This is a genomic window from Prochlorococcus marinus subsp. pastoris str. CCMP1986 (assembly GCF_000011465.1).
Taxonomy (GTDB): Bacteria; Cyanobacteriota; Cyanobacteriia; order PCC-6307; family Cyanobiaceae; genus Prochlorococcus_A; species Prochlorococcus_A pastoris.
On the sequence record NC_005072.1, the window covers coordinates 739254 to 795440 of the forward strand.

Annotated in this window: 73 protein-coding genes, 1 tRNA gene and 1 pseudogene (2 of these 75 running past the window's edge); 23 read left to right on the forward strand and 52 right to left on the reverse strand. The window is 29.4% G+C overall.

The window, feature by feature from the left end:
* Together TX50_RS04140 and TX50_RS04145 are read right to left on the reverse strand one after the other, a co-directional pair.
* On the reverse strand, positions 1-143 hold the 5' portion of the coding sequence (locus tag TX50_RS04140; RefSeq protein WP_011132409.1) for a membrane protein. Its footprint begins 148 nt before the window's first position; the window shows 143 of its 291 coding nt (coding positions 1-143); its start codon is at positions 141-143; the stop codon falls past the left edge of the window.
* Between the two features lie 29 nt (positions 144-172).
* Positions 173-790, reverse strand: coding sequence for a uracil phosphoribosyltransferase (locus TX50_RS04145; protein ID WP_011132410.1), 618 nt, complete (start codon positions 788-790; stop codon positions 173-175).
* Between the two features lie 62 nt (positions 791-852).
* Between TX50_RS04145 and TX50_RS04150 the strand changes: the two genes are divergently transcribed.
* The 5 genes from TX50_RS04150 to purQ all read left to right on the forward strand — a co-directional run bounded on the left by TX50_RS04150 (position 853) and on the right by purQ (position 3671).
* On the forward strand, positions 853-1365 hold the full coding sequence (locus TX50_RS04150) for a pentapeptide repeat-containing protein (RefSeq protein WP_011132411.1): 513 nt from the start codon (positions 853-855) through the stop codon (positions 1363-1365).
* 9 nt (positions 1366-1374) lie between these two features.
* Positions 1375-2430 carry a GTP-binding protein gene (locus TX50_RS04155; protein ID WP_011132412.1) on the forward strand — a complete coding sequence of 352 codons (1056 nt, stop codon included), beginning with the start codon at positions 1375-1377 and terminating at the stop codon, positions 2428-2430.
* 54 nt (positions 2431-2484) lie between these two features.
* Positions 2485-2652 carry a hypothetical protein gene (locus TX50_RS09645; RefSeq protein ID WP_173027978.1) on the forward strand — a complete coding sequence of 56 codons (168 nt, stop codon included), beginning with the start codon at positions 2485-2487 and terminating at the stop codon, positions 2650-2652.
* A gap of 101 nt (positions 2653-2753) precedes the next feature.
* Positions 2754-3005, forward strand: coding sequence for a phosphoribosylformylglycinamidine synthase subunit PurS (purS, locus tag TX50_RS04160; protein WP_011132413.1), 252 nt, complete (start codon positions 2754-2756; stop codon positions 3003-3005).
* On the forward strand, positions 3006-3671 hold the full coding sequence (purQ, locus tag TX50_RS04165; RefSeq protein ID WP_011132414.1) for a phosphoribosylformylglycinamidine synthase subunit PurQ: 666 nt from the start codon (positions 3006-3008) through the stop codon (positions 3669-3671). It begins immediately after the preceding gene.
* 50 nt (positions 3672-3721) lie between these two features.
* On the opposite strand, the gene fba is transcribed toward purQ, so the two are convergent.
* The 16 genes from fba to hisA all read right to left on the reverse strand — a co-directional run bounded on the left by fba (position 3722) and on the right by hisA (position 18503).
* Positions 3722-4795 carry a class II fructose-bisphosphate aldolase gene (gene fba / locus TX50_RS04170; protein ID WP_011132415.1) on the reverse strand — a complete coding sequence of 358 codons (1074 nt, stop codon included), beginning with the start codon at positions 4793-4795 and terminating at the stop codon, positions 3722-3724.
* 142 nt (positions 4796-4937) lie between these two features.
* The gene (locus tag TX50_RS04175) at positions 4938-6041 is read right to left on the reverse strand and encodes a Gfo/Idh/MocA family protein (protein ID WP_011132416.1); all 1104 of its coding nucleotides are present in this window, start codon (positions 6039-6041) and stop codon (positions 4938-4940) included.
* On the reverse strand, positions 6041-6430 hold the full coding sequence (locus TX50_RS04180) for a hypothetical protein (RefSeq protein WP_011132417.1): 390 nt from the start codon (positions 6428-6430) through the stop codon (positions 6041-6043). Before TX50_RS04180 ends, TX50_RS04175 begins: the two co-directional genes overlap by 1 nt.
* A gap of 4 nt (positions 6431-6434) precedes the next feature.
* The gene (gene accD, locus TX50_RS04185) at positions 6435-7313 is read right to left on the reverse strand and encodes an acetyl-CoA carboxylase, carboxyltransferase subunit beta (protein WP_011132418.1); all 879 of its coding nucleotides are present in this window, start codon (positions 7311-7313) and stop codon (positions 6435-6437) included.
* A 183-nt stretch (positions 7314-7496) separates the two neighbouring features.
* Positions 7497-8396, reverse strand: a complete 900-nt coding sequence (locus TX50_RS04190) for a phosphoribulokinase (RefSeq protein ID WP_011132419.1) — start codon at positions 8394-8396, stop codon at positions 7497-7499.
* A gap of 89 nt (positions 8397-8485) precedes the next feature.
* Positions 8486-9559: a 3-isopropylmalate dehydrogenase gene (gene leuB / locus TX50_RS04195; protein WP_011132420.1), complete on the reverse strand. Its 1074-nt coding sequence runs from the start codon at positions 9557-9559 to the stop codon at positions 8486-8488.
* 28 nt (positions 9560-9587) lie between these two features.
* Positions 9588-10622, reverse strand: coding sequence for a UDP-3-O-(3-hydroxymyristoyl)glucosamine N-acyltransferase (gene lpxD, locus TX50_RS04200; protein WP_011132421.1), 1035 nt, complete (start codon positions 10620-10622; stop codon positions 9588-9590).
* Positions 10623-10636: 14 nt separating this feature from the next.
* Entirely contained in the window at positions 10637-11719 is a 1083-nt protein-coding gene (proB, locus tag TX50_RS04205; RefSeq protein WP_011132422.1) for a glutamate 5-kinase, read from the reverse strand.
* Positions 11716-12210, reverse strand: coding sequence for a YqeG family HAD IIIA-type phosphatase (locus tag TX50_RS04210; RefSeq protein ID WP_011132423.1), 495 nt, complete (start codon positions 12208-12210; stop codon positions 11716-11718). Before TX50_RS04210 ends, proB begins: the two co-directional genes overlap by 4 nt.
* Positions 12211-12214: 4 nt before the next feature.
* Positions 12215-12751, reverse strand: coding sequence for a DUF3727 domain-containing protein (locus TX50_RS04215; protein WP_011132424.1), 537 nt, complete (start codon positions 12749-12751; stop codon positions 12215-12217).
* A 33-nt stretch (positions 12752-12784) separates the two neighbouring features.
* The gene (ruvX, locus tag TX50_RS04220) at positions 12785-13240 is read right to left on the reverse strand and encodes a Holliday junction resolvase RuvX (protein ID WP_011132425.1); all 456 of its coding nucleotides are present in this window, start codon (positions 13238-13240) and stop codon (positions 12785-12787) included.
* Positions 13237-14292: a hypothetical protein gene (locus tag TX50_RS04225; protein WP_011132426.1), complete on the reverse strand. Its 1056-nt coding sequence runs from the start codon at positions 14290-14292 to the stop codon at positions 13237-13239. The genes ruvX and TX50_RS04225 overlap by 4 nt, the downstream gene beginning before the upstream one ends.
* The gene (locus TX50_RS04230) at positions 14293-15453 is read right to left on the reverse strand and encodes a hypothetical protein (protein ID WP_011132427.1); all 1161 of its coding nucleotides are present in this window, start codon (positions 15451-15453) and stop codon (positions 14293-14295) included.
* Between the two features lie 23 nt (positions 15454-15476).
* On the reverse strand, positions 15477-16019 hold the full coding sequence (locus TX50_RS04235) for a thylakoid membrane photosystem I accumulation factor (RefSeq protein WP_011132428.1): 543 nt from the start codon (positions 16017-16019) through the stop codon (positions 15477-15479).
* A gap of 14 nt (positions 16020-16033) precedes the next feature.
* Complete coding sequence (locus TX50_RS04240) at positions 16034-17656, reverse strand: DUF3685 domain-containing protein (protein ID WP_011132429.1); 1623 nt, start codon at positions 17654-17656, stop codon at positions 16034-16036.
* 79 nt (positions 17657-17735) lie between these two features.
* Positions 17736-18503, reverse strand: coding sequence for a 1-(5-phosphoribosyl)-5-[(5-phosphoribosylamino)methylideneamino]imidazole-4-carboxamide isomerase (hisA, locus tag TX50_RS04245; RefSeq protein WP_011132430.1), 768 nt, complete (start codon positions 18501-18503; stop codon positions 17736-17738).
* Positions 18504-18595: 92 nt separating this feature from the next.
* Between hisA and TX50_RS04250 the strand changes: the two genes are divergently transcribed.
* Complete coding sequence (locus TX50_RS04250; protein ID WP_011132431.1) at positions 18596-19516, forward strand: NAD-dependent epimerase/dehydratase family protein; 921 nt, start codon at positions 18596-18598, stop codon at positions 19514-19516.
* Here the strand turns inward: TX50_RS04250 and pgsA are convergent.
* Complete coding sequence (gene pgsA, locus TX50_RS04255; protein WP_011132432.1) at positions 19490-20032, reverse strand: CDP-diacylglycerol--glycerol-3-phosphate 3-phosphatidyltransferase; 543 nt, start codon at positions 20030-20032, stop codon at positions 19490-19492. The two genes, TX50_RS04250 and pgsA, sit on opposite strands and share 27 nt — an antisense overlap.
* Before the next feature lie 135 nt (positions 20033-20167).
* Here pgsA and TX50_RS04260 point away from each other — a divergent pair, with 135 nt between their 5' ends.
* Entirely contained in the window at positions 20168-20779 is a 612-nt protein-coding gene (locus tag TX50_RS04260; RefSeq protein WP_011132433.1) for a PCC domain-containing protein, read from the forward strand.
* An 11-nt stretch (positions 20780-20790) separates the two neighbouring features.
* Here TX50_RS04260 and TX50_RS04265 read toward each other — a convergent pair whose 3' ends face one another.
* The 3 genes from TX50_RS04265 to nth are packed head-to-tail and all read right to left on the reverse strand — an operon-like array spanning position 20791 to position 22352.
* A complete protein-coding gene (locus TX50_RS04265; RefSeq protein ID WP_011132434.1) occupies positions 20791-20979 on the reverse strand; it encodes a hypothetical protein in 189 nt (62 codons plus the stop codon).
* A 24-nt stretch (positions 20980-21003) separates the two neighbouring features.
* Entirely contained in the window at positions 21004-21663 is a 660-nt protein-coding gene (locus tag TX50_RS04270; protein WP_011132435.1) for an SDR family oxidoreductase, read from the reverse strand.
* Between the two features lie 35 nt (positions 21664-21698).
* The gene (nth, locus tag TX50_RS04275) at positions 21699-22352 is read right to left on the reverse strand and encodes an endonuclease III (protein WP_011132436.1); all 654 of its coding nucleotides are present in this window, start codon (positions 22350-22352) and stop codon (positions 21699-21701) included.
* A 97-nt stretch (positions 22353-22449) separates the two neighbouring features.
* Between nth and TX50_RS04280 the strand changes: the two genes are divergently transcribed.
* Together TX50_RS04280 and TX50_RS04285 are read left to right on the forward strand one after the other, a co-directional pair.
* Positions 22450-23508: an ABC transporter ATP-binding protein gene (locus tag TX50_RS04280; protein ID WP_011132437.1), complete on the forward strand. Its 1059-nt coding sequence runs from the start codon at positions 22450-22452 to the stop codon at positions 23506-23508.
* Positions 23509-23754: 246 nt separating this feature from the next.
* Positions 23755-24309, forward strand: a complete 555-nt coding sequence (locus TX50_RS04285; RefSeq protein WP_011132438.1) for a ferritin — start codon at positions 23755-23757, stop codon at positions 24307-24309.
* Here the strand turns inward: TX50_RS04285 and TX50_RS04290 are convergent.
* From TX50_RS04290 to TX50_RS04310, 4 genes are all read right to left on the reverse strand, one after another.
* Entirely contained in the window at positions 24295-24585 is a 291-nt protein-coding gene (locus TX50_RS04290; RefSeq protein WP_011132439.1) for a hypothetical protein, read from the reverse strand. The two genes, TX50_RS04285 and TX50_RS04290, sit on opposite strands and share 15 nt — an antisense overlap.
* Positions 24586-24592: 7 nt before the next feature.
* Positions 24593-25189 carry a helix-turn-helix domain-containing protein gene (locus TX50_RS04295; protein ID WP_011132440.1) on the reverse strand — a complete coding sequence of 199 codons (597 nt, stop codon included), beginning with the start codon at positions 25187-25189 and terminating at the stop codon, positions 24593-24595.
* Between the two features lie 323 nt (positions 25190-25512).
* A complete protein-coding gene (locus TX50_RS04305; RefSeq protein WP_011132441.1) occupies positions 25513-26319 on the reverse strand; it encodes an ABC transporter ATP-binding protein in 807 nt (268 codons plus the stop codon).
* Between the two features lie 106 nt (positions 26320-26425).
* A complete protein-coding gene (locus TX50_RS04310; protein WP_011132442.1) occupies positions 26426-27748 on the reverse strand; it encodes a Rieske 2Fe-2S domain-containing protein in 1323 nt (440 codons plus the stop codon).
* A 365-nt stretch (positions 27749-28113) separates the two neighbouring features.
* Here TX50_RS04310 and TX50_RS04315 point away from each other — a divergent pair, with 365 nt between their 5' ends.
* Positions 28114-28458, forward strand: coding sequence for a hypothetical protein (locus TX50_RS04315; protein WP_011132443.1), 345 nt, complete (start codon positions 28114-28116; stop codon positions 28456-28458).
* 27 nt (positions 28459-28485) lie between these two features.
* Here the strand turns inward: TX50_RS04315 and TX50_RS04320 are convergent, their stop codons facing one another.
* Both TX50_RS04320 and TX50_RS04325 read right to left on the reverse strand, forming a co-directional pair.
* Positions 28486-28668: a hypothetical protein gene (locus TX50_RS04320; RefSeq protein WP_036930776.1), complete on the reverse strand. Its 183-nt coding sequence runs from the start codon at positions 28666-28668 to the stop codon at positions 28486-28488.
* Positions 28669-29068: 400 nt separating this feature from the next.
* Positions 29069-29365 (reverse strand): hypothetical protein, encoded by a 297-nt coding sequence (locus TX50_RS04325; protein ID WP_011132444.1) that lies wholly within the window; start codon positions 29363-29365, stop codon positions 29069-29071.
* Between the two features lie 199 nt (positions 29366-29564).
* Here TX50_RS04325 and TX50_RS04330 point away from each other — a divergent pair, with 199 nt between their 5' ends.
* A complete protein-coding gene (locus TX50_RS04330; RefSeq protein WP_036930775.1) occupies positions 29565-29744 on the forward strand; it encodes a hypothetical protein in 180 nt (59 codons plus the stop codon).
* A gap of 28 nt (positions 29745-29772) precedes the next feature.
* Here TX50_RS04330 and TX50_RS09650 read toward each other — a convergent pair whose 3' ends face one another.
* The gene (locus tag TX50_RS09650) at positions 29773-29931 is read right to left on the reverse strand and encodes a hypothetical protein (protein ID WP_173027981.1); all 159 of its coding nucleotides are present in this window, start codon (positions 29929-29931) and stop codon (positions 29773-29775) included.
* Between the two features lie 67 nt (positions 29932-29998).
* Here TX50_RS09650 and TX50_RS04335 point away from each other — a divergent pair, with 67 nt between their 5' ends.
* Both TX50_RS04335 and TX50_RS04340 read left to right on the forward strand, forming a co-directional pair.
* Complete coding sequence (locus tag TX50_RS04335; RefSeq protein ID WP_036930773.1) at positions 29999-30367, forward strand: hypothetical protein; 369 nt, start codon at positions 29999-30001, stop codon at positions 30365-30367.
* A 149-nt stretch (positions 30368-30516) separates the two neighbouring features.
* The gene (locus TX50_RS04340) at positions 30517-30849 is read left to right on the forward strand and encodes a hypothetical protein (protein ID WP_036930771.1); all 333 of its coding nucleotides are present in this window, start codon (positions 30517-30519) and stop codon (positions 30847-30849) included.
* An 868-nt stretch (positions 30850-31717) separates the two neighbouring features.
* On the opposite strand, the gene TX50_RS04345 is transcribed toward TX50_RS04340, so the two are convergent.
* The 18 genes and pseudogenes from TX50_RS04345 to TX50_RS04415 all read right to left on the reverse strand — a co-directional run bounded on the left by TX50_RS04345 (position 31718) and on the right by TX50_RS04415 (position 39708).
* On the reverse strand, positions 31718-32080 hold the full coding sequence (locus TX50_RS04345) for a hypothetical protein (protein ID WP_036930768.1): 363 nt from the start codon (positions 32078-32080) through the stop codon (positions 31718-31720).
* Positions 32081-32209: 129 nt separating this feature from the next.
* Positions 32210-32437 carry a cytochrome oxidase gene (locus tag TX50_RS04350; RefSeq protein ID WP_225866777.1) on the reverse strand — a complete coding sequence of 76 codons (228 nt, stop codon included), beginning with the start codon at positions 32435-32437 and terminating at the stop codon, positions 32210-32212.
* Between the two features lie 305 nt (positions 32438-32742).
* Positions 32743-32937, reverse strand: coding sequence for a hypothetical protein (locus TX50_RS04355; protein WP_036930765.1), 195 nt, complete (start codon positions 32935-32937; stop codon positions 32743-32745).
* Positions 32938-33533: 596 nt separating this feature from the next.
* Positions 33534-33713, reverse strand: a complete 180-nt coding sequence (locus TX50_RS04360) for a hypothetical protein (RefSeq protein WP_036930462.1) — start codon at positions 33711-33713, stop codon at positions 33534-33536.
* Between the two features lie 98 nt (positions 33714-33811).
* Positions 33812-33922: pseudogene (locus TX50_RS04365) on the reverse strand (chlorophyll a/b-binding protein); the annotation flags it as partial.
* A gap of 48 nt (positions 33923-33970) precedes the next feature.
* On the reverse strand, positions 33971-34231 hold the full coding sequence (locus tag TX50_RS04370; RefSeq protein WP_011132450.1) for a high light inducible protein: 261 nt from the start codon (positions 34229-34231) through the stop codon (positions 33971-33973).
* Positions 34231-34440 carry a high light inducible protein gene (locus TX50_RS04375; protein ID WP_011132451.1) on the reverse strand — a complete coding sequence of 70 codons (210 nt, stop codon included), beginning with the start codon at positions 34438-34440 and terminating at the stop codon, positions 34231-34233. Before TX50_RS04375 ends, TX50_RS04370 begins: the two co-directional genes overlap by 1 nt.
* Positions 34440-34547: a high light inducible protein gene (locus TX50_RS04380; protein ID WP_011132452.1), complete on the reverse strand. Its 108-nt coding sequence runs from the start codon at positions 34545-34547 to the stop codon at positions 34440-34442. The genes TX50_RS04375 and TX50_RS04380 overlap by 1 nt, the downstream gene beginning before the upstream one ends.
* A gap of 376 nt (positions 34548-34923) precedes the next feature.
* Positions 34924-35076, reverse strand: coding sequence for a hypothetical protein (locus TX50_RS09655; protein WP_173027983.1), 153 nt, complete (start codon positions 35074-35076; stop codon positions 34924-34926).
* Entirely contained in the window at positions 35066-35206 is a 141-nt protein-coding gene (locus tag TX50_RS09660) for a hypothetical protein (protein WP_173027985.1), read from the reverse strand. The genes TX50_RS09655 and TX50_RS09660 overlap by 11 nt, the downstream gene beginning before the upstream one ends.
* The gene (locus TX50_RS04385; protein WP_011132453.1) at positions 35203-35502 is read right to left on the reverse strand and encodes a DUF1651 domain-containing protein; all 300 of its coding nucleotides are present in this window, start codon (positions 35500-35502) and stop codon (positions 35203-35205) included. The genes TX50_RS09660 and TX50_RS04385 overlap by 4 nt, the downstream gene beginning before the upstream one ends.
* Before the next feature lie 59 nt (positions 35503-35561).
* Positions 35562-35837: a hypothetical protein gene (locus TX50_RS04390; protein WP_225866778.1), complete on the reverse strand. Its 276-nt coding sequence runs from the start codon at positions 35835-35837 to the stop codon at positions 35562-35564.
* A 413-nt stretch (positions 35838-36250) separates the two neighbouring features.
* On the reverse strand, positions 36251-36382 hold the full coding sequence (locus tag TX50_RS09930) for a hypothetical protein (protein WP_268741266.1): 132 nt from the start codon (positions 36380-36382) through the stop codon (positions 36251-36253).
* A 760-nt stretch (positions 36383-37142) separates the two neighbouring features.
* A tRNA-Met gene (locus TX50_RS04395) sits at positions 37143-37219 on the reverse strand.
* A gap of 45 nt (positions 37220-37264) precedes the next feature.
* The gene (locus TX50_RS04400; RefSeq protein WP_011132455.1) at positions 37265-38230 is read right to left on the reverse strand and encodes an asparaginase; all 966 of its coding nucleotides are present in this window, start codon (positions 38228-38230) and stop codon (positions 37265-37267) included.
* A 1-nt stretch (position 38231) separates the two neighbouring features.
* Positions 38232-38726: a CGLD27 family protein gene (locus TX50_RS04405; protein WP_011132456.1), complete on the reverse strand. Its 495-nt coding sequence runs from the start codon at positions 38724-38726 to the stop codon at positions 38232-38234.
* Positions 38727-38735: 9 nt separating this feature from the next.
* The gene (rsfS, locus tag TX50_RS04410; protein ID WP_011132457.1) at positions 38736-39080 is read right to left on the reverse strand and encodes a ribosome silencing factor; all 345 of its coding nucleotides are present in this window, start codon (positions 39078-39080) and stop codon (positions 38736-38738) included.
* Positions 39070-39708: a DUF3318 domain-containing protein gene (locus tag TX50_RS04415; protein WP_011132458.1), complete on the reverse strand. Its 639-nt coding sequence runs from the start codon at positions 39706-39708 to the stop codon at positions 39070-39072. The genes rsfS and TX50_RS04415 overlap by 11 nt, the downstream gene beginning before the upstream one ends.
* Positions 39709-39816: 108 nt before the next feature.
* Between TX50_RS04415 and carB the strand changes: the two genes are divergently transcribed.
* Positions 39817-43116: a carbamoyl-phosphate synthase large subunit gene (gene carB, locus TX50_RS04420; protein WP_011132459.1), complete on the forward strand. Its 3300-nt coding sequence runs from the start codon at positions 39817-39819 to the stop codon at positions 43114-43116.
* Positions 43117-43122: 6 nt separating this feature from the next.
* Here the strand turns inward: carB and TX50_RS04425 are convergent, their stop codons facing one another.
* Positions 43123-43341, reverse strand: a complete 219-nt coding sequence (locus TX50_RS04425) for a DUF6447 family protein (RefSeq protein WP_036930477.1) — start codon at positions 43339-43341, stop codon at positions 43123-43125.
* 29 nt (positions 43342-43370) lie between these two features.
* Positions 43371-45077, reverse strand: a complete 1707-nt coding sequence (locus tag TX50_RS04430; RefSeq protein ID WP_036930476.1) for an ABC transporter ATP-binding protein — start codon at positions 45075-45077, stop codon at positions 43371-43373.
* Between the two features lie 56 nt (positions 45078-45133).
* Here TX50_RS04430 and TX50_RS04435 point away from each other — a divergent pair, with 56 nt between their 5' ends.
* Genes TX50_RS04435 through folP form a run of 3 tightly spaced genes read left to right on the forward strand, consistent with a single transcriptional unit; the run spans position 45134 to position 46913 of the window.
* Positions 45134-45310 carry an RNA-binding S4 domain-containing protein gene (locus tag TX50_RS04435; protein ID WP_011132462.1) on the forward strand — a complete coding sequence of 59 codons (177 nt, stop codon included), beginning with the start codon at positions 45134-45136 and terminating at the stop codon, positions 45308-45310.
* A gap of 51 nt (positions 45311-45361) precedes the next feature.
* Positions 45362-46087, forward strand: a complete 726-nt coding sequence (gene tpiA, locus TX50_RS04440; RefSeq protein WP_011132463.1) for a triose-phosphate isomerase — start codon at positions 45362-45364, stop codon at positions 46085-46087.
* On the forward strand, positions 46071-46913 hold the full coding sequence (gene folP, locus TX50_RS04445) for a dihydropteroate synthase (RefSeq protein WP_011132464.1): 843 nt from the start codon (positions 46071-46073) through the stop codon (positions 46911-46913). The genes tpiA and folP overlap by 17 nt, the downstream gene beginning before the upstream one ends.
* A gap of 15 nt (positions 46914-46928) precedes the next feature.
* On the opposite strand, the gene TX50_RS04450 is transcribed toward folP, so the two are convergent.
* Complete coding sequence (locus tag TX50_RS04450) at positions 46929-50936, reverse strand: magnesium chelatase subunit H (RefSeq protein ID WP_011132465.1); 4008 nt, start codon at positions 50934-50936, stop codon at positions 46929-46931.
* Between the two features lie 102 nt (positions 50937-51038).
* Here TX50_RS04450 and dapB point away from each other — a divergent pair, with 102 nt between their 5' ends.
* From dapB to TX50_RS04480, 6 genes are read left to right on the forward strand one after another with little or no spacing between them, the layout of a single operon-like run.
* On the forward strand, positions 51039-51887 hold the full coding sequence (dapB, locus tag TX50_RS04455) for a 4-hydroxy-tetrahydrodipicolinate reductase (RefSeq protein ID WP_011132466.1): 849 nt from the start codon (positions 51039-51041) through the stop codon (positions 51885-51887).
* Positions 51888-52532 (forward strand): hypothetical protein, encoded by a 645-nt coding sequence (locus TX50_RS04460; RefSeq protein ID WP_011132467.1) that lies wholly within the window; start codon positions 51888-51890, stop codon positions 52530-52532.
* A 21-nt stretch (positions 52533-52553) separates the two neighbouring features.
* Complete coding sequence (locus tag TX50_RS04465; protein ID WP_011132468.1) at positions 52554-53708, forward strand: FAD-dependent monooxygenase; 1155 nt, start codon at positions 52554-52556, stop codon at positions 53706-53708.
* 5 nt (positions 53709-53713) lie between these two features.
* Positions 53714-53908: a DUF2949 domain-containing protein gene (locus TX50_RS04470; RefSeq protein WP_011132469.1), complete on the forward strand. Its 195-nt coding sequence runs from the start codon at positions 53714-53716 to the stop codon at positions 53906-53908.
* A 37-nt stretch (positions 53909-53945) separates the two neighbouring features.
* Positions 53946-54476, forward strand: coding sequence for a DUF3038 domain-containing protein (locus TX50_RS04475; protein WP_011132470.1), 531 nt, complete (start codon positions 53946-53948; stop codon positions 54474-54476).
* Position 54477: 1 nt separating this feature from the next.
* Positions 54478-55098: a DUF4335 domain-containing protein gene (locus TX50_RS04480; RefSeq protein WP_011132471.1), complete on the forward strand. Its 621-nt coding sequence runs from the start codon at positions 54478-54480 to the stop codon at positions 55096-55098.
* Between the two features lie 428 nt (positions 55099-55526).
* Here TX50_RS04480 and TX50_RS09665 read toward each other — a convergent pair whose 3' ends face one another.
* Complete coding sequence (locus tag TX50_RS09665; protein ID WP_173027988.1) at positions 55527-55688, reverse strand: hypothetical protein; 162 nt, start codon at positions 55686-55688, stop codon at positions 55527-55529.
* Between the two features lie 73 nt (positions 55689-55761).
* Positions 55762-56187 carry the final stretch of a transcription-repair coupling factor gene (gene mfd / locus TX50_RS04490; RefSeq protein ID WP_011132473.1) on the reverse strand. 3090 nt of this gene lie beyond the right edge of the window, so 426 of the gene's 3516 nt are visible here — the last part of the coding sequence; its start codon lies off the right edge, out of view; its stop codon occupies positions 55762-55764.

The following is a 56187-nucleotide window of genomic DNA, read 5'->3' on the forward strand; positions in this document are numbered from 1 at the left end:
TACATCATTGCTTTTTGTTTCTTTTCTTCTTTTCTTTTATCTGCTTCGGAGATTAACCACCATGCCAAACCTGCTGCTCCGATAAAAGCCCCACTTATTAAAGATAAAAAATTATTTGAAGACGAATCTCTATATTCAGACATTGGTAATTAATTTCTATTTATATTATATCTTAGTTCTTATCTGAAAATATAGTACTCAAACGCAATAAAGGGTTTCCAATTCCGGGCTTCAACAAATTTGAATTTTCGTCTTCTTCATCAATACAAGATGTATATATAACTTGTTGAGGAAATACCTTTGCAATTTCATTTAGACCTTTATTGCTGCAAATGGATGATATTAATAAAATCCTATTAGATTCAACCCCTAATCTTTTTAACTTAATAAGAGTTTCAATTGGATTTGATTTCATCTTTATTTGATCTGAATAAACCATAACACCAATATTATCTTCGATTTTTGTTGGTAATTCTCCTAACAAAAGAGTTGAATTTGGGATCACTTCTTTTGCTCCGTACCATAGGGATAATCCTTCAGGCATTATTGCTATTACTTTTATTGGATAATCATTATTTATAAAAACACCTTCTGCCTCTCCATGATCTGTTTTTATCGACTCTTTTTTATATGGAAGCCAATCTCTTAACGCTTCATAAGTTAGCCATTTTCCTAATTGTTCATAGCCAGTTGAATATAAAATATTAGGAGTATTTTTCTCTCTTAAAATTGAAAGCCAATGTTTTATTAATGGATGAGGAGGAACAATAACCTTTAGTGACATTGCCATATATTTTCCTTTAAGATGGTGATACAAACTTTAAAACCCTAGATCTAAAATACATTTTTATTATGATTAAATCAATTAATTTCCCTTCCCTCAAAAATGCTTTAATAACTATATTTTTTATTGGAATCCTATTTTTTAATTTTGTAAACTCTGCTTGGGCTAAACGACCTCCAGAAATAAGAAACCAGCAAGACCTTGATTTAGAGGAAGATATGCATGGTCAAGATCTTAGTGGTAATGAATTTGTAAAGTTCAATTTAAATGGATTTGATTTTAGTCAAAGTAACTTGGAGGGCGCAGTTTTTAATAATAGTAAATTGCAAAACGCAACTATGACTGGAGCTAACCTTAGTGACGCTTTAGCATATGCAACAGATTTTACAGACGCAGATCTTTCAGATGTGAATTTCACAAATGCTTTATTAATGGAAAGTAATTTTGAAGGGGCCAAGATTGATGGTGCAGATTTTACGAATGCAGTTCTTAGCCGTATACAACAAAAAGAATTATGTGAAATAGCAAATGGTACTAATAGTTCGACAGGAGAAAGTACAGAATATAGTCTTGGTTGTTAAAAAACAAATATGAATAAAAGAATACCTGTAATTGTAATTTCTGGATTTCTTGGGTCTGGTAAGACTACTTTTTTAAGATATTTACTTAGAGAGAGTAATAAAAAATTTGGGTTAATAATAAACGAATTTGGTGATGTTGGGATTGATGGAGACTTGGTTAAAAGCTGTAATGGTTGTGATGATTCAGATGAAGGCTGTATTATTGAATTAAATAATGGTTGTTTATGTTGCACCGTTCAAGATGATTTTATTCCCTCGATAAAATCACTTTTAAATTTTAATCCTGACATAGAAGCAATAATCATTGAGACGAGTGGACTTGCCTTACCCTTACCATTGATACAAGCACTCAATTGGCCTGAGATAAGGACATCAATATATCTTGATGTCGTGATTGGCATAGTCAATGGAGAGTCAATGCTTAAGGGCTCTCCAATAAATGATTTAAATGAAATAACTAATCAGTACGATGAGTTAAATAAGATTGACCATAATGCATCCATTGACGAACTCTTTGAAGAACAGTTAGAGGTTTCTGATATCGTTCTAATATCTAGAGCAGATGTTTTAAATGAAAAAGAATTTAAATCTATCAAAAATTTAATCAAAGAAAAGTTTAATTCAACTGTTCCCATTCTTAAGTCTCTTAATGGCAAAATTGATTTAAAGTATATATTTGATATTGATTTAAAAAAGAATAATTATAAAAAATTTATTTCTGAAGAACATGATCATAATCATGTTGAACTTGTCTCTGATTCAGTAAAGTTAAATTATTTTCTTGACAAAAAAGAATTTGAGAAAGAGATAGCAAACGTTTTAAGTGAAATTGATATTCTTCGAATAAAAGGACGTATATGGATTCCAAAAAAATCATTGCCTTTGCAAATACAAATAGTTGGAAAAAAAATAAATACTTGGTATGAAGAAGCACCTCTTAATTGTTGGAGGCCAATTGATAGTGGTGGACTTGAATTAGTCATAATTTCCTTTGATAGTGAATCGATTAATAAATTTATAAAAAAAATTAAAGAGAAATTTAAGGTTTTAAACGTCCTAAAATAGGCATTTAATTTTATAGTAGTTTCTGGAAAAATTTCCCTGATTTCTAAATTGAAAATGGAAGATTCAAAAATTGCTTTTAAACCTAGTATCCTTACTGAAGATTCAATTCCTTGTTTTAAAGTTATTTGTTCTAAATGTGCTGGGTCAGGTAATTTTAAAACTCCTGAAAACTCAAGAAGAACTTGTTTAGAATGTTTTGGTAAGGGTTATGTAAACGTTTAATTAAATTTTTTTGTTTTTAATGATAAAAATATTTGTTTATTAATTAAGAGTACTTTTTTATTAAATTTTAAACTATTCTTCTATTAGAAATAATTTTTTAATTGGATCAATTTGAAGTTAAAGTTTTTATAAGGTTAAGACCTTCCGTTCTTGATCCAGCAGGAGAGGCAATAAAGTCTGCTTCCAGCAAACTTGGAGTCGCAGGAATTAAATCTTTAAGAATAGGAAAATTGATTGAAGTTAAAATCGAAAGTAATGAAGAAGATATTAAAGAAAAAATTGAATTATTATGTGATCGATTATTTGCTAATACAGTCATTGAAGACTATGAGTATTCAATAAATAAATTATAAATGGCTAGTTTTACGGTTGGTATTGTCGTTTTCCCTGGTTCTAATTGTGATCGTGATGTTTCCTGGGCTTTAGAAGGTTGTTTAGACATTAAAACAAAATTCTTATGGCATGAATCATCTGATTTGAATGATGTTGATTCAATTGTTTTGCCAGGAGGATTTAGTTATGGTGATTATTTAAGATGTGGAGCAATAGCAAGATTCTCTCCATTAATAAATTCTTTACATGACTTTATTAAAAGCGGAAGACGTGTATTAGGCATATGCAATGGGTTTCAAATTTTAACTGAATCAGGTTTTCTTCCGGGAGCACTTGTTGCTAATAAAAATCTCAATTTCATATGTGATGATGTTGACTTGAATGTGATCACTTCGAAAGGAGGTTGGTTTCAAAAGTTAAACGAAAATCAAAATATAAAATTACCAATTGCGCATGGAGAAGGGTGTTATCATTGCGATCAAGACACTTTAAAAAGACTTGTTGATAATGATTTAATTGCACTGAAATACAAAACTAATCCTAATGGGTCAACTTCTGATATAGCTGGTATAACTAATGAGAAAGGAAATGTTTTAGGATTAATGCCTCATCCTGAGCGAGCTTGTGATGAATCTATTGGTGGAATAGATGGTCTCTATACTTTGAGGTCATTAATTACACAATAAAAAAAGACCTCAAATGTTGAGGTCTTTTTTATTTAGACTTTTCTTAAATATTAAACTGCTGCTTTTACTTTTGGATCTAAGTTTCCTTTCGCATAAAGATCAGCGTAATAATTTGTGCTGCTTTGTTTGATCTTACTTGCTTGACCTTCGCACCAGAATTGCTTATATCTATCAAGACAAACTTGCTTCATGTATTTTCTGGCAGGTTTATTGAAATGTCTTGGATCGAAGTTTGCTGTGTCTGCAAAAGCAGCTTCTCTAACTGCGGCTGTAAATGCAAGTCTATTATCAGTATCGATATTAACTTTCCTTACCCCGTTTCTGATGCCCTCTTGAATTTCTTCTACAGGTACACCGTATGTCTGTGGAATTTCCCCACCATATTTGTTAATTATATCTAACCATTCTTGAGGAACCGAACTAGATCCATGCATTACAAGGTGAGTATTTGGTAGAGCTTTATGGATCTCAGCAATTCTGCTTATCGCAAGAACCTCTCCTGTTGGCTTTCTTGTGAATTTATATGCACCATGACTTGTTCCTATTGCTATGGCTAAAGCATCAACTTTTGTTTTCGCTACAAAGTCTGCAGCTTCTTCAGGATCAGTTAAAAGCATATCTGTTGAAAGTTCACCTTCGAATCCATGACCATCTTCAGCTTCACCTTTCCCTGTCTCTAAGGATCCTAAGCAACCTAATTCTCCCTCAACACTAACTCCCACTGAATGTGCGAAGTCTACTACTTTTTTTGTTACGGCAACATTATATTCATAACTTGCGGGTGTTTTTGCATCTGCCTCTAAAGATCCGTCCATCATTACTGAGGTAAAACCATTAATAGCTGCTGAATAACAAGTTGATGGCTCATTACCATGATCTTGATGCATTACAACTGGAATATTTGGATAAGTTTCTGTTGCAGCAAGGATCAGGTGACGAAGGAAAATTTCTCCAGCATAATTTCTTGCTCCTCTTGAAGCTTGAAGAATTACAGGGCTATCAGTTTCGTAAGCAGCCTCCATGATCGCTTGAACCTGTTCAAGATTATTGACATTAAAAGCTGGTATACCGTAACGATTCTCGGCTGCGTGATCTAAAAGTAGTCTCAGTGGAACGAGGGCCATAATTAAAAATTAATTAGATGCTTAAGAAAAAATAAGCAATATGTTCCGAGATTTTAATATATAGAGGGATCAAATGTCACGTCATTAGATATACAAATCACTAAAAAATCGAGTAATAATTGTTACTCAGCAATTTATTTAGCTAAATTTTTATAGAAATACCACTCTCAGAGGATCTTCTTATTGCTTCACAAACTCTTTGACTAGTAAGTCCCTCAGACAATCCAGGGATTACAGGTGTTTGATTATTGATACTCTCAGCCCATAAATTGTGAATTCTCTTAACAGGTGCAATTCTTCCATCAGACCAGGTTTTTTCAAAATTGTAGAGAGGATCCGCAGGCAAATTATATGTTTTATCCTCTTTGTTTGAAAATTTTAAATTAAAACCATGTACGTAATCTTTTTGATTCTCACTGCTTAGGAAAAGTGAACCTTCACTTCCGTACACTTCCAAACTAAATCCTCTTCCATTTTTTGAAATCGAGGATAATGAAACCTGACATGGTATGAGAGCGCTATCGTAATTAGTTATTTCAAGGTTAGCTATACAAATATCTTCACTTGTTACTTCCAATATCTTGGAGGAATTAGACAATGATCTTTCATTAATTGATGTTGATATTTTTCCAGATACTTTTATCGATTCTCCAAAAAACCAGTTCAACATATCGAATGCATGAGTTCCCAAAGCTCCAATTACTCCTCCCCCTTTTTCTCTTAATGAATACCAGTTCCATGCTCTCTTGGGATCAGATCTGCTGCCCATTAACCAATCAAGTTTAATTAAATAAATTTTACCTAAAATATTCTCATCAATTATTTTCTTGGTTTGTAGAAAAAGAGGTACTGCTCTATATTCAAAATCTACGCAAACACTCAAATTATTAATTAAGGATATTCTTTGGAGTTCTTCAATTTCTTCGGAAGTTAAGGCAACAGGTTTTTCTAATAAGAGATGTTTATTATTCTCTAGTGCTTCCTTTGCTAATTTAAATCTTGATTCAGGAGATGTAGCAATTATTATACCGTCGATATCTTTAGATTTAACTAATTTTCCCCAATCATGATAAAAATTTAAACCGGTTTCTTTCTCTAATGATGGTCCTTTTTCTTTTTTATAGTGATAAATTGTAGTTGGAATTAAGTAATCTGATTCTTTTAAAGCTTCTAAATGAATTTTTTTTCCAAATCCTAAGCCAGCAATTGCGATTCTTAATTTTCGTGAAATATTAATGTTAGTCATTAATCTATTTTTTCAGAACAACCTTTTTCAATAACAACATCAATAAGCTCATCATTATTTGAAGTTTGCCACTTTGAACCGAACTGTGGGATGCCATTAATTGAAGTATCTTTATATGTTTTATCATTACAATTAATTCTCATAACATAAAGAGATAATTCTTCTTTATCGCTTGGTTCTTTAGGATTTTTAAGGAACTTTGTTAAAACTGTTATTTCTCCAGCATTTATTTCCTTAATACTTCCCATATCAATCCATTCCTTACCATCATTATTTTCTTTTAAAAGTACCCAATCTACATTACCGATACCATATGCAAATTCAGAGTTATTTAAAATTAGAATTAAAAAGGTAAAACATAAAGAAAAAAATTTAAAAATAATATTCATTTTTTTAATTTGTCTGAACCAGTTCTTTTACACCATGGATTTTTAAAAGTTTTGTCAAAGTGCTTTTAAGTTCCTTCCTATTTACGATTACATCAACGAATCCATGTTCTAAAAGATATTCTGCTGTTTGAAAATTATCAGGTAATTTTTCTCTTAAAGTTTGTTCTATTACTCTTCTCCCCGCAAATCCAATAAGAGCTTTTGGCTCCGCCAATATTAGATCTCCTAACATCGCAAAACTAGCAGTAACTCCACCTGTAGTTGGATGAGTTAATAAAGGCATGTAAAGAAGATTTTTAGCTCTATGTTTTTTTAGTGCGCCTGATATTTTTGCCATTTGCATAAGGCTTAACATTCCTTCTTGCATTCTTGCTCCACCAGAGGCACAAACAATTAAAATTGGATAGTTTTTAATTGTTGCTGTTTCAACAATTCTCGTAATCTTTTCTCCTACTACGGATCCCATTGATCCCCCCATAAATCTAAAATCCATTACTGCTAAGGCCAAAGGCATTGAATTAACGGAGCATAAACCAGTTATTACTCCATCTTTGAGACCAGTACCCTGTTGACTCTCCTTTATTCGTTCTGAATAAGATCTCCTATCCTTAAATTTTAATGGGTCAGTGGGACTTAATGATTCATCAAACTCTTTAAATGAATCTTTGTCAGCAATTATATTTATTCTTTCATCGCTATTAATCCTATTATGATGGCCACAATTACTGCACACATTAAAATTTGAAATTAAATCTTTTCTATAAGCAACTTGCCCACATTCTGAACATTTAACCCAAAGACCATCACTTTCCTCAGGATCTTGAGATACCTTCCCAACAAATTGATCTTTTCTCCTTGCGGCAAACCAGTCGATTAAAGACACAATATCCTCTGTTTTTTTCTATTTAAGTCTAAATAAGGCCCTTTTATCAAGGAAGATATATAAATATTTGAAATTCCTAATTAGTTAAATTTTACAAATACCATAATAAGTTTATTTTCATGAATTTATGCCTTCAAAAATTAAGATTATTTTGAAGGCTTAAGTAAAAGGAACTAAAACTATCTACGAATGTTTTTTTTCTTCAATCATTTTATGGATTATTGGAGTGAGGATCAATTCCATGGCAAAACCCATTTTCCCTCCATTAACAACTATGCTCGTTGGGCTTGACATGAATGAATCATGAATCATTCCCAAAAGATATTGAAAGTCAATCCCCCATTTTTCTCTTGCCCCTTTTCTGAAATGTATTATTACAAAACTTTCATCTGGTGTAGGAATGTTTCTACATATAAAGGGATTCGATGTATCAATAGTAGGTATTCTCTGGAAATTGATATCCGTTTTACTAAATTGTGGACAAATATGATTTATGTAGTCTGGCATTCTTCTCAAAATAGTATCAACTATGGTTTCTGCTGAATAACCTCTTTCAGCATTATCCCGATGTATTTTTTGTATCCACTCTAAGTTTGTAATAGGTACAACACCAACAAGTAAGTCTGCATAGGAGGAAACATTGTATCCTTCTCCCTCAACACCACCATGTAAACCTTCGTAGAAAAGAACATCTGTTCCATTTGGAATATCTTCCCAGGGGGTGAATTGACCTGGTTCTAATGATGTTCCAAGTCTTGCATTATGTTCCTGTGCTTCTTCAGTGCTGTGAAGATAATATCTTTTTTTACCTCCACCTGATTCACCATAAATTTTAAAAAGTTCTTCTAATTTGTCAAAAAGATTTGCTTCTGGCCCGAAGTGAGAAAAATTCTCCCCTTTTGAGAGTGCTTCTGCCATTGCTTTTTTCATAGGCATTCTTTCAAATCTGTGATAACTATCTCCTTCCACAACAGCTGGAACTATATCTTCTCTTGCAAAAATATGCTCAAATGCTCTTTTTACTGTACTTGTTCCTGCACCTGATGATCCTGTTACAGCAACTACTGGATGACGTTTAGACATTTAATTAAAACAATATCCATTGATTCTGACAGGTCATATGCCAACTTTTGTTCAAGTTAAAGATATTTTTTAATTTATTAATTTTTTATTCAAATTTCTTGGATTATTTTTTCTCCAATTTCACTACAAGAAAGAACTTGGCAATTACCATTATCTAGATCTGAAGTTCTATATCCTTTCGATAAAACATTATCAATTGCTATTTCTATATCATCAGCTGCTTCTATCTCATTTAGACCAATTTTAAGCATCATTGAAGTAGACAAAGCCATTGCTATAGGATTAGCTATATTTTTTCCAGCTATATCAGGAGCGGAACCATGAACAGGTTCAAAGACTCCAGGTCCTGAATTGCTTAATGATGCTGATGGAAGCATTCCAATCGAGCCAGTTATCATTGCGGCTAGGTCACTTAAAATATCTCCAAATAAATTACTAGTTAAAATTACATCAAATTGGCCCGGATCCTTAACGAGTTGCATGGCGGCATTATCAACATACATATTACTTAAAGCTAAATCGTTTTCTTTTGACGCGACTAGTGAAACTGTATCTCTCCATAATTGGCTTACTTCTAAAACGTTTGATTTATCTACCGAACATATTTTTTTACTTCTTTGATTTGCTATCTTGATTGCAACTTCTGTAATTCTTTCTATTTCGTTTGAATCATAAACCATTGTATTGAAAGCTTTTTTAATTTTAGTTTGCGTGATCTCTCCTCTAGGCTGTCCAAAATAGATTCCACCTATTAGCTCTCTTACTACAATTAAATCTACATTTTCAATAACTTCTTTTTTAAAAGAACTTGAATCCAGTAAGGATTTTCTTATCTTTACGGGTCTAATATTAGCGAATAAATTTAATGCTTCTCTTAATTTAAGTAAACCACTTTCTGGTCTTAATTCTCTTGGTAAAGTATCGTATTTCACATCACCTACACAAGCCAAAAGTACAGCATCACTAGCTTTACATTGATCTAATGTCTCTTTTGGCGCTGGATCATTATGTTTCTCATAAGCTATACCACCAAAATATTCTTCCTTAATATCAAGATTAAAACCATACTTCTTAGACAGTTTTTTTAATATGGTTATTGAAATTTCTGATATTTCTGGGCCTATACCATCTCCAGAAAGTAGAACAACTTTATATCTTTTCATTTAGTTTTTAATTTATTAAAAGAATAATTTATTTCTTGTCTAGTTGTCTAAGCTTTTTTGCTAATTCAGGTAGTTTTTTAAAAACACTTGAACTCCTTAACCAAGATTTATTTTTCATAGCTGGGAAGCCACTAACAACTTCTCCATCTTCAATATCACAATGGATCCCACATTTTGAACTAGCTATGACATTATTCCCAACTTTCACTCTGTTATTAACTCCTACTTGTCCAGCTAGGATTACGCTATTTCCAATCACAGCTCCTCCTGCTATTCCAACTTGAGCAGCAAATGCACAATTTTTTCCTATTTTAACTCCATGACCTATTTGAACTAAGTTATCCATCTTAGTTCCTTCATCTATAAATGTATTACCAACAGATGGCCTATCAATACAACAGTTTGTCCCAATTTCAACAAAGCTCTTTATTATTACACAACCTTTTTGAGGCATTTTAATCCACTTACCATCTTGGGGAATAAAACCAAACCCTTCAGAACCTATGACAGTATTTGAATTTATTACACAATTATTTTCAATGCTTGTGTTTTCATAAATTACACAATTCGGATGAATTACATTATTATTTCCTAATCTTACGTTTCCTAAAATAGTTGTACCAGGAAAAATTTTGTTATTGTCGCCAATAATTGAATTTTCGCCAATATAAACATTAGGTCCTACATAACAATTTTTCCCTACTTTTGCAGAACTTTTGATAACAGCTGAATCGTCAATACCTGGGTTGAAATTAATTTCTTCATATAGAAAATTTAATACTTCCGCAAATGCTATTCTTGGATTCTCTACAACTATATTTGAAATATTTAGTGATTCTAGTAAACCTAATATTTCATTATTATTAGATGTAATAATTGCTGAAGCAGATGTTTTTCCTAAATTATCTTTCAATATATTATTTTCTTCTAAAAAGGATATTTGATTTTTTAATGCAATATCTATAGAAGCAGCATTTTCTATATCTATATTTTCGAATATGTTTGCTTTGATAAATTTTGATTCTCCACTTTTTATGAGATCAACTAATTTACTTAATAACATTTTTTGATTTTATTTTAGGTAAGAGCAAGAACATCCCTATGAACAACGATCATTGATGAATTAATGTTTTCTTTTTTATTTAAGATTCTTTTTAGAGAATCACTACTCATTGATGTTATACCTTTTGCAACTTCTTTCTTATTAGTATTTACAATTCTAACAGCCTGATTAACAGTAAAATCTCCTTCTACCTCTTTAACTCCTACAACTAGAAGAGAGGCACCTTTTTGCTCAATTGCAAGACAAGCACCTTCATCTAATGTTATTTGTCCAACTGTTTTAATAGCATGAGATAACCAACTTTTTTTATTACCTACTGGTTTATCAACAGGATGAAATATTGTCCCTATTTTTTTTTCATTGAAAATATTTATTAAATTATTCTCATTTCTGCCATCGGCTAATTGAACTTCTACACCTCCTTTTGTTGCTATTTCAGCAGCAATTAATTTTGTTGTAATACCACCTGTCCCCCATTCGTTATTATAATTTTGGATGTTTTTATCTTTTATAATTTTCAATTGATTACTATTAACTTCTTTTATTGGATGAGCATCTTCATTATTTCTTGGGTCTTTTGAATATAAATTTTCTATATCAGTTAATAAAATCAGCTTATTGGCATTTATGGCTAAAGCAACTAAAGCAGAAAGAGTATCATTGTCTCCATATTTAAGCTCTTCATTGGCAATAGAATCATTCTCGTTGACTATAGGTATGACATTCAGATCAATTAACTTTTGAAATGTTTTTGAAGCATTATTGAAGGATTCTCGTGAATCAAAATCAGTTTTTGTTATTAGTATTTGAGCTATATTATGACCTAGCTTTTTCATTGTCTTTTCATATAAAGTCATTAAATTAACTTGTCCCACTGCAGCTACAGCTTGAAGTGCACTGAGTTCCTTTGGTCTTGTATTCAAATTTAATTTTTTACATCCTAATCCAACCGCACCACTTGTTACGAGAATGACTTTATTGCCTTTAAAAATAAAACTTGTTAGAGATTTACATAAACTTTCTATTACTTGTTCTGTAGATTGATCCTCATTTCCTCTGAGAATACTAGTACCAATTTTTACGACCCATTTTTTCATTTTAAGAAATTAGAAATCATTTTTTCTAGGATTAATGTTAAATTTATATTTATTGGTAATCCATTTTTGCTTAATCTTTTAACTAATATTGTTTGAATATTACATCTATTTCCCACGATAATATCTGTAAAAATTCTATCTCCTATTATTGCAATATTTTTTGAGTCTTCATTCATTTCTGAAATTACATCCAAAGTAATTTTTTTTCTTGGTTTCAGAGCGTTTGATTTATATCTGATATCTAATTCCTTAGCAATCTTTCTAATTCGTTCATTAGAGGGATTATTACTAATTAAGTACATAGAGAATAATTTTTTAGATTCTTTTATCCAATTTTTTACATTTATTGGAACTATATTTGATTGGCGACTTAATAATGTACCATCAACATCTATTAATAAGCTTTTAATTCCTTCTTTTTGTAGTTTTAAATGAGATATTTCATATATAGGTAATTTAGAGTCCCAATAGATATTTACAAGAGAACTCATTATTTTAAAAACTACTCTTTTCTAACTCAGATTCTATTAAGGGTTGAACTTTATCAAATTCATCATCCTCAATTAATAATGCCCCTTGATTGATAAGTTTTCCCACGATAAAAAAAGGATCTAGAGGAATATATAATCCATATTCTTGTTCCAATAAATTAAAACTCACAAGTAATTCATATGTTTCACTTTCCTCCTCTATACCATCTTCTTCTAACTCATCATAAATTGGCTCTTCGAGTTCACCAGATACAGTTAATGTAACTGCGGATCTTATAAGTTTTAGATCATGTTCTTGTAGAACTGCATCAGCATTCTTTAAGACTTGCTCGTTTTTCTCAATTTTTTCAATTAATTCTGGCTCATCATTTTCATTAATTTTGAATAAACTGACTGGTGTATCTACGGGTGTTAATAATGCATATTCTTTTTCTTCAACCTTTACTATTTGTTCAAGATAACAAAATAGTTCATTTCCATTTGAATCATTTAAAATAAGTGTCTGTGCCTCATAATTATCTTTGGAGTTATGATCGTTCATTTTTGATTTAACTTATATAGATTTATATTAATATTATATTTGTTTATTACCCACTAATTCTTTTAACTCAGGACCTTCCTGAATCCATTGCTCAAGAATTATTTTGGCAGATAAGCTATCAATAAGTCCAGATTTATCTTTCTTTACTCCAAATCTATTTGTTGATTCCCACGTTGAGCTATGTTCATTGACGAAGGAAAAAGGAAGTTTTAATTCATTAAAAAGAAATTCACCATAAGTTTTGCAATCAAGAGCTTGAGATGTCATCCCCCCCGCCTCATCAAGTGGTAAACCAACGATAAAACCAGTTAAATTGTGTTTTTTAATGTGTTCTTTAATAATAATTATTTCGTTATTATTTCTTTCTCTCTTTAATGCAGGAAGAATATTTACCGTAATAAAAAGTGAATCACAATATGCTAATCCTATTCTTTTTAGCCCAACATCTAAACTTAATATTGACTTAGATTTGGGCTTGCAATATTTCACTTAGACTTCAAAGGAAACGGGGACGGGTAAGCGTTACCTTGTGGATTTAATTTTTCAAAAATTGATTCTAATGATTGGTTTATTTTATTAGTCTGCTTAGATTCGTTCCTAACAATAGTATTTCTAACAAGGATAATTTCTTGGTAATTATCTCTAAAACCAGAATTCTCTAAATATGTATTTAATTCAGCACTTTCTTCATAAGTCTTAATTATAGAATAAGGAGATTTTTCAAAAAATTTATTCAGAATATTTTTTAAAATAGGACTTAATCTAGCATCCCAACTTTTACCAATCGTTAATGTATAAATTTTATTATCTTGAAAATTTATATCTTTTATAATTGTGCATAAAACAGTATTGTTGTGAATTACTGCCCCGCTATTTGAATCATTTCTATCGGAAATATCTTTTTGATCAAGATCCAATATCGTCCTTATTAATGGAGATTGATTTGAACGAATAAAATTAAGTACATTTACTAAATTTAATTTGGTTATTGCTTGAAATTCATCAATAAAATAATAATTTTCATTTTTATTTTTAATGGACTTATTAATATTATTTTTACTCCACAGTTTCACCTTTTGTAATGGTTGGAACCCTAATTCTCTTGCACTTGAAATAAGGTGATTATTGTCTATATCAGAATTAATTACCCAGCTTGCAGTTTTTATATCTGTAATAGAGATTGATTTCTTTATCAATCCTAGTATCAAATCTTTTTCGGTTATTGAAGACTTTATAGTTGTTAAATTAGGCTTCGATATTCTTAAACAAGAACCCTTGAAGTTTAAAGGAAATATATTCAAATAACCTACAATTTTTTTTTCCTCTATTGCAATAATACATTTATGCTTAGTTTTTTTTAAGTTATTTAAAAAAATTTTTAAGTCTTCAAAAGTGTTTATAATTGCCATTTTAAAAAACCAATTATTTAACTTCTCACTTCTAAAATTCATTAATAGATTTAAATGACGAATATGAAGCTCCTCAAAGGTAACTTTTCTATCTTTATTAGAATTCAAAATATGATTTGAATCTTGTTTCATTTATATATTATTCCTTATTAATACTATAGGTGTTTTTTCATCAGAATTGCCTGCGGGATTAACCTTTAAGATTTCTTTTAGTAAATTATTTACTGAATTATTTGAACTGGCTAATATTTTTACACCACCAAGATCATTTACATCAACTACGGCTACTTCTACTTTAAGCTGTTTTGATAACTTATCACAAAACAATTTCGTATTTATTGGACCCATAACTATGCTTTTATCATATGGAACAACTGTTCCACTTATGTCATCAATTAGTGAGGATTCAAAACCAGTTAATCTATAAAATATCCCTTTAATTCCAATACATTTAAATAAAAAACCTAAAATTAATGAAAAGGTTATCCTCATAACACCTATTTTATCGACAAGTAATTGCATACCACAAGCGGTGGCAAGGCTACTTGTGGGATGAAAAAAATAACATAATATTTTTGAAAAAATATTGTATTCTAAGTTTTGAGGTGCAACATATCTTCCTTGCATAATTGCAAGTGGTGTTTCACCTATAGTTAAAATATCTTTCTCTCTTGTGACATTTTTGCAGTAATCCATAACAGTTTCAATTGGATTATCAAATGAGCCAAGCAAATCAGTTTTAACAGCTATAGCTTTATAACCAAGTTTTAAAGGAATTTCAATTAATTCTTTTTTATTATGACGATTTAAATTCACTAATAAACCATCTTGTTTTTTAGTAATGCCAAAATGACCGTAATTTTCCCAAAAAATCTTTAACCATATATATTTGATTTTGTTTTTTAAATCACTATTTTTAAATTTTAAAATTACTTGTATTAATAGTTCTGAATTTGCTTTTATAATTGTTGTTGGCCAATAATTATATATATTTTTTTTTATAGATCCAGAATAAATATAAATACTTTCCTCATAATCTAAATCTTTAAGATATTGATTATTTTTAGATTGAAAAAAATCTAAATCTAGATTTAGATTAGAAACCATAGTTTCTTTATGTTTACTTTTATTGATTATTTTTAAATTAATAATTACTTCACTATTTTTATCTTTATTTCTATATTTATAATCTAGGGGTAATAAAACCAAATTTGATTTGAGGGATTTATTAAAATAAAAATCTAGAAATATTTTTAAAAATAAAAATAAGAAAATAATTTTTAGAATAATCATATGTTTGTTATTTTAAAAACTCATTAGAGATCATTTTTTTTTTCTGAGATAATACTGTTGTATTCGTTAAAGCTTTCAACTGAGAATGATGTCTCATTAATGTCTATCCCTTTTAATTCTCCAATAATCTTATTTAAATCATCAATATTAACCAATCCATTCTTATCATATTTAACTTCTCCAGTGCTATCCAAAATTATAGTCTGAGGAATTAAACCATTCCAATAATAACTAGGTAGATTCGAGTCTGTTTTAGAAGAGTTACTTTGTAATTCATCTGTAGTAAGAGCAATTAAGTCAATATTATTTCTCCAAATAAGATCTAATCCAGAGATTATTGGAGCCATAGCTTTACTGTCAGAGCTGTCGTCAAGATAAAAAAATAAAACAGAGATCCTTCCGTTTTTTAATGATTCTTCAAGAGTAGTTTGAGGAGGAACTATAGCTCCATTACCTGCATATATTGGAAAAATATTTCCGTCATAGCTATTTGTATCTCTACTTGCATTAGCGGGATAAGAAGTAATAAATATTAATAAGATAAGTATTGATTGAAATAACTTCATTAAAGGAAGGAAATTTATTTAGTGCTAGATCTACCTAAACCTTGTAGGATTCCTTTCCCAACTAAACCAATAGCTTTGCCTACTACTTTTGTTAAGAAATTCACGAAAAGGTTACCAATATATTTTACAGCAATTTCTAATTGAGGAGCTATTGCATCTCTAATTTCAACTAATAAAGTAACTTGTTTTTGAAACCACTCTAAATTTTCTAGTTCTTTTTCTCTATTCTCATTTTTATAGTATCTTGTAAATTTAGAATCAATGATATCGATATATTCGCGTTTACTTTCATATAAATAGATTGGCATATAAATATTTTCATGCCATCTATTATAGTTGTTGATATTATTTCTAAATCTCTCAAAAGATCTTGTAGATTGCAATTGTGGATTTATCAGTATTGTTCTTAATTCCGGCCAGCTTGAACAAATATTAAATACTTCAGAGGCTAATAAATTACAATTTCTTATTATCCAATTAGATATTATATTTTCTAGAACAATAAATGACTCTGTTTCGTATAGAGGTAATAGTTTGCCATCAAAATCTATGGGTTCATTTTTTATTATTGGATCTATAAACATTATTGATTCATGTGACTCTCTATCTTTTTCATTGCAAGTTACTTCTTTATAAATATATTCATTAATTGAGATGGACTCGCCATTTTTTTTAACTCTGAAATAGCTTTCAGTTATATTTGATATGGTATTAAGCTTAAGTTCTTCAATAAGAGAATTAAAGTCCTCTTTATAGTCTTTTTCTTTATAATTTTCTTTTATGTTTTTTATTAAATTATCAAGTTCATCAAGCATTGTACAAATTAGACGTGAAATAAACTCTTTTTTTATACCTGACAAAATGATAGATGAATTATTAAATTCAACATCAAAATTGGTTGAAGCATACCTCTTACTAAGACGATCAAGTATTAAATCCCAAATTTCTAATGTATTTTTATCTTTTATAAAAATAGTATTAGTATTTTTATTTTCTATATTGATTTTGTTTTCAGTGTAAATAGCTTCTGAATAAAGGTCTAAGGAATTGCCCCATAGGAATATTAGGAAGGATTTGGCAGTTATTAGTTCTCTTAATCTTCCCTTTAAAATGAATTTGTAAAATTCAGGTGTTGAGTCAGAATTCACATATTTGAAAATATAATTTATTTCATTATCAATTTGTTTGAGACCAGATGATAATAATTTCTGATTAAAAGTAAGTTCTTTTTCTTTTTTAACAACTACAGAAGGATTATTTTCCAAGTCGAATACTCTCCCTCCCTCTGAGATGATATTTATAGACTCTAAAACTTTATCAACACTTGGATTTAAAAGTAAACCTTCACTATTTAAAGAGGGAGTTACTTTTGTTTTATTTAAAAGTTCACCAGAAAAAATTACAAGAATATTTGATTCATCCCACCTCTCTTTTAATTTTAATAATTCCAATCTTATGAGATCTTCAGATTGGTAATTAAGAATATTCCATATTATTAAATCTGGATTTAAATTTTTACTACTGCTATCCAGTGTGATATTTAAATTATTGTCTAATGAAGTCAACTTTAATGATAAAGATTCTGCAATTAAGCTTGGAGCAATAATTAGGATTGATTTCTTCTTAATTAATTCCAATTTTAAAACTCTACCTCTAATACAAAATTAACTAACAAATTCGTTAAAAACCAGTGCTTTATAAATATTTACTGGGTTTTCAGGCGTAATAGTCTTTATTAATTGGAATATCATTTATTCTTTCTGTAGATAAAATATTACTTGCTTCACTTATTGTAAATTTATTTTCATAAAGAGCTTTTCCTACTATTACTCCATATAGTCCAGAATCTTCAAATTTAGTTAATGATAACAAGTCTGAAATTGAACCTACACCGCCTGATGCAATAACAGGAATATCAGTAATTTCAAGAATCTTTTTTATAAAAACTTCATTAGTCCCTTCTAGAGTTCCATCGGTATTAATATCTGTAACAATAAAACTGGCAATTTTAAAAGAGGAAAATTCTTGTACTAATTCTGTGGCTAATACATCTGATTGTTTTAGCCATCCCCTTGTGCTTACTTTTCCCTCCTTTGCATCTATTCCAATAATAATTCTGCTTGGGAATTTGGTTGATAAGCTTTTAACTAGTTCTTTATTTTCTATAGCGGAAGTTCCCATAATAACCTTATCCACGCCGTAAGAAAATAATTGTTTAATCCTTTCTAGCGATCTTATACCTCCTCCAATTTGAATAGGAATATTAACTGATTTGACAATCTTTTGAATTGATTGATCATTTGTTGGAATACCGGTCTTAGCAGCATCCAGATCAACAATATGAATACATTTTGCTCCCTCATTCTCCCAGTATTTTGCTTGCTCATAAGGTTCTCTGGAGAAGTCTTTTTTCTTGTTAAAGTCACCTTTAAAAAGTCTTACACATTTACCATTCATTAAATCTATGGCTGGAATTAGTTTCATGGATTTATCCTTTTCATTAATTACTTCTTAGTAGTACTATTCATTATGTAGTTCTAACTTAGGTTACTACTTTAGTTTAGTATTTTTTGAATATGAAAATTCTTGTAATGGGTGGAACAAGATTTGTTGGCAAGTCTTTGGTGAGTAAATTGCTAAATCAAAATCATGATATTGATATTTTTACAAGGGGTAATAAAACTAATCCTGACAATACAAATTTAATAAAAGGTGATAGAAATGATATCGAATGTATTCTTAAACTAAAAAACAAAAAATATGATGTAATTTTCGATATCTCTGGTCGTGAAGTAGAGCAAACTAAACTTCTTATCGAGAATTTAGACGATTCTTTCTTTAGATATATCTATGTAAGTTCAGCTGGAGTTTATAAAGATAACTATGAATTACCTTTATCCGAGGATTCTCCGCTTGATACTAATAGTAGACACAAAGGAAAATTTGAAACTGAAAATTGGTTAGTTGAGAAAAAAATACCTTTTACAAGTTTTAGACCTACTTATATTTATGGACCTGGAAATTATAATAAAATTGAAAATTGGTTTTTTGAAAGACTATTTCATCTTAAATCAATCCCAATTCCTGCTGATGGTTCCTTGATTACTCAGTTAGGGCATGTTTCTGATTTAAGTGATGTAATGATTAAGTGTTTGGATTTTGAAAAATCTAAAAATAGTATCTATAACTGTTCTGGAGAAAGAGGAGTAACTATAAAAGGTTTAATTTATTTGTGTGCAGAAGTTTGTGGTTTAAATAAAACCGATATTTATTTAAATAAATTTGATTTTGAAAAATTAGATCCTAAATCAAGAAAGGGATTCCCAATAAGATTAAATCATTATCAAACTGATATTTCAAAAATTAAAAACGATTTAAATTGGAAACCAAAATTTGATTTACTTAGTGGTTTGAAAGACAGCTTTATCAAAGATTACCAATTTAAAAAGGACAATAAATTTGATAGAACTTCAGATAGTGTTCTTTTTAACGCGTAAATAATCTATAAAAGTTATAAGTGTCAATATAAATCCCAACCAATAAAATGTTATTCCTAAAGTAGATAATAAATCTTTTGAAAATGGTTGAAAAAATATAATTAATGCAATAAAAAAGGAGAAGGTTTTATATTTCCCAAGTTGAGAGGCAGGTAATCCATCTTTCTTAGTAGTTCTTAATGCAGATATTATTAATTCTCTAAATAATATTATTGCTAATGACCAAAAAGGGATTATTTCCATTTTACTTAGCCACAATAAAGGTATTAACAAAAATATTTTGTCTGATAATGGGTCAATAATAGCTCCAAACTTCGTTGTAAGATAAAATTTTCTTGCAAAATATCCATCAAAATAATCAGTGATGCCTCCAAGAATAATTAAAGCAAAAACAAAATTAGGTCTGTTTATTTCTAGAAATATTATTAGTGGAAATGTAAGAAATAATCGAGATATTGTTAATATATTTGGAATATTTGCTATTAATTTTTTAATATTTTTTGTTTTGTTTAGCAAAATATTTTTTATAAATAAAGTACATTTTACACTTATATTGTGTTTTAAGTTTTAACAAAATTCTAAAGATTATAAACACTTCTTCTATCTAAGAATCATTTTATTTTATATTAATAAAATATTATTTATAACTAAATGCGACCTCATAGCTTAAAGCTATCTCCAGATTCTGATTTGATTATTTGTATTAAAGAATATTCTTTATCAAATAATCTATATGGTTATGTTTCAGGTGTAGTAGGTAATCTTAGTAAGGCTTGTATTCAGTGTCCTGGCAACCAAGAAATTAGTAAATTTGAAGGTAACTTAGAAATAGTATCCCTTAATGGAAATTTTAATAATGGCGATGTCCATATTCATCTAAGCTTCGCAGATGAGGGATGTAATGTTTTTGGAGGTCATTTAGAAGAAGGCTCGATTATTAAAAAAGGGACGGACATTTTATTAGTTTCTTTTGAAAATGAGACTATTGATATCTCTAATCAAAATTTAACTAACAATCAATCACGAGTTAAAGTATATATCCTTAAAAATTGTCCTTGGTCAAAGAGAAGTCTTAGGTTACTTGATTCGTTATCTATTCCGCATGAAGCGATTTTGATCGAGAGTGACAAAGAGTTTCAAAAGGTTAATTCTTTAAGTAATCACAATACTTTTCCTCAAATATTTTTAGATGATGTTTTTTTTGGAGGATATGATGAACTATCAAAACAAGCTAAACATGATTATTTAAATTCATTTAAATAATCATGTTTAAGCTATTTGTCTCGATTTATAAGTTTTTCAGAATTTAATTCATCCTCTAGCTGCTTTATTAATCTCGCAACTAGAGTTTGAAATTCCGGCTGACATCCTTTAAATGCTGCTTTATGCCTAATTGGCTCATTTCTTGTTCTTAAATCAGTAAGCATCAATTGTAATGCATCAATATTTGGGTTTATTTTCATTGTTTTTATTTATTTTTGCATCTTTTAAATATTTTGCATAGCCTTTTTAAAAGATACTTTTTTATTCTCACTGGAACTTGTTACTTCTATTGTTTTATTAAAAGATTGTTTGTTACTTAAGGAATCTATACAACATTTTGCTACTAGTCTTCTTGGTATAGAACCTTTAAATTGTGTATCTTCTTTTGAGTAATCTATGTTCTCATCTTTTATTTTTTCAATTTCTTTTAATCCTCCAGGCCTTATGATTGTCCAATCGAAATTTTGATTTTTTAGAAAGTTCTCACCAATTTTTTTCCATATAAGAATTAAACCAAATAAGTTTAATGGGTGAAAAAATTTACCAGTACACAAAGAGCTTACTAAAATAACTCTCTTTATTCCGACTCTTTTACAACTTTGTAATTGTCTATACACCCCTAGTGCATCTACTTTTGCAGGTCCAGTTAAATCTAATGAAGCTCTTGCCCCAGTAGCAATTATTAATGCATCCACATTTTCTAAAGCCTTATCTAATGCAACTTTATTATCTAATGAAATTCTAAAGGTTTCGGTATTTTTAAGATTCTTTGGAATCTTTGAATTTTTCCTAACTATCTGCTTTACTTTTATTCCTTTCTTCACTGCTTCTTCCGTTATTCTATATCCTGTTTTACCTGAAGCTCCAGTAATCGCAATTTTCATGATAATCTATTTAATTTTATAATTATATGAGGTTTTTAAGGCTTTTTACATATAAATTTTTTTTTCCTCTTGGGATATAAAGTTCTACACATTAAGCATTTTGTACCATCACAACCTCTTGCCGTACAATGTTCCCTTCCATAGAAAATTATTTGCAAATGTAAAGTGTTCCATTCTGAGATTGGAAAAATATTTTTAAGATCTTTTTCGGTCTGCCTTACATTATCTCCATTTGTAATCCCCCATCTTTGTGATAAACGATGTATGTGTGTATCAACAGGGAAGGATGGAATATTAAATACTTGTGACATTACAACTGAAGCTGTTTTATGACCAACTCCAGGTAGTGATTCAAGCTCTTCGAATGAATTGGGAACTTGACCATGAAATTCTTCGATTATTAATTTTGATAAGAGGTAAATATTTTTAGATTTTTGGTTAGAAAGACCTAATTGTTTTATGTATTCATAAATTCTGGAAACGCCGAGTTCTTTCATTTTTTCTGGAGTATCTGCGACTTTAAATAATTCCTTAGTTAGTTCATTAACTTTCTTATCTGTAGATTGAGCACTTAATACTACTGCCACAAGCAACGTGAAAGCATTTGTGTGATTAAGGGGGATTGGAGGAGATGGATATAACTCTTTAAGTTCTTTAAGTATAATTTCTGCTCTTTCACTCTTTTTCATTTATTTAATTTTTTAAGTGATGTATAAAATTATACAAGTGATATTTATGGTGAATATTTTCTGTTAGCTTTAGTATTCTAAAGACTTAAATGTTTTAGTGGAAAAAGAGGCGTTAATAATTGATGATTTACATCATAAATATGATAATCAAAAAATTTCCAATTGGATATTAAATGCAATTAACTTAAAAATAGAAAAGGGTCAATTATTAGGACTTCTTGGACCTTCTGGTTGCGGTAAAACTACTCTTTTAAGATTAATCGCCGGATTTGAATATCCTTTAAAAGGAAAAATTATTTTAAATGATCAGGAAATTTCAAATAAAAATAGAATACTAACTCCAGAAAAAAGAAAAATAGGAATGGTTTTCCAGGATTATGCTCTTTTCCCTCATCTAACTGTTTTAGAAAATGCAATGTTTGGTTTGAAAGATAAAAAGAATAAATCAAGAGTTAATTTTCTAATAAATATTGTAGGTCTCGATAAATTTATAAATAGGTATCCACATGAATTATCAGGAGGACAAAAACAGAGACTTGCTATTGCTAGAGCTTTAGCTCCGGGAACAAATTTTATATTATTAGATGAACCATTTTGTAGTTTGGATATACACGTAAAATTAAAATTAAGAAGTGAACTTCCAAATATCCTTAGAAGTTGCAATGCAAGTGGATTAATGGTTACTCATGATCCTGAAGAGGCCATGTCTATATGCGACAAGGTTGCTGTGATGAATGAAGGGAAAATACATCAAGTTGATTCACCTTTAAAACTTTTAGAAAACCCTAAAACAATTTTTGTAAGTAGTTTTATTCTGGGCAATAATATTCTTAATCTCAAAAAAAAAGAAAACTCTTTTTCATGTTGTATAGGTGAAATAAATACTTCTTCTTTGGAGGGTAAAAATAATATCAAATTTATTTCTATTCCCCAGAAATTTATTTCTATTAAAAGTTCTGTAGATGGCGATGCAAAAATAGTTTCAAAAGAATTTATGGGTGAATATTTTATGTATAAACTATCGCTTAAAGAAGAAACATTAAGGGTCAGAACTAACATTAATGATGACCTTAATGTTGGAGATAATTGTTTTTTAAGTATAGATAAAGATTGTTTCTGTTTTTTATATCCTGGAGCACATAAGATCTTTATTTAATTAAATTTTATAGGCAATTACACTTGCCTCCTTTCCAGTTTGAACATTTTTTCTTTTTACATTTCTTTTTTTTGTTTGCATATAATTTATTAATTAGTAGAAATTCAGAATAATCTTTTCCTAAATTCATTTTATTGATATTGCTATTGATATTCATTATCATATTCACTCATATATTTTTAATCTTTTTTAAGTTACCAATTTATACAAAATGTTGTATTATTTAAATATGAATTTTAATTGATAATGACTATGAATAATTTAAAAACAAAAAAATTAGTTAATTTAGGTCCTTCTGGTAGAGCTGTTGCTCAGCCAATGGATGTTAGCTTATTGGATAACTTTTATGAACATCTAACAATGGAAAGATATGCAAATGTTCAATATTTTTCTATTTATTTATGGTTTCAAGAAAGAGATTTAGATGGCTTTGCTTCACATTTTCTAAGTGAATCTCAAGGAGAAATGGAACATGCCTATAAATTTGCTAATTATTTTATTGCTCGTGGACAAACCGTAAAATTGAAGGAATTACCTGCTCCAATTCAGACATGGGATTCTATTGAGGATATAATTTCTTATTCATTCAATATGGAAGCTGATTTAACTTCTTCGTTACAACAGTTATATTCAATTTCAGAGAGAATTTCAGATACAAGAACTAGTGTTTTCTTAGATCCAATTGTGGATGCTCAAACAAAATCTGAGGATGAATTTGCTCATATATTAGGAAAAGTTAAATTTGCAGCGAATCAGCCTTCTGCAATACTTTTAATTGATAGTGATTTAAAGAAAAAATAAATTCTTTTCTATTCTTTTTTGATCAATAGTTCTTTTACATTTCTCAACTAATAAACTAGAAAAACTAATATTTTCATTATTTCTATTTTTTAATACTTTTGCTATTGAAAATATCTCATTTAATCTTTGCGAGATATTTTTATTTTCATAAAATAATCTATCTCGCAATCCTACGTGTGAAGTGTTGAAATAAGCTTGATGAATATTCGTTATCCTGTAACTTAATGAGTCAACTTCTATTAGCAAGTTATTGATTATGGATTCAGATTTATACATATTTCGTTTATAAAGGGGAGGCTTCAATAAATGATGGGGCCACACTTACTGTCTGTGTTCCAAGTGGAGCTATTAATAACTCAGATGAACGGAGTTTTGAGATTAATCTTGTAGATGTTACCCGTGTTGAACCTATTAATTCTCCTATCCTTTCATGAGTAAGCCTAAAAGGTAATACGCACCATTGACCGCATCTTCTTCCGAGACGGTTAACTAATATTGAAAATAGAGCTTGTAGTCTTTGCTCTGCATTTCCAAGATGTCTTATTCTCAAGAGTTGAAGAGTCCATTCATTAACAGCATCAAATCCAGCATTTTCAGAAATATTAACATTACTTTGGAAGGACAAATCAGTTAACCCTTCTACACAAACACCTTCACTGCATAATAAATCAGTTCTTAATTGATCTCCTGATTGCAAGAAAGCAAGAGTCATCCCTTCTGTTTCTTCACATGGGCAATATACTCTTGCAATGCCGCTCTCAACTTCAAGACAGGTCCCCATTGGCCTCGAGGAGGGATCGATAAGAACTGACTGTCCAGTTACCATAGTTACTTTACGAACAGTTTTTGATGAATATTCTCCATAATTATGGAAATTCATATTAATTAAACTTTGATAATGAGAATTATTATCAATTATGAATCAAATTATTCTTTATTGCAATAGATTCTCATTATCATGGTTTATTTTGAATTTTTTCTTTACATTATTAAATCGAATATAATTTAAATGGGTGGAATTAATTTTAGAATTAGATATGAGTTCTAATAAAATCTGTTTAAATTGTGGCAGTTCCGATCTTGTCTCTGACAGATCATTAGGAGGTAGGATGGTCTGCTTTAAATGTGGTTCCTCTTCATTTAAAAATAATTCTTTTTCGCGCATTCAAAACAAAAAGATTATTTATTTATTAATTGTCTTGGTTATTCTATTGATTGTAGTTCTTTAGCTTTTCTGTAAACATGCCAATAGCCTTTATATTTAGCAACCTCGATATTAATATCAAATAAAATACTTAAAATTTTGCCATTTATTGTTTCGCTTTGCGTTCCATCTGCAATTATTATTCTGTCTTTCATCATTATGACCCTGTTGTATATTTCTGTAATCATTGATATATCATGAGTTACGCAAATTATTTTAGTATTTAATCTTGTTAATTCATTAATTTGATCTATTACATAGAATTTTGATTTTAAATCTAAATTAGCAATTGGTTCATCTAGAATTAATATCTCTGGATTTTTAACTAAAGCTCTAGCAATTAGAACAATTTGTTTTTCACCTTCAGATAAATGTGAAAAATATCTTTGGGATAACTTTGTTATTAACATCTTGTTAATTAGATTTTCCGCTAATAAAACATCCTTTTCAGATTTATTTAAGATTTTGCAATACTTACCATATAAACCACTAATAATTAAATCAAATACCGTTATATTTGCATTTACTCTTGCCTTAACATCCTGATTTACTGTACTGATCTTTTTTCTAAGTTCCCAAATACTAATGTGTCCTTTATTAAATAGTTTAAAAACAGTATCTTTCTTTAAAACTGGATAAATATTTCTATTTATTAATTCTAATAAAGATGACTTTCCAGAGCCATTAGGTCCAATCATAATTACATTTTCACTATATTTTAGTTTTAAATTTAAATCCTTCACTACCTCGTATTCATTTTTAAAGCAACTAATATTTTTTGCTTCAAGCCATAAATCATTAGTCACTAAAATTTGTTACTCCAGAATATGAATAACTGTATTGAACTAAGAACGAATATTAAAAGATAAAGCCAATTAAGCCATGCTGGTCGATTAACTTTTTTCATTGAAGTTATATTATGAGCAACAAAAACACGAGTGGTGCTGCATATCTTATAAATGTTTTTCTTATTATATTTATATTATTAATTACTTCCAATTTCTTAATTTCTGGAGGATATTTCAGAATTATCTCATCATAAACATTTAGTTCCTTATTTTTATTTATGTGTTTCCAAGGATTATCCTTTTCTTCAGATTTTTTATACCAATTCCAGAAATAATTAATTATTCTATCTTCACCTAGTAATTTTATCTCGTCATTTTTTATTAAGCCTAATTTTTGATTATAAGTTTGGGTTTTAAGAATCATATAATCTTCATCAAAAATTTTGTAAAAAATCTTTTTTTGAATCTCTTTGAATAATATTAAATTATTAAGGAATTTGTTTTTAAGGAATTTCCTATAATGTCTAACTATTACTCTCGCTTTATTATCTCCTAGGGGAATGTGATCAAGCACTTGCACATATCGTGAAGCGGCTGGATCTCCTTTATAGATTAAAATCCTTCCTGGCGGAATATACTTTATTCTTATAAATTCTTTTGTAGGATTATTTTTGTAGAAATATATACTTTCAATATAATTTGGATTGATATTTATTTTTTGATTAAAACTTACTAGAACATTTTTATTTACATCTTTGTCTGGAATTGTATCACCATGAACCCAAAATATATGAAGTATATCCAAATGATTTTCGATAATTCTTGACCAATCACATTTAAAATCAACTAAAACTTCTTCAGATACGGAATCTTTAACTGAAAATCCATTAGCAGTTAAATCATAATTACTAATTAATGAATCATCGTTAAATTTATTTAAATCTGTCTCTGACTTGTCAGTAAAATAAATAAAGATATAACTTTCCCTCTCTACTACTTTGAATTGAGATAAGTGAATTCTCTTTGCATAATTATCATAATTATTGTCAACAATATGACTACAGGTTATCCTATCTATATTTTGACAGTTTCCTTGAGAACTGAATCTTGCCCCATGATATGGGCATGTTAATTCACCATTAGAAATTGAACCGCCATAAAAGGAGGAACCTCTATGAGGGCAAATATTTTTGATACATCTAACATTATTGTTCTTGTCTCTAAAAAGAAGAAGAGGTTCATCAAACAATGAAAAATAATGAATTTTGTTTTTTTTAAGCTCTGTTGAAGGACAAATTGCATACCAGCCATGTAAACCTAATTTTAATTCTTTTTGTTTTTCTCTTACCTCCAAATTATCTATATTAACTACAGTTCCTTTTTTAAAAGGCTTTAAAACCGTATTAATATCTTTAGTTTTAAAAAAATTAATTTGCTTATTTTCCATAAACTAATATCTTTTTTTAATTTACTAGTTATCTTTGGGAACTATAACTCAAGTAAATAATCAATTTCTGTTATAAAAAAAATTCTCTATCATTTGTAGCAATATTTGGAGAAGAAATATTAGATTATCATCCTCTTAACTAATAAAGTATCTTTTAATCGTTTGAAAAGTAAATTTTGTTCTATTCTTGTGTTTTTCAAATAATTTTGTAGATTTTTCAAAATTTTGTCAAATATTTTATTTTCTAAATAACCTTATATAACTTAAATAATTTTTTCTATACCAATGAATTATCAAGTTTTAATGAATGCGATTGTTTAATAATTATTGTTAATGTAAATTAAATCAATAATATTTGGTTTTCAATGTTTAAAAATATTTTTAATATTCTTTTATTATTTCTTTTCTTGATATTCGATACCCCTGCTTATCCTATTGACTCTTCACAAAAGGCTATTGAAAAATATTCTTTAAAGATTTCCAGTAAGTTTGCAAATACTTATTGTAACTCGATAAAATTTGGTATTTCCAAGGATGGGGCGTTGAGATTTTCAATAGGAGAGACAAATAAAGAATTTTCTTATAGTAAATTAAATAAATTTATTGACTATGAACTTCTTAATAAAAATATTCTTCTAAGCCTAAAAAATAATTGCAAGATATTCGACTTCCCTGAATATGAATTAGACAAATTGGCATTTAAAAACTAAATTTTAAATATTTCCTAAAATAAAGCTTTATTTCTTCCCTATCCAATCATTTGGTTTCTCCATCATCCAGTCAAAAACGCCTTTTGCATCAAGATTTCTTGAGGCAATTATGAATAATATTGGAAATAATAAAGACACTATTCCGATTACAAATATTTCTAATTTTCCAATTCCAATTTCAGAAAATGTTAAAGCAAAAATTTTAATCATTTTTTGATTGTATTACTAATTTCGTGACTGGCAATAGTTGATAAATCAATATTAGAATAATTTATGTTTATGAAAATTATATTACTAAATTATGGCTAAATTTAAATTTAATATTTTGTATAAAGTAACTATTTAACAAGTCATATTATTTAAATAAATTATATGAAGAGTTTAATTTTTAATGACGTTTAATTCATTAACCTATTTTATTGCATCGATTTTAACATTAATGATAGTTTTCTCGTTTTCTAAAATCTTTTTTAAAAGTAAAAAAAGAAGTGCAAAAAGTATTTATAAATTAATTGATGATTTAGAAAAAAAATATATTTATTAGATTTCTTCAAACTACTAATTGTAATGTTATTTAATAATTGAAAAATATTTTCATTTAGTAATTAATTTAATCAAATTCAATGCCAACTTCTTCTTTAGCATCTCTATCTAAATCAGGAAGATGTGGTTCTACCCAGTGTTCTTTATTATCGATACCTGCTGCGTTGACATAATTCATAATGTGTTGATCAACTTGCTTATATAAGTCATGAAGGTTTAAATCCATCCGAATGTCATGAGCAATTTCTGAAACTTGTTGTTCAGTTAGACAATGATCCGGATGTAATAAATCACAACAAGGAATTCTTTTTTCAATCAACTCATTTATGTTGATTTTTATTTCGTAATCTTGATGTACAGTCATTACTGTATAAGTTAATTAGTTTCAATTTTAATTACTCTTTTATTTATTTAAGTGTTCGGTTATGAAACGAAGTTGTTTGGTTTAAGAACTTTATCTTTTTCATTCATTAATTTTAATTTTTATATGAAATGACAAGAAATTTGAAAATACACTTGCATGGATATATTTTTATGTTTGATTTAAATAAAAGACATTAATTATGAAGTCATTAAGGTTCTCTAGAGAGACTAATATTTACTTGCCAAACATATTAGATAAATTTAAAAAGAAGAAATCTAGTGGAGGAGCTTTCGTTACATGGTTCCTTGTATGGTATTTTGGTTCTTCAATATTATTATTACTAAGCTTGCATTCTTATTATATGGGCTTTGCTAGATAATAATAAACGAAGTTTTAAAAAAGTTTAATTATATAAACAGGTCTTCCAAGTCCTTATATAAATCATCTTGATCTAATTGATTACTTGGAGAATCTAGTTTCTCTACCTCTACTAATGACACTTCATCTTTAGACTTGTAATAAAGATATCCAATGGCCCCGAACAAAAGAGTGAAAGGTATGATCATAATAATAATTATTGACTTGTTTTGAATATAGTGCAACACTTACTTTAGTCAAGTGCCGAACTTTTATATGCCCACAAAGAAAAGAAGAGTTGGTTTTATCCCTAGAAGCGATGTCTTGGATCTAATAAATAAATTAAGTTTTGAAAACAATTTAAGTATTTCAAAAATAATTAATATTTTAGTAGAGGAGGCACTCTACAAAAGAGGGATATTCAATATAAAAAATGGTAAAATTTTGAATTACGAAAACAAAATTAAATTTGATAATGAAAATCTAATAAAGATAAAGAATGATGACAAAGATATCTCTAATGAAATTTATAATTCTGAAAATCAAAGTGATAACGTGCCGAGTCATAAATTTATTGATAAGGAAATTTATGAAAAATTTTTAATGTTCCTTCAATTTCAAGAAGAAATGAAAAAAAGGAATTAATATAAAAGTGTTGCACTGTTCAGTACAGTTAGGTACTATTTAAGGGTACATATTTTAAAATTTAAAGTCTTTGTCGAATATTTATTTTCTGAGAATAGAAAATAAATTCAAATATTTTGAGGTCTTTTCCTTTTCCTTATCCATTTACTATGAATTTTTATACTCAGGAATTAAAGCTTAACCTTTTGCCTCCAGATAAATTATATTGTGATTTTAATCATTGGAGCTCTTTGTTTACTCAAGATATGTCCATACTTTGGGAAAAGGGACATTGTGTTCCTTTAAAGAACTTACCATCCGAAGTCTCCGATATGATTTTTCCTTATTTATTATTAGCCTTATCAGACTACAAGATTTTGAACAAAAAGAATTTAAAAGGGATTGGACTTGATAACTTATTAAACCTATGGTTTGATAAATATTCTTTGAACAAAAATGGTTATTTCCAACTTACGAGTTTAACTAGAAAAAATATAATTTAAACAATAAGGTAATTAAAGATCATTTTTATAAATTTTTTCTTCAAAAGTATTCAGTATATAGATTAGATAATTTTAAAAAGTGATTGCATAATAAATAAATTGTTAATAAAATTATCAAATGAAAAAATATTTGTAGATTTATTTATTGAAAGCGGACTAAATCCTCGTGGAGAAATGGACTTTAGTCCGCTCTATCTTTTTAGCAAAGGAAAATTTAAGTGGCAAGTTAAGTCTCAATTTTTATTTTAATGATATCTTTTAGCTCTGAATTTTGAATACAATTTTACCAAGTTAATTTTTTGATTTATTTAGGTTCAATATTTATAAATTATCATTCATTTACTTACAAATAAAATTAGTCCACGAGTAAAGATAATTGCAACCGCGAAAAGATAAATCCAAAACAATACCATACTTATCTTGTTCTCTAAATTACCTTTGTGATAATTGTCTTTCATTAATAATTAATAGAATATGATATTAAATATAAAAGGAATTCTAAAGTCCTATCAATAATTGTAACTTCCTGAAAAATCTCATTTGTTGGATATTGTCTAACTGATTTTTATCTAATTAAAGTTTTTAATTATTTTTTTGGAAATATTCCTCCGAATAAAACATTAATGAAAGTTTTAGTAAACGAAAGGTAAAAATTATTTTTTCTATTAATTAAATATTTAAAATTAGTGTTTATCGTTATTATGTTATTTTTAATTTTTACGAATTTATTATCACTAGTCAAAGTTATTTTTTTCTATTATTTCTTGAATTCAATTTAATATTTCATAAAGATAATTTTCCATTCGTTATGGTTTCTTTTCATTTAAACTTGTTTTTATTAGTAAATTTTTTTTAAATTATTATTTGCCTATTTTTTTATATACACTTCTGGATCTGAGAAATCTACTTCAATTTGTTTTAAACGTTTTTGGTAAATAACCTCGTATTTTGAATCGAAAGGATCACGGCTTTTGTATCTATTATAATTTTGTCCTTCATATTTTTCTAAGTTTATAAATTCTTCTACTTGCTTGATAAGATCTTTATAAATTGAAGCTCCTATAATTTGTTCTTGAGAAAGGTCTCTTGAATTTGAATCAACATACTCAACAATTCCTTTATATGTATAAAGCCATTGTCTCCTTATCACAGGATCGAGGGCAATAACTTCTTTAACTATAAAGTTTGTACAAAGTTTCAACTTTATCTTTAAATCTTTAATATCAGTCAAAAAATAAGGGAAGAATGTTTAGATCATTTTAGATCAGGCTTTATATAATTACTATTTTTTTTTAGGACTCTTATTTAATTATTCAAATTAAATTCTAGAGAAAACACAGAAAAAAATATTCTGTAAACTTTATTTTTGTAGCTTATAACCAAATTGAATCAATTGGTTATACGTAGATTTAATTTGTAAATGGTTTAGAGATAGACGTCTTTCTTCATTCTTTTGGACATAAAAAAAACCTTTATTGTCTAAACTTTTCTCAATTGTTACGTTTTGCTTCCCTTTATTTAGAATCCAAGGCTCTTTTTGAAAATTTTCATCTCCAAATTTGTAATCCCATGGGAAAGTTTCAGCCAATTTATTTTCTTGTGACAAGTAAGATATTTATCGAGTAAGATTCTTTAACTTTACTCTATTTTATTGTTGTTGAACTAATTGATGGCTATATATTTACTTTTTGATTTATAAGGTCTCTCCACAAACAAGCCATTATATAAGTTAGAAGTGAGCTTGAAAATATTAAAAAAAATGATGTAGTAGTCATGTTGTTATTTGTTAAAAATACATAGTTACACCGCTGTATAACCGATAGTTAAACAGAAGATAAATTTAAGTAAATCTCTTGGAACAGAGTTAATAATTAAACTAAGTTGAGACAATTTTTATGACCTTATGGTTTTGTTTAATTCAAACTTTTCAGCTTTTTCCGTTTGACACTCAGTGTCATCTTCAGGGCATTTAATTTCTGCTTTCTTGTTCATGTGATTGTTGCAACCGCCTGCCATAACTGGTAAACCACTTGTAGCTGTGAAGCCAGTCAAACATAAGAAGGTTATGTATGGAATAATTCTTGTCATCTAATTGTTACTATATGTAAACTTATTATGTTACATTTAATTCCTAACTGTGAGTAGATAGGATATTCCATTGATTTATTAATGAATTTAATTATTTGTATGTATGCTGATAGATTTTGAAAAGACTTATTTATTTGTTTTTACTATATAAGTTCTTAATAAGCAAAAAAAAAGACTTCGATAAATAATGCCGAGCCTAAGTGATGGGGATTTTTATTATTACAGAAATTTTTATATAGATCAACCCCCACAAATGGCGCAAGTCTTTTATGAATCACTACATGTTATCTCATTTTCTTTAAAAATTATTTTTTATTTTTTGGAAAGGCTTAGTGATGTTAATTAATTAGTTTTTTAAGCTCCTAATGTATAGTTAAATTTTATTATGCAATAGTAAATAATTATTTATTTATGGAAGTTTAATTTAATTGATTAAGCAATTAAATTTATTTATATAACTGCTACTAGGAAAGAGTTGAATTTCTAACGTCGGAAGTTAATTTATTTCTTTTTCTCTTTTTTAGAGACTTAACAATATAAAAGCTTGCTTAATATCCCTATAAGCAAGCTCTCATGACGATTTAATTTTTAAATATTTATGCTGGCAATCTACAATCAAGTTCTATTGTTCCCTCATCCATAAGGCGACCAATTTTTAAAACTAGTGCCATATCTAATCTTGAGAAATCTGATTGGTGATTTGTAATCCAATCTAATTCAGATAAAGTTATTACTCCAGTAGTATTAACTTTGAGGAAGAGTAATCCTAAATTCATTATGCTATTAATTAGTTGCTTTTTTTCCCTTAGCAATCATCAGTACTGGTACTAAAAGATATGCAAAGAATGAGATTAAGAAAATATCTAAATTCATTTTAAAAAATCCCAGGTATGATCCAGCCAAAAAGACCGTAATTAACTACTAATGCAAAAAAGCCCATCATTGCCATTCTTCCATTAGTTCTTTCTGCATTTTGCCAGTAATTAGGTTTTGAGTTTTCCATTTTTTTGTTTTAGTTATTTGAAGTTTGTATTTAAACGAAACCTGGAATGATTTGACCTGTAGTTAGATATGCACCAACTGCAGCTATAAGTCCGATCATTGCAAATCTACCGTTGAGAGTTTCTGCAACAACTTTTTCCTTCTCGATTGTTTTAGTTTTTGTGTTTGAGTTTGTCATTTGATTTTTGTTTGAGTAGATTAAATTTTCTTCTTGAAATTGTTTAGTTAGGGAAGCAACGAGTAAAGCAGTTAGAGATACAATTAAAATCAAAAAAACTGCTAGTGGACTCATTAAAAAATACCTGGAATGATTTGACCTGTTGTTACGTATGCACCTAATAATGCTACGAAGCCAATCATTGCCCAACGACCGTTAACTTTTTCTGCGTTTTGAGGATAGCCGTCATAAGAAACTGACTCATCTATGTAAGGACGAGTTTCTGATGGAAACATGTTTTGTCTTCCGCCAGACTCAGTTGTTGTGTATGAAGAATTTGACATTAGAAAAAACCAGGAATTATTTGACCAGTTGTTACGTATGCGCCAACAGCTGCTACGAAACCAAGCATTGCTGCTAAGCCGTTAAATCTTTCTGCGTCAGGTGTCATAATTAAAATTTGATTATGTAAACAAATATAACACAACTATTAATGAATGTAAAGATATTGGCCTCTATTAGTGCTTAAATAGTATTTTCTATACATTTTTGATACATTAATGTATAAAGTCATTAAACTTATCTATTTATTGTTAACAAGTAAGATTTTGAAAAATAATAAACAATTATTTATGAAACTTTTTAGGTATGGAATATGATTTTATTAGTGGGATACTTGAATTAATCCAAAATCAAATCTTTTAGATAATGAAAGAAAAGTAAATAAAGAAAAGGCTATTGATGAAATAGTAAAAATAATTCAGGATTTTCAATACAATGATGAACTTAGTGAGAAATATAAATGGAAAAGAAATCTGATTCTATTTTTAAGCACCTTCTTTAAGTATTAACTTAAGTTGATCGCTATCTAGTTGTTCTAAATAATTTCTCATTGCAAGCCATGATCTTTCGCTTTCTATCTTTCCGCTTTGTTTAAAAAAAATTGCGGAAACTTGATCTACTAATTCTTTATGAGTCATATACATATGCTTCATCAGGTTTAATTACAAAACCATTAAAAAATTCAGCTAATAACTTTGATGGATCTTGAGCAGATATTTTCCTATCCTCTTTGGATAGTTCCTTTTTAATTAGATTTAGGTACTTCATGCCGATTCAGGTAATTCTAGTTCCTCAAAAGTCCAACCTTCTAGTTGAAGATCATGCCATTTATCCCAGGCTTTTTCCAAATGCATTTGACTTGATGACTTGATTGCTGAGGGCTCACCAAGATCGTTTGCATAATATTTATGGGCAAAAATCATGATATTATTTCTGGTTGATTTTTCATTTCTTGTAAATAAAATTAGTCTGCTGCGATCGGGGTTAAGAAGCCAACCACTTGGGGACTCATTACGATAACCATAAGAAAAATTAGACCAAACATTAGCTGCTCCAAGGTTCATTGCTTAGTAATACATGTGTACTACTAATATAAGCCAATGGTAATTAAATCGTCAAGTATTTAATTATTAACTTTGAGTTTTTCTCTTAATTCTGGAAAGCTATTTGCAATATGGATTAACTCATAAACCTCTTCACTATCATATTTTTTATCCGGAACTCCACTTCCTACTTCTATTCCTTTATCTTTCATTTTCTTTAGGATCAGTTCTTGTCTTTCTTGCCTTGTCATCGATTTATATTTTTTTCTTATTTCTTCTTTATCCATAATAATTAAAGCTAATGCAATTGTTCCAATACTAAAAATTAAGCTCCATCCCTTCGAGTTTATAGGCAATTTATATATAATTTCTATTTGATTATCTTATTAAATAGTGATTGTAATAAAACATAAAAATATTTAATTTATAGTATTAAAAATTTAATTACCATAGGTAATACCTATCTCCTCATTTCTTCTTAATTCGGCTTATGTCCTCCCTAGCCCACTACTATCGCTATCACTAAATTCTATATATTAATTTTTAAATACAGTTCCAGGTATGGGTTTATCGTACTAAAGTATAAATACTGGGTCTCTATGTATAAAAAATCATACAAGAAGACATTAATCTATAGTAAAAGCATTACGCAAAGATATATCAGCTAAAACAAGAAAACTTTATAAATTAGCACCGAAGAAGATATAGATCAGTAGCTGTATTGTTAGGTCACTCAAAGTAGTCAACCCTTCTCCTCGTTTAGTTGAGTTTAAAAATAAGGAGTATATGGAACTTCAGAATTTAGTGAGTCACCATAATAGCTTTCTGCTGACTTCTCTAATAACCAGTACAAGAAATTAACAAATGGTTTCTGCATAAGAATCTCTATTTCTATAGTCATTCAAATTCATATCTCTAATTTAAAGGACGTAAAAATACTTATTTAGAAAAAGATCGAATCGTATTAGAAGGGACTTTTATTGGAACTAAAGATTTACCGTAGTGTGATTCGGCTGATCTCATCAGTAACCAGTAAAAGAAATTTACTAAAGCAGTCTCCACAAGGATTTAGTAACTGACCTAAGAAACCTTATTCGAAGTGTATTAGCAATATACAAAACTCTAATATCAAGCAATCAAGACATTTGTATCAGTATGAACTATTTAGTTACTTAAACAAATCATTATTACTCAAACACATAAAACTAATTAATGATAAACAATAACAAATTAATAAAATATTAAATTTAAGTGGAAATAAATTTCCTCTAGGTTGTTGTTAAACATAGCTATCTGTATTTTGGTATTTGTTATTTAGATTTTTTTACCAAGCTTTTTGTAATAGTTAATTAATAGATGTCTTTAATTTTCTTACTAATTCCTTACCTCTCTTGGTTAAAAAAGTCAGTCTCTTCTCCTATCAGCAGGATCTTCCATTTTTGATATAAGTCCTATTCCAGAGACTTCCCTCTTAGTCTATAAGCAGATAACCAATCTGTATTTCTGCTAAAACTAGCTTTGTCCATTTTAGTTATCATTTTCAGGGTTTTTGAGTGTACTAGCTTCCTTCCTATTCCATTACTTTCCGATTCGTGATAACTAAGTTATTACCCCAAACCTATTGCAAGCACAAAAAAACCCGTCTATGACGGGCTTCTCATTGGTGGCGGGGAGAAGATTTGAACTTCCGACCTTCGGGTTATGAGCCCGACGAGCTACCAGACTGCTCTACCCCGCGATACATACATAGCATACATCTGAACGGGTTCTTTTTTATATATTTTTAGGATTCTTGGAATTTTAATTGACCTTTTACTTCAATTTGAACCCCTTCAGGTAATTTTATGATCTTGTCCTCTATATCTTGTATTCTTAATTCGGAAATCCATTCTAGTTGTTTCAAAATATGTAGACCCACAGATTGTTTTGCTCTTTTTGATCCGTCTTCAACTTTTAAAGCTAAACCCATTCCTTCATTTACTTTACAAAAACACTGTATTCCTTCTGCTCCTCCCTTGCTTATTACATGCCCATGTGATGCTTGTATAACCTCCGTATCAAATCTATTGTGGTCGCTTATCATTGTTGGATTAATTGTCATCGCTCTACTTATTTGCTCTAATTCAGCATTATCTGAACTACTTAATAATGAATATAATTTTGCCATTTCGAGTATTTTCATATATAGAGTTGGAGCTCCACAGTCATCTCTCTCTGCGTATATCTGCTCCAATGGGATTTCAAGAAGTTCCGATATTATCCTAAAGATTTCTACTTGTAGAGGGTGATCTCCCTTTAAATAAGTTTCTAACGGCCAATTTAATTTTTTACATGTTGCTAGAAATGCTGCATGCTTACCAGAACAATTATGTTCTAAGGGACTTGTTTTTTTTATGGGACATTTGAGATTATGTATGTCTATATTGTATTCCCACAAAATTTTAAAAGCTTCTCTTGCATGTAATTTAGATCCACTGTGAGATCCACAGGATAAGGCAATTGACTTTGATGAATTCTTGATTTTTGATGAAGCTCCACTACTCACAAATGGAATTGCTTGAAAAGGCTTTAAGGCAGATCTTATGAAGCTTTTATATTCTGGATTACCAGCACACATTAACACTCTTCCTTTTTTATCACTAATTACTGCATGTACTTTGTGAATCGATTCTAGTTTTGAACCTCTCATTAATATCATCTCTAATGGAGGATTATTTGATGTGTATAAATTTTTAAAATTAGAACTCATTTTAGAGATTATTGTTTTGAAATAGTAAAATTCCAATTAAAGCAAAGATAATAATAATAGATAAAATTTGAATTAAATTTTTTAAAATTGGTTTTACTTCTAGTGATGCTATTAACGATTCTTTTTCTCTTAATTTAATTGGTTTGATCCATATTTGTCCGTCATACCATCCTGATTCTTCATATTCCACTTTTTCAGAAGTTAATCTTTTGAATATATGATTCCAACCTAGATATAACCTTATAGAGAAAAGAAATGGCAATGATAAACTACTAAAAAAGCTTAATAAAATGTACCTTAATGTAGAAGTTTCAAAATATACACTCCCTGAAGAAATTACAACAAATATAAAAAATGTTCCGATCCAAAACTTTAGTAAAATAAATGAAAAAGCTTTCTTTGATTTTGGCCAAGTAAATATTTTAGATTTTGATAATTCGATAAATTCATTTGTAGGCTGTTGATCTTTTGGAACTGGGCAGTTAAATTGATTCATCAATATTTATTATGGAAAATTGAGGTCATCTCCATTACTCCAAAATGATTCAAGGTCGTAGAACTTTCTTATTTCGGGTTGAAAAATATTTACTATTAAATCACCATAATCAAGTAGGGCCCATTTTGCTTCGCTAACTCCCTCTTTTCTAATTGGTTCAATCTTTGCTTTTTCTCTAAGTTCTATCTCAACAGAATTAGTAATTGATCTAACTTGAACATCTGATAAGCCTTCAGCAATAAGTATCCACTCACTAATGTATGAAACTTTGTCAATTTTAATCAATTTTATCTCTTGGGCCTTTTTTATATCACAGGCTTTGGCAGCCATTAAAACTAACAATTTATTGTCCATAAACGTTTTCACTTGAAACTGATTTGTCTGAACCCTCTTGTTGTGATAATTCTGACCTAGCTTTTTCAGCACTTTTTCTTAATGCTTCTAATCTGTCTTCAAATATTATTCTTTTTTTCTTTTTTCTAGTTTTTTCTATTAGCTCTTTTAAAGCCCCGCCAAGGCTTTTATAAGCATTTGGGATACTATACCCAAATCTACAGGCAAGGTCTATGGCTCTTTCATCTGCAAAAATAGCATCTTGTAATCTTTTCTCAGAATTATTTTTTATGTAAAGTCTATATCCTGCAAAACCTGATAAGCCAAGAGCAAGTATTAAAAGTAATCCATCTTGTACCCATAGTTCACCTATCGCTCCACCAAGGCCTATTGCTAAAGCTGCCATTTCCCATCCGTCCCGTGGAATTGCATCATTTTGAATCTTTCCTACTTCATGCCAAAACAATAAATTTCTATGATCAATCGCATAATTATCCCATTCTTCTAAATCTATTTGAATTTCAACTTCGTCACGACCAATTTCCTCTAAAGCAATCAATGGAGGATCAATGGCGGCGGCAGCTTCAATAAAAACCCAACTTTCATTCTCTGGAGGCAACAAACTTTTAAGTCGCTGAAGTTCGCTCATAAATTATGTTTTATTATCAATACTATAGAAACAAATGTTGCTTTTCAAGTAACTTGATTAACAACTGATGATTTGTAAGTAGCATTAAATAAATGAATTTTTCTAATTATGCCTCAAAGAGGTGATCTTAAAAGAATCCTAATTCTTGGTTCAGGTCCAATTGTTATAGGACAAGCATGTGAATTTGATTATTCAGGTACTCAAGCTTGTAAAGCTTTAAGAAAAGCTGGATATGAAATTGTTTTAGTTAATTCTAATCCAGCTTCAATAATGACTGATCCTGAAATTGCAAATAAAACCTATATTGAACCTTTGACTCCAGAAATAGTTTCTCAAATAATTTTAAAGGAAAAACCTGATGCGATTCTTCCTACAATGGGTGGTCAGACTGCCTTGAATCTGGCTGTAAAACTATCTGAATCTGATTTTTTGACAAATAATAATGTTGAATTGATAGGAGCTGATTTAAAAGCTATTAACAAGGCTGAAGATAGAAAACTATTCAAAGAATCGATGGAAAATATTAATGTAAATGTATGTCCTTCGGGGATTGCTTCTGATTTATTCGAAGCTAGAGAAGTATCTAAGCAAATAAATTCTTACCCGTTAATCATAAGACCAGCTTTTACTTTAGGTGGAGTTGGAGGAGGTATAGCATACAACCTTGAAGAATTTAATGATCTTTGCAAATCTGGTTTAGATGAGAGTCCAAGTAATCAAATCTTAATTGAAAAATCTTTAATAGGTTGGAAAGAGTTTGAATTAGAAGTTATGAGAGATACAGCTGATAATGTTGTTATAATTTGCAGTATTGAAAATTTGGATCCTATGGGTGTCCACACTGGGGACTCAATTACAGTGGCACCTGCTCAAACGTTAACTGACAGAGAATATCAAAGACTTAGAGATTTATCTTTAAAAATAATAAGAGAGGTAGGTGTTGAAACAGGAGGAAGTAATATACAATTTGCGGTAAATCCAAAAAATGGTGATGTAATAGTTATTGAGATGAACCCAAGGGTAAGTAGATCCTCTGCATTAGCTAGTAAAGCTACAGGCTTCCCCATAGCTAAGATTGCGGCTTTATTATCTGTTGGGTACACACTTGATGAAATTATTAATGATATTACTAAAAAAACGCCTGCATGCTTTGAACCCTCAATTGATTACGTTGTAACAAAGGTACCAAGATTTGCTTTTGAAAAGTTTAAAGGTTCCTCAAATATTTTAAATACATCAATGAAATCTGTTGGAGAATCAATGGCAATTGGCCGATCTTTTGAAGAATCTTTTCAAAAAGCTTTGAGATCTTTAGAAATTGGTATTTTCGGTTGGGAGTGTGATTCTATTGAAGATTTTAACAACGATAATGATTTAAAGAATAATTTACAAAACCCAACTGCTGAAAGAATATTAATAGTTAAAAAAGCAATGGAATCTGGTAAGACTAATTCATATATTAATGAAATAACGAATATAGATTTGTGGTTTATTGAGAAGTTACGAAATATTTTTAATTTTCAGAATGAATTTTTAAAAGGGAATGAACTTACTCGAATTGATAGAGATTTAATGTTAAATGCAAAGCAATTGGGCTTTTCAGATCAACAGATTGCAAAATTAACTAACTCTGAATTTTTTGAAGTGAGAAATTATCGAAAAAAATTGAAAGTTTTGCCACTTTACAAAACTGTGGATACTTGCTCAGCTGAATTTTCATCTGAAACTCCTTACCATTATTCAAGCTATGAAGAAGCTTTTTTACACAATAATTTAAATATAAATGATAATGAAATTTCTGCCGATAATCATAAGCATTTAAAAAAAATTATGATATTGGGAGGTGGACCTAATAGAATTGGCCAAGGTATTGAATTTGATTATTGTTGCTGTCATGCCTCGTATCAAGCTTCAAGTAATGGTTATCAAACGATAATGGTTAATAGCAATCCTGAAACTGTTTCAACCGATTATGATACAAGCGATATTTTATATTTTGAGCCTGTTACTTTGGAAGATGTTCTCAATATAATTGAAGCTGAAAATCCATATGGATTGATAGTTCAATTTGGAGGACAGACACCTCTTAAGTTGTCTTTGCCTTTATCCAATTGGTTGGAGTCTTATGAAGGTATTAAATGTAAATCAAAAATTCTTGGAACATCTCCTCATTCAATTGACATAGCTGAAGATAGAGAAGAATTCACAAAGATTCTTGAAGAATTAAATATAAGACAACCGCTCAATGGAATAGCACGTAATGAAAAAGAGGCAATGTTAGTTGCAAATAATATAGGATTCCCTTTAGTCGTAAGGCCCTCTTATGTCTTAGGTGGAAGAGCTATGGAAATAGTTAAAGATAAAAATGATTTATCTCGATATATAAAAGAGGCCGTTAAAGTTTCACCAGATCATCCGATTCTTTTGGATCAATATTTAAGTAATGCAATAGAAATTGATGTTGATGCGTTATGTGATAAAACCGGTTCGGTTGTTATCGCAGGTCTTATGGAGCATGTTGAACCTGCAGGAATCCATTCTGGTGATTCTGCTTGTTGCCTACCTTCAATTTCTTTATCCCAAGAAACAATAGAAACTGTTAAAAAGTGGACAAAATTAATTGCAAATAGATTAAATGTTGTTGGCTTAATTAATCTACAATTTGCAATTAGAAATCATAGTAATGAAGAAAATCAATTATTTATTCTTGAGGCTAATCCACGAGCATCAAGAACTATACCTTTTGTTTCTAAAGCTATCGGTAAACCTGTTGCGAAATTGGCGACTCAATTAATGCAAGGATCCTCTTTAAAAGATATAAATTTTACTAAGGAACTAATACCTAAATATCAAGCGGTTAAGGAAGCTGTTTTACCTTTCAAAAGGTTTCCTGGATCTGATGCTTTACTTGGCCCTGAGATGCGTTCAACAGGTGAAGTAATGGGATTGGCCGATAATTTTGGCCTGGCATATGCAAAATCTGAATTGGCTGCTGGAAATGGCGTCCCTTCTGAGGGTGTTGCTTTTTTATCTACTAATGATTTAGATAAAGATAAATTAGAGTATATAGCAAGAGAACTAATAGTTTTAGGTTTTAAATTAGTTGCGACTAAGGGTACTGCTAAATATTTATTTAATTTGGGAATTGAAGTTGATGAAGTTTTAAAGGTTCATGAAGGAAGACCTAACATTGAAGATTCAATTCGTTCTGGTCTTATACAATTAGTTATCAATACTCCAGTTGGATCGCAGGCTCTCCATGATGATGCTTATCTCAGAAGAGCATCCTTAGAATATAATATTCCCACTTTCACTACTATTCCTGGAGCAAAAGCAGCTTTGCAGGCAATTAAATCATTACGGCTAAATAAAATTGATACTTTATCACTTCAGGAAATTCATAATTAATAGAATTTATTCATAATTTTTAAGATTCTCTCTTAATTGGTTTGTTAGGGAGTTTCTACCAATGGATAACAATTTAAATGTGTCTTCATGCATTTTCAGCTGAGTTTCAGCTATTTGTAATCCTTTAATTAGTTCTTTTGTTTCACTAGTTAAATCATTAAGATTATATTCCCCTCCCTCAAAAGTTAGGACTGGATTTTTATTTTCAATGTTTTTTTCAGACATGATTTTATCTTTTATTAAATTAAATACAATCAAGTAACCTTTATCAACTGTTTTTCACATAATTCTTTATAAATCCCATCTTTATTGAACAAATCTATATGTTTTCCACTATCTACAATTTTACCTTTATCAAAAACAACTATTTTATCTGCTCCTTGGGTAGTGGATAATCTGTGAGCAACAATTATAACTGTTCTGTTATTCATTGCTTGATTTAGGCCTTTTTGAACTTCTGCTTCTGAATCTGAATCTAATGCACTAGTAGCCTCATCTAATAAAAGAATAGATGGGTTACCTAATATCGCGCGAGCTATTGCTAATCTTTGAATCTGACCTCCTGAAAAGTTAGATCCTCTTTCGTTTATGTTTGTTTCGTATTTACTTGGGAGTTTAAGAATAAATTCATGAGCATTTGCAATCTTGGCAGACTTAATTACATCGTCTTCACTAAAGTCCCTTCCCATTTTTATTACATCAATTATTCTTCCAGAAAATAAAAAAGGTTGTTGTTGTACTAAGGCAATATTTGATCTTATATCTATTGAGCTTATAGATCTTATGTTTTTGTCATCTATATATATGTCCCCTAATTTAGGGTTTATGAATTTTAATATCAAAGACATCATTGTGCTTTTCCCAGCTCCTGATGATCCTACAAATGCAATTACCTGTCCTTTTGAAATTTTTAAAGTGATATCTTGTAAAACTTCATTATCCTTTTTATATTCAAAACTAACATGATTGAATTCGATCTTCCCATTTATTCTTGTTATTTTTTCTAAATTTTGCTCATCTTTTTCCATGGGTTGCATATTTATTTTTTTTAATCTTTTTAATGAAGCCTCTGCTTGCTTATATTCATTAAAGTTTGTACTAATGTGACTAATTGGGTCTATAAGCATTAATATTGCAGCAAAAAAACTGCTAAATTCTTCGCTATTTAAAAGACCTAGGTTAATTCTTAATGCTCCTAAACCTAATATTGCCAATATTCCAAAAGCTTCAATAAAACCTACTATTGGATGTTGGATAGCAAGTAATTTAAGTGTCTTATATTTTGCTTGTTTATTACTTCTCAATTTTGTATTGAATCTACCTGTAATCCAATTTTCTGCTGCAAATGATCTTATTGTCGAAATTCCGTTTATAGATTCTCCTATTAAACTGGCTAAATCGCTTGTTGATTCTTGACTTTTTTCAGATGCTATTAAAACTCTTTTCCCAAAGTTATTTACTGATAAAACAATTATTGGAGCTAAAATAAATGTTGATATTGTCAACGACCAGTCTAAATAAAACATATAGATAATTACTGCTAATAATTGCAACAAGCATGGTAATGTATCTTGAAATGTTTTATAAATCACTTCACTGACTCTGTCCGCATCCTCGGTAAGCCTATAAGTAATATCTCCTGCAGAAATGTTGTTGATAATATTCATTTTTATTTTGTGAATTTTACTAAATAAACTTTGTCTCATTACTTCACTTATTTCTAATGAAGGCTTGGCAATATAAACATCTTGCCCATATTGAGCAGTTTTTTGAATTAAAAATACAACAAGAGAATTTATTATGATATTAGTTACGGTTGATAATTCTCCAGATCCAATAGCGGGTATTAATTTTCCAGCTAAAAAAGCTAATATTGGCCAACATGCTACATAAATTATCATGCATATAAAACCTTTAATAAATCTATTAATATAAGGAGTGATTGATGGAATTAATTGCAAGATATTATTTTTGATTACTTCTTTTACTCTATCAATAGCTGTGGATTTATAAAACAATGAAATTAAATCAATTTTTAAAATGGCATAACATTGTTTCTTCTGGTGGTGAGGCAAAAATTCTCATAAATTCTGGTCAGATAAAAGTTAATGGAGAAATAGAGAAAAAAAGAGGAAGAAAATTAGTTAAAGGAGATAAAGTTATGTTTCTAAAAAGTGAATTAATTTTTGAATGATTAGCCTAAAAACCCAGGTTATATTAGTATATTTTTCTTAGACAACATATTTTGAGAAAATCTGTAATCGCTGGGAATTGGAAGATGCACATGACTTGTGCTGACACAAAAAAATATTTGGAAGAATTTCTTCCTCTTATTGAAGAAATTCCTAATGACAGAAAAATAGTAATTGCTCCTCCCTTTACAGCTATTTCTACTTTTTCTAATTATACAAACTTTGATTATTTAAATATTGCAAGTCAAAATATCCATTGGGAAGATAAAGGTGCTTTTACTGCAGAAATCTCCCCCAATATGCTTATTGAACACAAAGTAAAATATGCAATTGTTGGTCATAGTGAACCTCGGAAATACTTTAGTGAAAGTGATGAACAAATTAATAAAAGAGCTGTCTTTGCTCAATCAAGTGGACTAACTCCAATAGTTTGTGTCGGTGAAACTCTTGAACAAAGAGAAAGAGGTGAAGCCGATAGGGTCATCACCAGACAAGTTGAACAGGGATTAGAGAATACTGATCCATCTAATCTTATAGTTGCTTATGAACCTATATGGGCAATTGGTACAGGTAAAACTTGTGAAGCAAGTGACGCAAACAAGATATGTGCTTTGATAAGGAGTTTGATTGGTTTTAGTGACGTAATCATCCAATATGGAGGTTCTGTTAAACCAAATAATATTGATGAGATCATGTCAATGAGTGATATTGATGGTGTCTTGGTAGGTGGTTCTTCTTTAGATCCTATAAGTTTTTCAAGAATTGCAAATTTCGAATAATAACTACCCTTGGCCTGATGATTGGGGGAGGAAAACCTCCATAATGGGGATTATTAATTTAACTCCAGATTCATTTAGTGATGGAGGTGATTTTTGTTCCATAGAAAAAGTTTTAAATCAAGTAAATTATTTTGTTTCAAATGGAGTTGATGTAATTGATCTTGGTGCACAAAGTACTAGACCCGGAGCGATAGAAATTGGAGCGAAAAATGAATCAAAAAGATTAATACCATATTTAAAAAAAATTAGAAGTGAATATCCCAATATTCTTATTTCTATTGATACTTTTAATTCTGAGGTTGCTCATGAAGCTCTCTCAAATGGTGCTAATTGGATTAATGATGTCACAGGTGGAAGAAGGGATGAGGAGATTTTAGATGTTGTCTCAGAATTTAATTGTCCTTTCGTAATTACTCATAGTCGCGGAAATAGCATAACCATGAATAATTTGACAAATTATGATGATTTTTTAGTTGATATTATTCATTCTCTTGAAAGTTTGACAAAAAAAGCTCTAAACAAAAATGTTAGTAAGGATAAAATAATTTGGGATCCAGGTATTGGATTTTCAAAGGACACTAAACAGAACATAGAAATCCTAAGAAACGTACCTCTTTTAAAGAATTTTGAATTTCCACTCCTAATTGGGGCCTCAAGAAAAAGATTTATTGGAGAAATCTTAAATCAACCTAATCCCAAAGAAAGAGATATAGGAACACTAGCTATTAGTTGTCTTTGTTCTCAACAAAAAATTCACTTAGTAAGAGTTCATAATGTAAAAATCAATTATCAAGTTTTAAAAGTCGCAGATCACATATTTAGATAAAGAAATTAATTTTTTCTATTTAACTCCCTCAATTTTATCCTCTACTTCTTGATAAAGTTCTTTAAGTTGCTCTATATTTTCATCGGATGTTTCCCAATAACCTCTCCCATTTACTTCGAGCAATGTTCCTACTATTCTTCTGAAACTATTAGGATTTAAATCCATAAGCCTTTTTCTCATTTCTTCATCATTAATGAATGTTTCATTAGTTTCTTCATAAACAAAGTTATCTACTTGGCCACTTGTTGCACTCCATCCAAGTGTGTAGTTAAGTCTATTAGAAAGTTCTCTAACTCCTTCATATCCTGACTTAAGCATTCCTTCGTACCATTTTGGATTCAAAAGCTTAGTTCTAGAATCTAGTCTTATTGTTTCACCTAATGTCCTGACTTGAGCATTAGATGTAGTTGTGTCTGCAATGTAACTACTTGGTTCTTTCCCATCATCCCTTAACGTTTTTATTAATTTAGTAGGATCAGAATCAAAATAATGGCTGACATCAGTTAGAGAGATTTCAGAAGAGTCAAGGTTTTGAAATGTTACATCAGCAGTTTTCATGACAGACTCGAATACATCCCTTTTTTGATTCATTTCTCCTGGGTTATCAGCATTAAAAGCATAAGTTTTTCTTGATAAATACATTTCTTGCAATTCATTTTCTTCCTCCCAGGTTGAATTTTCTACAGCTAAATTGACATTTGAACTATAGCTGCCGCTAGCATTTGAAAATACTCTTGCTGAAGCCTCCCTTATTGAGGTACCCTCTTTATCAGCTTGTTCTAATGAATGTTTTCTTACAAAGTTGGACTCTAATGGTTCTTCTGCTTCTGCGGCTAATTTTACGGCCTGATCAATAAGTGCCATTTGGTTTATAAATAAATCCCTAAAAACTCCAGAGCAATTTACAACCACATCAATTCTTGGTCTACCAAGTTCCTCTAACGGGATAAGTTCTAATTTATTTATTCGACCAACAGAATCAGGTTTTGGTTTGACTCCTACAAACCATAAAATTTGAGCTAGAGATTCACCATAAGTTTTGATATTGTCAGTACCCCATAAAACACAAGCTATTGTTTCAGGCCAAGTTCCTTGCTCTTCTTTTTGTCTTTCAATTAATTTGTCTACTACAGATTTAGCTGCAGCTACTGCTGCAGTAGTAGGAATTGATTGTGGATCAAGTGCATGAATATTTTTACCACTTGGTAAAACGCTTGGGTTCCTAATAGGATCTCCTCCAGGGCCAGGTAATACATAATTTCCATCCAAGGCTTTTATGAGGCTATCCATTTCTTTGTCTGCACATACCTGTTCAAGGCAGAACAATAAATAGTCAAATAATTTATTTAATTCTTTTTGATTTATTTCATTAAATCCATTTAATCTACATACTCTCAGCCAAGGGGTAGGTAAATTTAAACCAAATATCTTCAAGAAATCTAATAGTTTTGAAAATAGTGATTTCTCCAAATAGACCCTTCCGTTAACAATTTTTAGACTATTAACCATTGCAAATATGCATTCTCTGGCAGTTTTTATAATTTTTTCATTTAGTTCAACAAACTTAAGTTCTCCCTTATTATTACCGTCGTAAACTTCATCAATTTTTAAATTTATTGATTCTGCTAATAAACCTGGTAAGGATCTAAGACCTTCTTGTTCTCTTTCTAACGAAGCTATGTTTACTAAGGTGGCAACGGCTTCCTCCGCAGTAGGAGCCTCTCCAATTGTATGGAGTCCACATGGCAATAATCTACTTTCTATCTCCATTAATTGCTTATATATATTCCCTACAAACAGATCTCTATCTTCAATAGTTAGTTCCTCAACCTCACCAATAGGGAGTTCTACATCTTTATCGAGATTACATTGCTTTGAAGTCTCTACTATTGCATTAACAATTTGAATACCTCTACTACTTTCTCTGAGTTGTTGATAAGAACCTACAAGCTCGCTCAATTCTTTAAGTCCCTTATAAAGACCAGCATTTTCAGCTGGAGGAGTTAGGTAACTTATTGTTGATGCGTAACCTCTTCTTTTTGCAATTGTTGCTTCTGATGGATTATTTGCTGCGTAATAATATAAATTTGGCAGAGATCCTATTAAAGAATCTGGGTAGCAAGTTTCACTCATACCCATTTGTTTCCCAGGCATAAATTCAAGTGAACCGTGTGTTCCAAAATGTAGAACTGCATCAGCTCCCCATATTTTTTCTACGTATGTGTAATAAGCGGCAAATCCATGGTGAGGACTAGCACTTCTTGAGTAAAGTAATCTCATTGGATCTCCTTCATATCCAAATGTTGGTTGCACTCCTATAAATACATTTCCAAAATGTTTTCCGTAAACAAGTAAATTTTGTCCATCGCTGTTCAAGTTTCCAGGAGGTTTACCCCAGTTTTCTTCTAATCTCTTTGAATAAGGTGTAAATTCCTCATATTCTTTTACAGTCATCTTATGAGCAATATTTAATTCAGGAGAACCATCCATAGCCTCTGGATTATTAATTACTTTCTCCATTAATTCTTTGGAGTTTTTAGGGAGATCATCAATTTGATACCCTTTAGCTTTCATTTCTAAAAGAACTCTATAAATAGAACCAAATACATTCAAATATGCTGCTGTTCCAACATTTCCTTTGTCAGGTGGAAAACTAAATACAGTTATCGCTAACTTTTTCTCATCCCTTTTTTTTACCCTAAGAGTGGACCACTTTATTGCTCTTTCAACAATGACATCTACTCTGTCTTGGAGAGTATGGGCTTTACCAGTAGCATCATCACGACCTGAAAGAATAATTGGTTCAATAGCTCCGTCTAATTCTGGTATCGCAATTTGGAGTGCAACTTGAACAGGGTGTAATCCTAAATCACTTTCCTCCCATTCTTGAGTTGTTTGAAATACTAATGGTAATGCAACCATATATGGTCTATTTAGCTTTTTCAGTGCATCAATGGCTTTTGGATGATCTTGTCTTGCAGGACCACCTACCAATGCAAATCCTGTTAAAGATACAACCCCATCAACTATTGCTCTTTCCTTATCATTTGAATGATAATAAAATTCATCTACTGGTTTAGAAAAATCTAATCCGCCACAGAAAATAGGTAAAACACGAGCTCCTCGATATTCTAATTCTTGTATTACGGCTACATAATGAGCATCATCACCTGTAACTATGTGACTTCTTTGTAGAACTAATCCAATAGTTGGAGTTTTATCATCTTTTGGTTTTATATCTTTTCTATTTTTTTCCCAATTTTGATATTCATTTAAACTTTCAAACATATTTGGCGCTAACGGATGCCATATACCTAAATCTGGAAAAGTTTCAGGATCTTGTATTTTAAATTCTTCTAACTGATCTTTTATATTTTCTGACACTACATATTTTTCTGAGATCATTAATAAGAAGTTCTTCAGATTTTCTGTAGTTCCGCCAAGCCAATATTGAAAACTTAATATAAATGTTCTTGCATCTTGTGCTTTTTCTACAGGTAAATATTTGAGTATTGAAGGTAAGGTATTTAGTAGCTTCAACATTGAATCTTGGAAACTAGCACCATCAGATTCTTTTTTCTTTTTAATAAGATCTCCGATAATACTTTTAGATTGTCCAAGTTGAGCCATGCTAAATGAACCCAATTTATTTAATCTCATCACCTCAGGCATTGAGGGAAAAATTATAGAGGCTTTAAGATTCTCTTTATATGGGGTAACTGCATCTACAACTTTTTGTGCTAAATCTTCTATAAATATTAGGGAGGCAACAAAAATATCGGCACTAGCTATATCAATTTTAAAATCTTCGAAATTTTTATCGTTTCTAAGTTCTTCTATAAGATATCCGCTGAGATCTATCCCTATAGGGCCATTGGTTTCATTTATTGATTTTGCAGCTTCTGTTAAGGAGTTTTGATATTGTGGCTCAAGGACAACATAAACTGCTTTTATTACAATTTTATGTTTGTTATCCTCAACAGGAGAAACTCTGCGATTTGCTGAGCGGACCTGCGTAAACATTGATTTTCTTTAAGTATTTTTACCAGCCTACGGGTGAATTGCCGTTATTGTGTGCAATATAAATAGCGTGTAACAACCTTTAAAAAAATTTTTTAATTAAAAATGATCAAAAATTCTAAAAAAACTACACCTGTACTTGTTTCTGGTGCATTAGGCAGAATGGGAAGTGAGGTTGTTAATTCCGTCCTAAATTCTTCTGATTGTGAACTTGTTGCAGCAATTGATACAAATAAAAAAAATAATGGTGAAAACATTTCACAATTGTTAAATCTTAAAAAAAGTGATGTTCTTGTCTCAAATGATCTTGAGGGATCTTTATGTTCAATAAGTCAAGATTATCGAAATGAGAAAATTAAGCCAGTATTAGTTGACTTTACTCATCCTGATTCTGTTTATGAAAATACTAGATCTGCAATTGCTTATGGGATATCGCCAGTTGTAGGGACTACAGGCCTTACTCCCTCCCAAATAAATGATTTGGCTATTTTTGCTCAAAAAGCAAACATCGGTTGTGCAATAATTCCAAATTTTTCTGTAGGAATGGTTCTTCTTCAACAAGCTGCTTCTGTAGCAGCAAAGTTTTACGATAATATTGAATTAATAGAAATGCATCACAATCAAAAAGCAGATTCTCCTAGTGGAACCTGTATTAAAACTGCTGAAATGATTGAAGAATATCCAAAAAAATATAATCAAAGCTTAGTTGAGGAATCTGAATCATTAAAAGGTGTAAGAGGAGGTGTTAGAGATTCAGGCCTAAATATTCATTCAATAAGATTGCCTGGGCTTTTGGCTCATCAGGTAGTTATTATGGGTTCTCCTGGAGAAACTTACACAATTAAACATGACACGATTGATAGAAAAGCTTATATGCCTGGCGTTTTGCAGGCAATAAGAAAAATAGGTAAATTTAATTCGTTAATTTATGGACTTGAAAAATTAATATTCTAAATGCTTATACCAATAAAACAAAATCAAATATCTAAACTTATCCCTTCTGTGGGGACAGGTGGTCAGTTTAAATATACACTTGGAGATCCCAGAAAAGTTTTGCAGAAACTTATTATTTCCTCTATTGGAGGAGTTTTAAATCTCTTGCTTTTTATTAGTCAATCATCAACTCAGACTGAAAATCTTTGGTTATTGTTATGTGTGATCTTTTTTCTCTACATAATATGGGGACCAATTCTTGAATCAAGCAGAAAAAATATTAAATATAAAAATTCTAAGTTCTTTTCTCTCTTTGATGGTTATGTATCTGATATCTATAAAACTGAAAGAATTGAAAGTTCACGTGAGCAATCAAATAGGCAAGGTCGTTTAGAGTTGATTGAAAAAAAAAGAACTTGGTTAGTTATTGAATTGGAGGATGAGGATGGTTATTTAGATAAAATTAGTTTTCCCATGGAAAACAAACATAGTCGAATTAGAGTTGGTTCCAATATTAGATGCATTATTTCATCTAATTATAGAAGCTTTGAAAGAGAGATTTACTTGACTGATGCATGGTTACCTGACGAAAATATTTGGATAGGAGAGTACCCTTATTTGCTTCGACCAGCATTTGAAGAAATTTGCTATATTTATCTGAAGTAAATTGTCGTTATATATTAATTGATGAATAATTATTTAAATTTTAAAATTGTTGGTTCTGGTCCCTCTGGATTACTTTTGGCTATATCTTTAGCGAAATTAAATTTCAATATTTACATTACAGATTTACTAACAAGAGAGAAACTAATAAATAAAGACAAAACATATGCCATTACGCATTCAACAAGAAAGATACTTTCAAAATTTAATCTTTGGAGTAAATTAAAATCTTATCTTTATAAATTTGATTCTCTTTCAATTTCAGACAGTGTAACTTCAGATTTCACAATTTTAACTACTTCTGATTTAGATAAAGATATTTGTTCTTTAGATACTATTGGTTGGGTAGTTAAACATTCTGATCTTATGAATGTATTTTTCGATGAGGTCGATAATGTAGATAATATATTTTTTAAATCTTCTTTAGATCTATCTTTCAATGATATTAAATTTGATTTTGAATTTGTATCAACCGGGGCAAATCCAAACCACAAAAAAAATCGAAATTTTATAGATATTAGAAAATCATATAATCAGTCTTGTTTAACATTTGAAGTTTTAGTTAGGGGAAATGTTCCTAGGCGCGCATATGAAATATTTAGAAAGGAAGGTCCATTAGCTTTATTACCACTAGATAAAAATAAGTATCAAATAATTTGGACAGCTACTACATCTAAATCAATGGATAGATTAAATTCAAGTAAAAGCTTTTTGTTAGATAACTTGTCAACAATATTACCTGATAATTTTAAGTTAGATCAAATCAATAGCGATATTAATATTTTTCCTGTTTCTCTATCTTTTCGCCTGCCAATTTTTAATTTTAAAAAGGTTGTATTTGTTGGAGATTCATTTCATACCTTCCATCCTGTTGGAGGACAAGGGTTAAACACTTGTTGGAGAGATGTTAATGTCATATATGATATTTTTAATAGAAATTTTCCTGTAAGTAATAGAGCTTTGAACATATTTAAATATAAATACTATTTTATAAGATGTTTAGATATTATTTCAACTATTGTTGTTACAGATTCTTTAATTCAATTTTTTGCAAATAATAAATTTTTCTTATTACCTTTTAGAAAATTCTCTTTTTTACTTTTAAATAAGTTTATTTTTATGAGGAGAATCATATTAAATCATATGACTAAGTCTTTAATCTATTCTTCAATTAAATAATTTCTATGGATAATAATTCAAATAGAAAAATAATATTATTTCTTATGGATGAAATTGGATTAAACGAGTCTTCGATTGAGCTAGGATTAAAGTTGTCAATTAAAAATAATACGCCACTTCCTATTCTTCTTTGGAATTATGGAATATTAACAATTGAAGAACTGGATCAGTTTTATACATTTTTATTTCAAAGTAAATAATAAATATTCTGTTATGATCTGTAAATAGCGTTCTAAGTTGACCATTACTATCTTATCCAAAGGAAAACAGATATCTAGAGAATCTATACAAAGACTTGATTTACTTTTACTAGCTCTAGAAACTATTGATTTAAATGGTGCTGAATCTCTATATTCTTTATCAGTCAAACTTAATTTAAAGGAAGTCATACCTAATAAAGTTACTATTTGGAAACTAAGGAATAATAACCCAATGAGGAATTCTTTTAATAATATCAATATTAAATTGGAGGAATTTGAAGCACTAATTAAACTTGCTTCTGAAATGGCAAAATTTTTATATCCTTACATAAGACAAATACTTCAATCCAGAGATGATCATATTAGAAATCCTAATGCTTGGAATGAATTTAAGAAAAGATATATTGAATTAATTAATGAAAGGTTTAATACTAATAGTATGAAGGTCAAAAGACTTCTTGATCCTAATTGTAATGATGAGGTTTTTAATAAAATTATACTTACTTTAGCTTTGTGCGTCGCAGACGATGGTTTTCTAAAATTAAGAACAAATTTACTTAATTATTAATATGTTGCAAAATAAATTTTTATTTAATCAATCTTCAGTAAGCCTTGAAATTATTGGATTGCCTGATTATTCAAATAACGAAAATAAAGACTACATATCAATTATTTCGCAATGGAAACTTATGATTATTGATAAGCCTGTTGTAGAAGGAAATTTGGAACATTTAAAGTCAATTATGAAGGCTTTTTATTATTACTCTAATTCCCTTTTAAATGATGAAAATCCAAGATATGAATCCAATTTAATTGATATTACCTCTGAGAATTTTTATACACATATACTTCTTTTGAAGAGTTCCAAACCTGAGGTTAAGCCTTTAAATATAAGAATTGGAAATTCAGTTTTAGCAGATACCATAAATTGTTTTGACCAATTATGTTCTTCAAATAAAGTTAAAAATATTTATCAAAAAGAATTTACAAATTTTAAAAATAAAAATCATTTAAGTTTATTGGATAAAAAAAATATCTTTAATTTTCTATTGCCTCCATTATTTTCATTATGCTCTATTTTTCTCGTTTCTACTGCCTTAATTTATGTTTATGATGGAAATGATAATAGTTCTTTAATAAATACTAAAAACAAACTTATTAGCATTAAATCCTCAAACAAGTTACTATAAAAAATAATTCTTATTTGAGAATTATTTTTGATTTTTTAGTTTGATTTATTAGTTTGATTTTTTATAAATGGCCGATTTAAAAATACCTAATTTGAATAAGAATTCTGATAAATATTTTTTTAAAAAAAAGTTATCTTTGAGAAGAAAGTCTAAAAGTAAATTGATAAATGAATCTTTTATTATGATTTTTTTTAGTGCCTTAATATTTTATCTAATTTATTTAATCCCGAATAAAATCTCAATTTTTAAAAACTTATTTATTAATTTTAGTAAATTGTTTGCCAACTTTTTAGACTCAATCTCATATATTTATGAAATTTGTTTATCTATATTTATTATATTTTCATTAATATTTTCCTTAATTTTATTTATAGGCTCATTTTCAAGAATACTAAAAGTAGTAAAAAGAAAAACTAGCCGATTAAACCTTAAATAGGGTTCATTAAACCGCCACTTCCAGAATCTGAATCATCGTCATCATTTTCAGTTTCGAATCCTAGTAAAGCGTATATACCAACTGCTACAGATGAAATTAATAAAGTAAAAGGTAAAATCGAAGTTTGTAATCCGACATCAATGTATTCACCCATTTAATAAAAAAATTTTTTATTAACCTAACCGAAATTTCACTTATCCGCGGTTATTAAATATTTATTTAATGTTTTAGATCTTTGTAACGGAAGTTTCTTTATCAAAGTTATTTATTTCTTTTACAAAAAGTCCTAACCAATAGATTAACTGATCAATTTGATTTTGAATATCTGTGACACCTAATCCTCTAATAATTATTTTTGAGAACTGATCATCTTCTTCATAATTAAATTTTGATTGAATATTTGATGGTAAACCTTTTTTAATAAGTTTGAATGTAGAGTTTTTTAGCCTAGTTTCTATTATTACATTTGGTTTTTTAAGTTTAATTTTATTAAAGCCACACTTTTTTGCTAACAATTTTAACTTCATTAACAATATTAAGGATTCTACAGGTTTGGGTAAAACTCCATACCTATTTGTCCAGTCAGTTGCTAGCTCTGTAAGCTCTTTGTGATTGGTACATTCGGTAGCATATTTATAAGCATCTAGTTTCTC

What these genes read in the sequence shown, in the direction of transcription:
- TX50_RS04145 (WP_011132410.1), bottom strand. Translation starts at nt 790, where the DNA reads ATGGCAATGTCACTAAAGGTTATTGTTCCTCCTCATCCATTAATAAAA.
- TX50_RS04150 (WP_011132411.1), top strand. Translation starts at nt 853, where the DNA reads ATGATTAAATCAATTAATTTCCCTTCCCTCAAAAATGCTTTAATAACT.
- TX50_RS04155 (WP_011132412.1), top strand. Translation starts at nt 1,375, where the DNA reads ATGAATAAAAGAATACCTGTAATTGTAATTTCTGGATTTCTTGGGTCT.
- TX50_RS09645 (WP_173027978.1), top strand. Translation starts at nt 2,485, where the DNA reads ATGGAAGATTCAAAAATTGCTTTTAAACCTAGTATCCTTACTGAAGAT.
- purQ (WP_011132414.1), top strand. Translation starts at nt 3,006, where the DNA reads ATGGCTAGTTTTACGGTTGGTATTGTCGTTTTCCCTGGTTCTAATTGT.
- fba (WP_011132415.1), bottom strand. Translation starts at nt 4,795, where the DNA reads ATGGCCCTCGTTCCACTGAGACTACTTTTAGATCACGCAGCCGAGAAT.
- TX50_RS04175 (WP_011132416.1), bottom strand. Translation starts at nt 6,041, where the DNA reads ATGACTAACATTAATATTTCACGAAAATTAAGAATCGCAATTGCTGGC.
- TX50_RS04180 (WP_011132417.1), bottom strand. Translation starts at nt 6,430, where the DNA reads ATGAATATTATTTTTAAATTTTTTTCTTTATGTTTTACCTTTTTAATT.
- TX50_RS04190 (WP_011132419.1), bottom strand. Translation starts at nt 8,396, where the DNA reads ATGTCTAAACGTCATCCAGTAGTTGCTGTAACAGGATCATCAGGTGCA.
- leuB (WP_011132420.1), bottom strand. Translation starts at nt 9,559, where the DNA reads ATGAAAAGATATAAAGTTGTTCTACTTTCTGGAGATGGTATAGGCCCA.
- lpxD (WP_011132421.1), bottom strand. Translation starts at nt 10,622, where the DNA reads ATGTTATTAAGTAAATTAGTTGATCTCATAAAAAGTGGAGAATCAAAA.
- proB (WP_011132422.1), bottom strand. Translation starts at nt 11,719, where the DNA reads ATGAAAAAATGGGTCGTAAAAATTGGTACTAGTATTCTCAGAGGAAAT.
- TX50_RS04210 (WP_011132423.1), bottom strand. Translation starts at nt 12,210, where the DNA reads ATGAGTTCTCTTGTAAATATCTATTGGGACTCTAAATTACCTATATAT.
- TX50_RS04215 (WP_011132424.1), bottom strand. Translation starts at nt 12,751, where the DNA reads ATGAACGATCATAACTCCAAAGATAATTATGAGGCACAGACACTTATT.
- TX50_RS04225 (WP_011132426.1), bottom strand. Translation starts at nt 14,292, where the DNA reads ATGAAACAAGATTCAAATCATATTTTGAATTCTAATAAAGATAGAAAA.
- TX50_RS04230 (WP_011132427.1), bottom strand. Translation starts at nt 15,453, where the DNA reads ATGATTATTCTAAAAATTATTTTCTTATTTTTATTTTTAAAAATATTT.
- TX50_RS04235 (WP_011132428.1), bottom strand. Translation starts at nt 16,019, where the DNA reads ATGAAGTTATTTCAATCAATACTTATCTTATTAATATTTATTACTTCT.
- hisA (WP_011132430.1), bottom strand. Translation starts at nt 18,503, where the DNA reads ATGAAACTAATTCCAGCCATAGATTTAATGAATGGTAAATGTGTAAGA.
- TX50_RS04250 (WP_011132431.1), top strand. Translation starts at nt 18,596, where the DNA reads ATGAAAATTCTTGTAATGGGTGGAACAAGATTTGTTGGCAAGTCTTTG.
- TX50_RS04260 (WP_011132433.1), top strand. Translation starts at nt 20,168, where the DNA reads ATGCGACCTCATAGCTTAAAGCTATCTCCAGATTCTGATTTGATTATT.
- TX50_RS04265 (WP_011132434.1), bottom strand. Translation starts at nt 20,979, where the DNA reads ATGAAAATAAACCCAAATATTGATGCATTACAATTGATGCTTACTGAT.
- TX50_RS04270 (WP_011132435.1), bottom strand. Translation starts at nt 21,663, where the DNA reads ATGAAAATTGCGATTACTGGAGCTTCAGGTAAAACAGGATATAGAATA.
- nth (WP_011132436.1), bottom strand. Translation starts at nt 22,352, where the DNA reads ATGAAAAAGAGTGAAAGAGCAGAAATTATACTTAAAGAACTTAAAGAG.
- TX50_RS04285 (WP_011132438.1), top strand. Translation starts at nt 23,755, where the DNA reads ATGACTATGAATAATTTAAAAACAAAAAAATTAGTTAATTTAGGTCCT.
- TX50_RS04290 (WP_011132439.1), bottom strand. Translation starts at nt 24,585, where the DNA reads ATGTATAAATCTGAATCCATAATCAATAACTTGCTAATAGAAGTTGAC.
- TX50_RS04295 (WP_011132440.1), bottom strand. Translation starts at nt 25,189, where the DNA reads ATGAATTTCCATAATTATGGAGAATATTCATCAAAAACTGTTCGTAAA.
- TX50_RS04310 (WP_011132442.1), bottom strand. Translation starts at nt 27,748, where the DNA reads ATGGAAAATAAGCAAATTAATTTTTTTAAAACTAAAGATATTAATACG.
- TX50_RS04315 (WP_011132443.1), top strand. Translation starts at nt 28,114, where the DNA reads ATGTTTAAAAATATTTTTAATATTCTTTTATTATTTCTTTTCTTGATA.
- TX50_RS04320 (WP_036930776.1), bottom strand. Translation starts at nt 28,668, where the DNA reads ATGATTAAAATTTTTGCTTTAACATTTTCTGAAATTGGAATTGGAAAA.
- TX50_RS04325 (WP_011132444.1), bottom strand. Translation starts at nt 29,365, where the DNA reads ATGACTGTACATCAAGATTACGAAATAAAAATCAACATAAATGAGTTG.
- TX50_RS04330 (WP_036930775.1), top strand. Translation starts at nt 29,565, where the DNA reads ATGAAGTCATTAAGGTTCTCTAGAGAGACTAATATTTACTTGCCAAAC.
- TX50_RS09650 (WP_173027981.1), bottom strand. Translation starts at nt 29,931, where the DNA reads ATGATCATACCTTTCACTCTTTTGTTCGGGGCCATTGGATATCTTTAT.
- TX50_RS04335 (WP_036930773.1), top strand. Translation starts at nt 29,999, where the DNA reads ATGCCCACAAAGAAAAGAAGAGTTGGTTTTATCCCTAGAAGCGATGTC.
- TX50_RS04340 (WP_036930771.1), top strand. Translation starts at nt 30,517, where the DNA reads ATGAATTTTTATACTCAGGAATTAAAGCTTAACCTTTTGCCTCCAGAT.
- TX50_RS04355 (WP_036930765.1), bottom strand. Translation starts at nt 32,937, where the DNA reads ATGACAAGAATTATTCCATACATAACCTTCTTATGTTTGACTGGCTTC.
- TX50_RS04360 (WP_036930462.1), bottom strand. Translation starts at nt 33,713, where the DNA reads ATGAATTTAGGATTACTCTTCCTCAAAGTTAATACTACTGGAGTAATA.
- TX50_RS04370 (WP_011132450.1), bottom strand. Translation starts at nt 34,231, where the DNA reads ATGAGTCCACTAGCAGTTTTTTTGATTTTAATTGTATCTCTAACTGCT.
- TX50_RS04375 (WP_011132451.1), bottom strand. Translation starts at nt 34,440, where the DNA reads ATGTCAAATTCTTCATACACAACAACTGAGTCTGGCGGAAGACAAAAC.
- TX50_RS04380 (WP_011132452.1), bottom strand. Translation starts at nt 34,547, where the DNA reads ATGACACCTGACGCAGAAAGATTTAACGGCTTAGCAGCAATGCTTGGT.
- TX50_RS09655 (WP_173027983.1), bottom strand. Translation starts at nt 35,076, where the DNA reads ATGACTCATAAAGAATTAGTAGATCAAGTTTCCGCAATTTTTTTTAAA.
- TX50_RS09660 (WP_173027985.1), bottom strand. Translation starts at nt 35,206, where the DNA reads ATGAAGTACCTAAATCTAATTAAAAAGGAACTATCCAAAGAGGATAGG.
- TX50_RS04385 (WP_011132453.1), bottom strand. Translation starts at nt 35,502, where the DNA reads ATGAACCTTGGAGCAGCTAATGTTTGGTCTAATTTTTCTTATGGTTAT.
- TX50_RS09930 (WP_268741266.1), bottom strand. Translation starts at nt 36,382, where the DNA reads ATGACTATAGAAATAGAGATTCTTATGCAGAAACCATTTGTTAATTTC.
- TX50_RS04400 (WP_011132455.1), bottom strand. Translation starts at nt 38,230, where the DNA reads ATGAGTTCTAATTTTAAAAATTTATACACATCAAATAATCCTCCATTA.
- TX50_RS04405 (WP_011132456.1), bottom strand. Translation starts at nt 38,726, where the DNA reads ATGAATCAATTTAACTGCCCAGTTCCAAAAGATCAACAGCCTACAAAT.
- rsfS (WP_011132457.1), bottom strand. Translation starts at nt 39,080, where the DNA reads ATGGACAATAAATTGTTAGTTTTAATGGCTGCCAAAGCCTGTGATATA.
- TX50_RS04415 (WP_011132458.1), bottom strand. Translation starts at nt 39,708, where the DNA reads ATGAGCGAACTTCAGCGACTTAAAAGTTTGTTGCCTCCAGAGAATGAA.
- carB (WP_011132459.1), top strand. Translation starts at nt 39,817, where the DNA reads ATGCCTCAAAGAGGTGATCTTAAAAGAATCCTAATTCTTGGTTCAGGT.
- TX50_RS04425 (WP_036930477.1), bottom strand. Translation starts at nt 43,341, where the DNA reads ATGTCTGAAAAAAACATTGAAAATAAAAATCCAGTCCTAACTTTTGAG.
- TX50_RS04435 (WP_011132462.1), top strand. Translation starts at nt 45,134, where the DNA reads ATGAAATTAAATCAATTTTTAAAATGGCATAACATTGTTTCTTCTGGT.
- TX50_RS04450 (WP_011132465.1), bottom strand. Translation starts at nt 50,936, where the DNA reads ATGTTTACGCAGGTCCGCTCAGCAAATCGCAGAGTTTCTCCTGTTGAG.
- dapB (WP_011132466.1), top strand. Translation starts at nt 51,039, where the DNA reads ATGATCAAAAATTCTAAAAAAACTACACCTGTACTTGTTTCTGGTGCA.
- TX50_RS04460 (WP_011132467.1), top strand. Translation starts at nt 51,888, where the DNA reads ATGCTTATACCAATAAAACAAAATCAAATATCTAAACTTATCCCTTCT.
- TX50_RS04465 (WP_011132468.1), top strand. Translation starts at nt 52,554, where the DNA reads ATGAATAATTATTTAAATTTTAAAATTGTTGGTTCTGGTCCCTCTGGA.
- TX50_RS04470 (WP_011132469.1), top strand. Translation starts at nt 53,714, where the DNA reads ATGGATAATAATTCAAATAGAAAAATAATATTATTTCTTATGGATGAA.
- TX50_RS04480 (WP_011132471.1), top strand. Translation starts at nt 54,478, where the DNA reads ATGTTGCAAAATAAATTTTTATTTAATCAATCTTCAGTAAGCCTTGAA.
- TX50_RS09665 (WP_173027988.1), bottom strand. Translation starts at nt 55,688, where the DNA reads ATGGGTGAATACATTGATGTCGGATTACAAACTTCGATTTTACCTTTT.